This window comes from Gemmiger sp. An120, from assembly GCF_002160955.1.
Classification (GTDB): domain Bacteria; phylum Bacillota; class Clostridia; order Oscillospirales; family Ruminococcaceae; genus Gemmiger_A; species Gemmiger_A avium.
The window spans coordinates 1-57,616 of sequence record NZ_NFLN01000019.1 but is presented as its reverse complement, the minus strand read 5'-3'; the positions used below and the strand labels follow the sequence as shown (position 1 = coordinate 57,616).

General features: G+C 57.0%; 45 protein-coding genes and 1 pseudogene. 7 read left to right on the top strand and 39 right to left on the bottom strand.

Annotation, left to right across the window (positions count from 1 at the left end; genetic code table 11):
• Window positions 1–204: 204 nt before the first annotated feature.
• The 9 genes from B5E65_RS13180 to B5E65_RS13145 form a co-directional block, all read right to left on the bottom strand.
• Window positions 205–978, bottom strand: coding sequence for an RDD family protein (locus B5E65_RS13180; RefSeq protein ID WP_087172232.1), 774 nt, complete (start codon window positions 976–978; stop codon window positions 205–207).
• Window positions 979–995: 17 nt separating this feature from the next.
• Window positions 996–2,456, bottom strand: coding sequence for an FHA domain-containing protein (locus B5E65_RS13175; protein ID WP_087172231.1), 1,461 nt, complete (start codon window positions 2,454–2,456; stop codon window positions 996–998).
• A gap of 15 nt (window positions 2,457–2,471) precedes the next feature.
• Entirely contained in the window at window positions 2,472–3,206 is a 735-nt protein-coding gene (locus tag B5E65_RS13170) for a PP2C family protein-serine/threonine phosphatase (RefSeq protein WP_087172230.1), read from the bottom strand.
• Between the two features lie 4 nt (window positions 3,207–3,210).
• A complete protein-coding gene (locus B5E65_RS13165; protein ID WP_158098598.1) occupies window positions 3,211–4,476 on the bottom strand; it encodes a trypsin-like peptidase domain-containing protein in 1,266 nt (421 codons plus the stop codon).
• A gap of 19 nt (window positions 4,477–4,495) precedes the next feature.
• A complete protein-coding gene (locus tag B5E65_RS16080) occupies window positions 4,496–5,302 on the bottom strand; it encodes a PP2C family protein-serine/threonine phosphatase (RefSeq protein ID WP_143403028.1) in 807 nt (268 codons plus the stop codon).
• Entirely contained in the window at window positions 5,302–5,976 is a 675-nt protein-coding gene (locus B5E65_RS13160) for an FHA domain-containing protein (protein WP_143403027.1), read from the bottom strand. Before B5E65_RS13160 ends, B5E65_RS16080 begins: the two co-directional genes overlap by 1 nt.
• Window positions 5,977–6,161: 185 nt before the next feature.
• Window positions 6,162–8,948: a protein kinase domain-containing protein gene (locus B5E65_RS13155; RefSeq protein ID WP_087172227.1), complete on the bottom strand. Its 2,787-nt coding sequence runs from the start codon at window positions 8,946–8,948 to the stop codon at window positions 6,162–6,164.
• 72 nt (window positions 8,949–9,020) lie between these two features.
• Window positions 9,021–9,680, bottom strand: a complete 660-nt coding sequence (locus B5E65_RS13150) for a leucine-rich repeat domain-containing protein (protein WP_087172226.1) — start codon at window positions 9,678–9,680, stop codon at window positions 9,021–9,023.
• Window positions 9,677–12,286: a leucine-rich repeat protein gene (locus B5E65_RS13145; protein ID WP_158098597.1), complete on the bottom strand. Its 2,610-nt coding sequence runs from the start codon at window positions 12,284–12,286 to the stop codon at window positions 9,677–9,679. Before B5E65_RS13145 ends, B5E65_RS13150 begins: the two co-directional genes overlap by 4 nt.
• A gap of 168 nt (window positions 12,287–12,454) precedes the next feature.
• Here B5E65_RS13145 and B5E65_RS13140 point away from each other — a divergent pair, with 168 nt between their 5' ends.
• On the top strand, window positions 12,455–12,892 hold the full coding sequence (locus tag B5E65_RS13140; protein WP_087172224.1) for a helix-turn-helix domain-containing protein: 438 nt from the start codon (window positions 12,455–12,457) through the stop codon (window positions 12,890–12,892).
• Window positions 12,893–13,048: 156 nt separating this feature from the next.
• Here B5E65_RS13140 and B5E65_RS13135 read toward each other — a convergent pair whose 3' ends face one another.
• The 16 genes from B5E65_RS13135 to acpP all read right to left on the bottom strand — a co-directional run bounded on the left by B5E65_RS13135 (window position 13,049) and on the right by acpP (window position 28,512).
• Window positions 13,049–14,602 carry a hydantoinase/oxoprolinase N-terminal domain-containing protein gene (locus tag B5E65_RS13135; protein WP_087172223.1) on the bottom strand — a complete coding sequence of 518 codons (1,554 nt, stop codon included), beginning with the start codon at window positions 14,600–14,602 and terminating at the stop codon, window positions 13,049–13,051.
• A gap of 2 nt (window positions 14,603–14,604) precedes the next feature.
• Window positions 14,605–15,696 carry a DUF917 domain-containing protein gene (locus B5E65_RS13130; RefSeq protein WP_087172222.1) on the bottom strand — a complete coding sequence of 364 codons (1,092 nt, stop codon included), beginning with the start codon at window positions 15,694–15,696 and terminating at the stop codon, window positions 14,605–14,607.
• A gap of 52 nt (window positions 15,697–15,748) precedes the next feature.
• A complete protein-coding gene (locus B5E65_RS13125; RefSeq protein ID WP_087172221.1) occupies window positions 15,749–17,047 on the bottom strand; it encodes a cytosine permease in 1,299 nt (432 codons plus the stop codon).
• 163 nt (window positions 17,048–17,210) lie between these two features.
• Window positions 17,211–18,809 (bottom strand): PucR family transcriptional regulator, encoded by a 1,599-nt coding sequence (locus B5E65_RS13120; RefSeq protein WP_087172220.1) that lies wholly within the window; start codon window positions 18,807–18,809, stop codon window positions 17,211–17,213.
• Between the two features lie 133 nt (window positions 18,810–18,942).
• The gene (locus B5E65_RS13115; RefSeq protein ID WP_087172219.1) at window positions 18,943–19,398 is read right to left on the bottom strand and encodes a MarR family winged helix-turn-helix transcriptional regulator; all 456 of its coding nucleotides are present in this window, start codon (window positions 19,396–19,398) and stop codon (window positions 18,943–18,945) included.
• Between the two features lie 61 nt (window positions 19,399–19,459).
• A complete protein-coding gene (fabZ, locus tag B5E65_RS13110; protein WP_087172218.1) occupies window positions 19,460–19,885 on the bottom strand; it encodes a 3-hydroxyacyl-ACP dehydratase FabZ in 426 nt (141 codons plus the stop codon).
• 2 nt (window positions 19,886–19,887) lie between these two features.
• Complete coding sequence (fabF, locus tag B5E65_RS13105) at window positions 19,888–21,129, bottom strand: beta-ketoacyl-ACP synthase II (protein WP_087172217.1); 1,242 nt, start codon at window positions 21,127–21,129, stop codon at window positions 19,888–19,890.
• 14 nt (window positions 21,130–21,143) lie between these two features.
• Complete coding sequence (gene fabG, locus B5E65_RS13100) at window positions 21,144–21,890, bottom strand: 3-oxoacyl-[acyl-carrier-protein] reductase (RefSeq protein ID WP_087172216.1); 747 nt, start codon at window positions 21,888–21,890, stop codon at window positions 21,144–21,146.
• Window positions 21,891–22,835 (bottom strand): ACP S-malonyltransferase, encoded by a 945-nt coding sequence (gene fabD / locus B5E65_RS13095; protein ID WP_087172215.1) that lies wholly within the window; start codon window positions 22,833–22,835, stop codon window positions 21,891–21,893. It abuts the gene before it with no gap.
• A 12-nt stretch (window positions 22,836–22,847) separates the two neighbouring features.
• Window positions 22,848–23,795 carry a nitronate monooxygenase gene (locus tag B5E65_RS13090; protein WP_087172214.1) on the bottom strand — a complete coding sequence of 316 codons (948 nt, stop codon included), beginning with the start codon at window positions 23,793–23,795 and terminating at the stop codon, window positions 22,848–22,850.
• Window positions 23,796–23,808: 13 nt separating this feature from the next.
• Complete coding sequence (locus B5E65_RS13085) at window positions 23,809–24,750, bottom strand: 3-oxoacyl-ACP synthase III family protein (RefSeq protein ID WP_087172213.1); 942 nt, start codon at window positions 24,748–24,750, stop codon at window positions 23,809–23,811.
• Window positions 24,747–25,574 carry an acetyl-CoA carboxylase carboxyl transferase subunit alpha gene (gene accA / locus B5E65_RS13080; RefSeq protein ID WP_242957557.1) on the bottom strand — a complete coding sequence of 276 codons (828 nt, stop codon included), beginning with the start codon at window positions 25,572–25,574 and terminating at the stop codon, window positions 24,747–24,749. Before accA ends, B5E65_RS13085 begins: the two co-directional genes overlap by 4 nt.
• Window positions 25,561–26,451 (bottom strand): acetyl-CoA carboxylase, carboxyltransferase subunit beta, encoded by an 891-nt coding sequence (gene accD / locus B5E65_RS13075; protein WP_087172212.1) that lies wholly within the window; start codon window positions 26,449–26,451, stop codon window positions 25,561–25,563. Before accD ends, accA begins: the two co-directional genes overlap by 14 nt.
• On the bottom strand, window positions 26,448–27,827 hold the full coding sequence (accC, locus tag B5E65_RS13070) for an acetyl-CoA carboxylase biotin carboxylase subunit (protein WP_087172211.1): 1,380 nt from the start codon (window positions 27,825–27,827) through the stop codon (window positions 26,448–26,450). Before accC ends, accD begins: the two co-directional genes overlap by 4 nt.
• Window positions 27,828–27,830: 3 nt before the next feature.
• Window positions 27,831–28,259, bottom strand: coding sequence for an acetyl-CoA carboxylase biotin carboxyl carrier protein (locus B5E65_RS13065; RefSeq protein WP_087172210.1), 429 nt, complete (start codon window positions 28,257–28,259; stop codon window positions 27,831–27,833).
• A gap of 28 nt (window positions 28,260–28,287) precedes the next feature.
• On the bottom strand, window positions 28,288–28,512 hold the full coding sequence (acpP, locus tag B5E65_RS13060) for an acyl carrier protein (RefSeq protein WP_087172209.1): 225 nt from the start codon (window positions 28,510–28,512) through the stop codon (window positions 28,288–28,290).
• A gap of 375 nt (window positions 28,513–28,887) precedes the next feature.
• Here acpP and B5E65_RS13055 point away from each other — a divergent pair, with 375 nt between their 5' ends.
• Window positions 28,888–30,888, top strand: a complete 2,001-nt coding sequence (locus tag B5E65_RS13055; protein WP_158098596.1) for a hydantoinase/oxoprolinase family protein — start codon at window positions 28,888–28,890, stop codon at window positions 30,886–30,888.
• A gap of 184 nt (window positions 30,889–31,072) precedes the next feature.
• On the opposite strand, the gene B5E65_RS13050 is transcribed toward B5E65_RS13055, so the two are convergent.
• From B5E65_RS13050 to nifJ, 8 genes are all read right to left on the bottom strand, one after another.
• Window positions 31,073–32,164, bottom strand: a complete 1,092-nt coding sequence (locus B5E65_RS13050; protein ID WP_087172207.1) for an isocitrate/isopropylmalate family dehydrogenase — start codon at window positions 32,162–32,164, stop codon at window positions 31,073–31,075.
• A gap of 152 nt (window positions 32,165–32,316) precedes the next feature.
• Window positions 32,317–33,417, bottom strand: a complete 1,101-nt coding sequence (gene buk, locus B5E65_RS13045; protein WP_087172206.1) for a butyrate kinase — start codon at window positions 33,415–33,417, stop codon at window positions 32,317–32,319.
• A gap of 29 nt (window positions 33,418–33,446) precedes the next feature.
• Entirely contained in the window at window positions 33,447–34,346 is a 900-nt protein-coding gene (locus B5E65_RS13040; protein ID WP_087172205.1) for an MBL fold metallo-hydrolase, read from the bottom strand.
• A 91-nt stretch (window positions 34,347–34,437) separates the two neighbouring features.
• Window positions 34,438–35,772: a 2-hydroxycarboxylate transporter family protein gene (locus B5E65_RS13035; RefSeq protein ID WP_207754115.1), complete on the bottom strand. Its 1,335-nt coding sequence runs from the start codon at window positions 35,770–35,772 to the stop codon at window positions 34,438–34,440.
• 81 nt (window positions 35,773–35,853) lie between these two features.
• Window positions 35,854–36,747, bottom strand: coding sequence for a phosphate acyltransferase (locus B5E65_RS13030; RefSeq protein WP_087172235.1), 894 nt, complete (start codon window positions 36,745–36,747; stop codon window positions 35,854–35,856).
• A gap of 10 nt (window positions 36,748–36,757) precedes the next feature.
• Window positions 36,758–38,569, bottom strand: coding sequence for an aconitase/3-isopropylmalate dehydratase large subunit family protein (locus B5E65_RS13025; protein WP_087172203.1), 1,812 nt, complete (start codon window positions 38,567–38,569; stop codon window positions 36,758–36,760).
• A gap of 13 nt (window positions 38,570–38,582) precedes the next feature.
• Window positions 38,583–39,701, bottom strand: a complete 1,119-nt coding sequence (locus B5E65_RS13020; protein ID WP_087172202.1) for an aconitase family protein — start codon at window positions 39,699–39,701, stop codon at window positions 38,583–38,585.
• Window positions 39,702–39,713: 12 nt separating this feature from the next.
• A complete protein-coding gene (nifJ, locus tag B5E65_RS13015) occupies window positions 39,714–43,223 on the bottom strand; it encodes a pyruvate:ferredoxin (flavodoxin) oxidoreductase (protein WP_087172201.1) in 3,510 nt (1,169 codons plus the stop codon).
• Window positions 43,224–43,522: 299 nt separating this feature from the next.
• Between nifJ and B5E65_RS13010 the strand changes: the two genes are divergently transcribed.
• The 3 genes from B5E65_RS13010 to B5E65_RS13000 all read left to right on the top strand — a co-directional run bounded on the left by B5E65_RS13010 (window position 43,523) and on the right by B5E65_RS13000 (window position 46,557).
• On the top strand, window positions 43,523–44,560 hold the full coding sequence (locus tag B5E65_RS13010; RefSeq protein WP_087172200.1) for a LacI family DNA-binding transcriptional regulator: 1,038 nt from the start codon (window positions 43,523–43,525) through the stop codon (window positions 44,558–44,560).
• A gap of 256 nt (window positions 44,561–44,816) precedes the next feature.
• Entirely contained in the window at window positions 44,817–46,172 is a 1,356-nt protein-coding gene (locus tag B5E65_RS13005; RefSeq protein ID WP_087172234.1) for a pyruvate carboxylase subunit B, read from the top strand.
• A 4-nt stretch (window positions 46,173–46,176) separates the two neighbouring features.
• Window positions 46,177–46,557 carry a carboxymuconolactone decarboxylase family protein gene (locus tag B5E65_RS13000; protein WP_087172199.1) on the top strand — a complete coding sequence of 127 codons (381 nt, stop codon included), beginning with the start codon at window positions 46,177–46,179 and terminating at the stop codon, window positions 46,555–46,557.
• A 150-nt stretch (window positions 46,558–46,707) separates the two neighbouring features.
• On the opposite strand, the gene B5E65_RS12995 is transcribed toward B5E65_RS13000, so the two are convergent.
• Window positions 46,708–47,271 carry a TetR/AcrR family transcriptional regulator gene (locus tag B5E65_RS12995; RefSeq protein WP_087172198.1) on the bottom strand — a complete coding sequence of 188 codons (564 nt, stop codon included), beginning with the start codon at window positions 47,269–47,271 and terminating at the stop codon, window positions 46,708–46,710.
• Window positions 47,272–47,452: 181 nt separating this feature from the next.
• Between B5E65_RS12995 and B5E65_RS12990 the strand changes: the two genes are divergently transcribed.
• The gene (locus tag B5E65_RS12990; protein ID WP_087172197.1) at window positions 47,453–49,348 is read left to right on the top strand and encodes a heavy metal translocating P-type ATPase; all 1,896 of its coding nucleotides are present in this window, start codon (window positions 47,453–47,455) and stop codon (window positions 49,346–49,348) included.
• A gap of 95 nt (window positions 49,349–49,443) precedes the next feature.
• Here the strand turns inward: B5E65_RS12990 and B5E65_RS12985 are convergent, their stop codons facing one another.
• The 4 genes from B5E65_RS12985 to B5E65_RS12970 all read right to left on the bottom strand — a co-directional run bounded on the left by B5E65_RS12985 (window position 49,444) and on the right by B5E65_RS12970 (window position 54,514).
• Entirely contained in the window at window positions 49,444–50,550 is a 1,107-nt protein-coding gene (locus B5E65_RS12985) for an ABC transporter ATP-binding protein (RefSeq protein ID WP_164488815.1), read from the bottom strand.
• Between the two features lie 3 nt (window positions 50,551–50,553).
• Window positions 50,554–52,275, bottom strand: a complete 1,722-nt coding sequence (locus B5E65_RS12980; RefSeq protein ID WP_087172196.1) for an ABC transporter permease — start codon at window positions 52,273–52,275, stop codon at window positions 50,554–50,556.
• Window positions 52,272–53,363 carry an ABC transporter ATP-binding protein gene (locus tag B5E65_RS12975; RefSeq protein WP_087172195.1) on the bottom strand — a complete coding sequence of 364 codons (1,092 nt, stop codon included), beginning with the start codon at window positions 53,361–53,363 and terminating at the stop codon, window positions 52,272–52,274. The genes B5E65_RS12980 and B5E65_RS12975 overlap by 4 nt, the downstream gene beginning before the upstream one ends.
• 89 nt (window positions 53,364–53,452) lie before the next feature.
• Entirely contained in the window at window positions 53,453–54,514 is a 1,062-nt protein-coding gene (locus B5E65_RS12970; RefSeq protein ID WP_087172194.1) for an ABC transporter substrate-binding protein, read from the bottom strand.
• A 286-nt stretch (window positions 54,515–54,800) separates the two neighbouring features.
• On the opposite strand from B5E65_RS12970, the gene B5E65_RS12965 reads away from it, so the two are divergent.
• Window positions 54,801–56,867 (top strand): helix-turn-helix domain-containing protein, encoded by a 2,067-nt coding sequence (locus B5E65_RS12965; protein ID WP_087172193.1) that lies wholly within the window; start codon window positions 54,801–54,803, stop codon window positions 56,865–56,867.
• A 186-nt stretch (window positions 56,868–57,053) separates the two neighbouring features.
• Here the strand turns inward: B5E65_RS12965 and tnpA are convergent.
• Window positions 57,054–57,532, bottom strand: a pseudogene (gene tnpA / locus B5E65_RS12960) (IS200/IS605 family transposase).
• Window positions 57,533–57,616: the final 84 nt, after the last annotated feature.

The following is a 57,616-nucleotide window of genomic DNA, read 5'->3' as shown; positions in this document are numbered from 1 at the left end:
ATTTCAAAGACAACCTCCCTGTTTTTTGAATGTGGTTGGCAAACCCACATCCTATTTTACAGGGAGGTCCTCTTTTTTCTATGGCTAAAGCCGTTTTTATTCCACCAGCTGAGCTGGTGTTTTTTTGCGCTTAAGCACTCAAAAACACCCGACTGATTTTCTCTTGAAATTCAGTCGGGTATTTTACACTGGAGTGTTTTGGCTCTACTGACCGATCACTACGCGAAAAGCAACCGAGCGGGCAGCCAGATAGAATTCGTCGCCATTGCGCAGTGCTACCGGCTGACCCTGTCTCACCTGGATCCCACTTCCCTGGAATGTGCCATAGTGAGAACCCAGATCGTGCAGCACAACCGTACAGGTCTGAGGATTAAACTGAACCTTGCAGTGGCTGCGGCTTACACCGGCCTGGTTATCCGGGAAAACCACATCGCAGGAAGTTGGATCCCGGCCAATCAAAAGACCTTGTGTTGGGATACTGAATGCCCGGCCTGCATACAGACCGGAAACGCCAACCAATTGTGCTGTACTCACGGGGGAACTTCTCCTTTCTAATTGAGGCTGCTCAGCAGTGGGTGCCGAAACCGGAGCAAACTGCCGAAGCACAACGAATGTGCCAGCCCACTTGTCATGCCAGGTACGCCCCCGGGGATCCGCAAAGGCTACGAAGTATCCCACACCAAACACAAACCCGGACATGTACCGGAATAAAGCCCTCAAAAAGGAACGTGAACAGGTAATCGGTTCACCTGCTTCGTCCACCACTATTAAGCCGCAAATTGACTTGCCCAGTGTAGCATGCATCCCGCTTCCTTCCAGTATGCCATAGTACAGCAGCATGCCAAACAGCAGTACCAACGCATAGACATCCACACCAAATACTAGCAAGGCCAAGTATCCAATCAGATTAAGAAAAATCCCATCCAGAAGCAGCGCAGCAATGCGCCGCCCCCAGGGTGCTTTTTGCCCATACATCATTCCGCAAATCCTCCTTGTCAGAACAGGAAGCGCAGTGTCGTTTCCCCTACCGTTATCTCATCGCCGCTGCGCAGCCGGTTAGGAGCATAGAGCCGCATTCCGCCTAAGACCGTACCGTTTTTTGTACCCAGATCTTCAATATACAGGTAACCTTCCCTGAAAAAGATACGGCTGTGCCGGGGAGCCGTTTCCCGATCATCCACCACCAAATCGCAGTCCTCACTGCTACCAATTATCATCCAGTCTTTCAGGAAGAACTGTCTTTCCCGGGTTAGGATTTTCCCCTCCAGCAGTTCCAGCTGCATGGGAATTGTGCCAGGCGCCGGGACTGTAGCCGGAATATGGGACGGTGTATCACCGGTCGGCGTCGAGACCCGCGAACGACGGCGCAGCAGCAGAACTACAAGAAGTGCAATAATTGCCAGAAGCAGCACAAATACTGCCGCCATTACCCCTATAAACAAACCGGAAGCCGCCGGGGCATTTTCTTGTTCCTGTGATACCGCAACGGCATTCTTTCCACTATCAGGAAACTCTGCAGCCGGGGGATCCTTTTCTTCCGTCGGAGAGGGGGATGTTGGTTCAGCGGCAGATTCCGGCGTGTCATTGCCCGCTTCCGGCGGAACCTGTACATTCGGCTGGTTCGCGTCATTGGCCATATGCAGACCGGACAGGCTGGTGATCTCCGGCGCGCCTTCCCTGGTAAAGAACAGCTTATACGGCTCTCTCTCGTCTGTTTTCAAAGAAAAGGTATAGGCGGTAATGTCATTTACCCGTGCCGCTATGGTATGGCCTGCATCTTCTCCGCTGCCGCCAACCACAAAGACGCCATTGCTCAGAATTTGAAGTTTTGCCAATTCATCAGGGGAGCCTCCACCGCCCAATACATAGGTGTGCAGCACAAACGGCAATGTATCCCCAAAGACTGGCGGTTCACTCTCCGCACCGCTGGACCAGCCATCGGTGAGCAGAATCAGATTGTACAGTTCGCCGTTTTTCCACTGACTATCCAGCAGTGCCTGTGCCGTTTGAGACAGCCCGTAGAAAATATCGGTATTCCCCGCAAAATTCAGGCTTTCAAGCGCGGTTTTAAGGGCCCCCGCATCATATTCGGAAGCATCCGCCGAGAAGTTGTCGCTAAACCCACAAAGGCGAAACACACATCCCGGCGTATCCGCGTTCAAGGAGTCGACCAATTGGCAAATCGTATCCAGATAGTTGCGGGTTGAACCGGAACGGTCTACCGCCAGCAGATAGGTTATCCGTTCGCCCGCTTCCGCCAGCGAAACCGTGTAATCAGGCGTACGGCCATTCAGTTGAGGAGCATCAGAATCACCGGAATTTTCATAATACACATACAGATCATTCGCCTGCACATAAGCAGCCGCCAATGTCTGCGGCCCGACCGCAAAAACGCCCGGAAAGGCCACGATCATCAACGCCAGCAGCAGGCCGATAGCCTGAAGCGTCTTTTTCATGATCGGATATCCTCCTTAGACAAACAGGCCCGCCAGTAAAGTCAGATTATCGGTATCGGGACGGATGCGCTCCATAACCCGAAGCAGCATCCACTGCGCCCACTGGGCAGCTGTATCGGATTTCAAGCAGTCTGCCAAAATTTCCTCCTGATGCAAGTACTCCCAGAAGCCATCGGAGCAAAGCAGCAGCCCATCACCCGGTGCGAAATTCATAGGCAGAAACTCCACATCCGGTACACAGCGGTCGCTGTCCCCTACAGCTCTCAGCAGGCTGGTACGGTCTTCATCCTCGTTGATCTGGCGGCGGCTAATCTGCCCTGCCTGAAATTTTTTCCATGTCACCGAATGATCCCGTGTAACCTGCCGGATTGCTCCCCCCTGAATCAGATAGAGCCGGGAGTCTCCGCAATTAGCGTAAACCAACCCTTCTTCCGCAGGAGAAGCCGCCACCAGTGTGGTCTTGAGGGACAAATGTTCTGCCTGCTGAATCTCCACCAATTTTTCATTGGCTTGAGCAATGCCCACCGTAAGCCTGGCAGCAGCATCTGCGCCGGGCGGATCTCCTTCCCGCCAGACCTTGCTCAGGCAATCCACCGCTACTTGAGCCGCCCTGTCACCATTTCCGTGCCCGCCTAAACCATCCGCCAGCAGCAGAAGCAGCGGGCGATCCGGTTGCTGTACCACCATACAACGATCTTCGTTGTAGATACGACCACCCGGATGTGTATATTGATACAGATCCCATTTCATTTGGTTACCCCAACTCTACCCGCAGCACATTCGCCGGATCTCCCACATAGAAGCTGTCGCCGGCACACAGGCGGCAAGGCACATTGGGAGTCAGGCGCTGCCCGTTCATTTGATAGGTTCCATAACTGGAGTTCAGGTCGGTAACCAGGAAATCCCCTGTTGTTGAATCCCAGCTTACTGAACAATGGCGTTTGCTTACGCCGGGGGTGCCGTCCCGAAAGGCGATTCCGCACTGAACCGAATCCCGTCCAACCAGAAGCGACCCGCTCACCGGAATCCGAAGACCGTTGTGCTGAGGTGCCATCGAACGTACTGCCGGATTTCCCGACACCACAGCAATCGGTTCCGCCTGATGAGGTGCAGAGGACGCAGTGCCTTCCATCGCTGGCACCGCCCGTTTTTTACGGGATACGACTATTAGTGCCGCTACTGCCGCAATCGCTACCGCCAATGCCCCTGCCGCCACCAAAAGCAGCGGACCGGATCCGTTGCCGTAAAGGCTATAGGCCACATTATGACTGTCCAGCAGGGGGATAACTTCCTCTACGCTGACCGCATATCCAAAGCCAGCCGTTTTGCTGCCATCCAATTCGGTAGAAACGGCTGTGGTCACCCCCAGCACCGCACCATTCACATCGGTCAGCGGACCGCCGGAACTGCCGTGGTTGAACTCCGTATCCGTCTGTACATACCGGCAACCAGTTCCCTGTTCGCTGAGCAGACGGCTGATATTGCCCGTAGTAACGGTTGCGTCCTGAATACCATAGGAAGAAATAGAGTCTACCGAAGCATCCGCAATAGCCGGGTATCCAATTGCATAGGCAGTTTCGCCAATCAGACCGTCATCCGGTATCCGCATCTGCACCGGCACCCGCTTATCAGTAGGCTGGTTCAGCCGCAGCACTGCAATGTCCTTACTTTCATTGTAATCCACAATATAGAGCGGCTCATAATCATCGGAATCATAGTAGGCTGACAGCTGCATATTGTTATAAGCGTCTTTGGTGCCGCCTCCAAGCTGTATGTAATATTCGATCACATGATAGTTGGTAACAATATACTGAGGGTCCTCACCTTTGGCTCCTACAAAAAAGCCGGTGCCCTGGCTGGAAACGAAACCGGTATCATCCTCCGCATAGAAAAAGATCATCACAACGCTGTTTCGCACTTCCGCAGCTTTGTTGGTATCTGCAAATGCCGGCATTGTCAGGCATCCCACCGCCAGCAGCAAAGCCGCCAGCCAAGATGAAACTCGTTTGAAGTTTTTCATGAAACCATCCTCTCTTTCCTCAGTATCCGCATCGGATGACCATGGCTGTAAAATTGTCCTGATACGCACGGTTCCGGCACACGATCTCCCGCTCCATCTCCTGGCATGCCTGCATCGGCGTAGGTTTGGCCAGACAATCACACAGCTCCTGCTGATTAAGTACCCCGCCCACTCCATCTGAACAAAGCAGCAGCTGATCCCCTGCCCGCAGTATAAGCGGACGTCGGGAAGCGTCCATTTCCCCAATCTGCCCACTGCCCATAAATTCACTGAGCCGCTGCGCTCCGTCTGCCTCGTTGGCGGCACGCGGGTCCAGATTGCCCTGTACAATTTGTTCTGCATACTGGGTATGACACTGATTCTGTTCCGCATTCAGCCGGGTAAGTTCTCCTTCCCGCTGCAAGTACAGATAGCTGTCCCCCACACAGGCAAACCAGAGTTTCTCCCTATAAATCAGGCAGGCTACCAAGGTAGTGCCCCCCCGCCCGGAAAACCGGTAGAACAGGCTTTCATCGGTACGCCGCACAGCTGTCATTAGTTGCTCTGCCAGGTTTCCTCCACGGTCCATGGCCAGAAACTCTTCCCGCAGCAGCTGCAGCGCCGTTTCGCTTACCGCTTTGCCGTCCTCCAGACCGCCCATGCCGTCCGCCAGCAAAGCCAGCAGCCCCTGTGTTTTAATCTCCGTCACATCGGTTGCGTTGACAAAGCAGAAGGAATCCTCCTGATATTCCCGGCCCCCCTGGTTCTGCATATTTCCCACCTGGTAACTGAGCAGCCGTCTAGGTCGGATAAAATCATTTGCCGGCTGAACGGTTCTGTCCTGCATCAGCCCCACTCCTTTTTCAGGCCGGCACTCCAGTCGAATCTCTCCCCGCACAAAGGCACAAACAGTAGCATCGTATCGCTGTTGCCAATTTCGATTGCATCAAAGGGATGCAGCGCCATCCGGCTTTCCGCTACCTGTCCGTTCACATACAGAATGGAGCTCTCACCGCAGATAAAAACAAAACTGTTGCGCTTGGCATCGTAACTGACAGTAGCCACCGCTGCCTCCCGGGACAGATTCCGATCCTTGTCCAACGAGATATCAAACCGATGACTGCCAGAACGGCCAATGGTGTTCCCCTTGGCCTTCAGCGAAAAGGAGCGGCCCCGGTCGGGTCCTGCAATACAGACCAGCCAGCCCACATCAGGGTCAAACACATCCTGGTTCATAATCGGCATGGTCTTGCCCTCGTCCTGCGCCTCCGGCGGTTTCCAGCCGGAAGGCGGCATAGTTCTGCCGCCATAGCTGTCGGCACTGCCCCACCCTGCCGGGGCCTGGGTATGGCTGTCGTCCCTGGCACGGCTGCCTCCCCAGTCTGCCGGAGCCTGGGTAGCTCCGCCGAATCCGTCCGGGGTGCTGAAATCAATAATCGACTGCTGGCTGCTGCAATAGGGGCAGCTGGCATGGGTATCGGTGTCGTAATAGTGTCCGTTTTTGCATTGCGTCATTGCCATAATATACTACCTCCGGAAATCGATTCTTTAAGGGATGTTCCACATGGCCAAACACTCTTTTCCCGGTATGCGGGACTGTTCGCATGGCAACGCACCATGGACTTGCTTTCCGGGAGTTTCCGGTTTCAGGATATCACATTCCAGGGTCCGGTCGTCGCCCGGAAGGCGACAAAATCCGCGAGACCTTACAGGGTAGTGGGCCAAAACTCCACCGTGCAGCTATCCCCCACCCGGCCGCCGCTAAAGACCTCCTCGTAGGTCAGATAGAACCGCACCGCGTCCTGCGGGACCTGGAACACCAGCAAGCCACTTTTGCTCTCGCCCGGATCCAGTTCATAAACGGCAGGGAACTGCTCCCCGGTAACCGGGTCGGTATACTCGGTGATGGGATAGACGGTTGTATCCCCATCCACCCAGGTCAGAGCAAAGTCGCTGTCATACATTTCATAGGTATAGTCGGTGGTGTTGGTCACGGTTACCCGCATCACCAGAACCTGACTGCCGGCACCGGCATCGTAGCTGCCGTAGCTGCTGCTGAGATACGCGCCATCCATCGTAAAATCAAAAAACGCACTGCTGAAAGTATCACCTATGTAACCGTGTGCCTTTCCATCCTCCGGCAGAATGGGCTGTACCGCCTCCCCACCGTATTGCCGGGCCACAAAGAAGCTTTCCGGGTCCATCAGCAGATACCGGTCCCCTTCGTATCCCGCACTGCAGCGGAAGAGCACCAAATTACCGCTCTCACTGCCTGGCAACACATTGATCATATCAATAGGGCGATCCATTTCCGGCATGGCAAAAATCTGGCGAGTCGTGCCGGTCTGGATATCATGGGAATACAGAAAATACCGGTTGTTTGCCATTCTGCCCGTGAAATAGAGCTTTCCATCCCGACCATTCAGTGATTTCAGACTGATATAGTCGCCATCGCTTGCATCCAGCACCCGGACCGGCTCCATGTCTTCCCCATCCCGCAGATCCATTTCGTAAACAGCGGAGAATACTCCTGTGCCCGAGTCTATAAAATAGAGTTTATCGTCCATTTCAAAGCAGGCAGCCGGATAGAAATAATCCAGCACCATAGTTGTCTCACCAGTGATCAGATCGAAGCGCTGCAGCTGGTGACGTTCATCCTGATAATAAAGTGCATTCTCCCAGACAAACAGGCAGTCTTCGTCATAGGCCACGCCTATCCGCTCCTCCTGGCGAAGTGTCAGGCCATCCGTCTCCCAGGCGGCGAAAAAGATCTTGTGACCTCCGCTTTCTTCATCATGCTGCAGCAGGATCAGGCCACTGCTGGTGATGATCAGGTTATCACAGTTGCTTCCCACCTTATACAGAGCGGTTTGGCTCTCCCCCTCCTGTACATAGATCCCGCCGTCCCGTGTGTCATGATAGTACAATCGGCCGTTGTATAGATTCAGAAACTGACGTGCAAACCCGTCGGTCTCCCGCTGACCGCCATCCGGCAGCACAAGCCCTCCATTGTTCAGGTTGCCGCTGGTATTGCCCACAGCAAAGGGTTTCGTCTGCGGTATTGGAAGGCCGCTTTCCGCCCTAGATTCCGCTTGTCCGGATTCATCCTGCTGCGTGGGCGGTGCCATAGCGGAATCTGGAACACGACCTGGTTCCTCATCCCGGAGAGCCATCCCCGCACAGACAAGCACTACCACCGCCGCCGCTCCCAGCAGGGCAAGCAAAGCGCGGCGGACAGCCCGCGGCTTCCTCTCTGCCAGGCACGGTATACCGGGTGTTTCCGGGTTTGCCATATCCGGTGTTTCCGGACGCGGCGGAACCGGCTGCTGACGGACGGAGGATGGATTGGTTGGCTGCGGTGAAAACGATCGCGGCATCTCGGAATGCACCGTATTCGGCTGTGTCGAAACCGACTGTGACAGGATGGACTGTGCCGGTGTCGGCGACGGAACAAAGGTCTGCGGGGCCACCAGCTGCGGTTCGGGCGAAGGCGGTGTCGGCAACGGCAGCGGCAGTTCCGGCTCCCGCGCCTCCATAGCCTCCATCATCGCAGAGGCCGTTTGCCACCGGTCGGCCGGGCGTACCGCCAGCCCCTTGAGCAAAGCCTCCTCCCAGTGTCCCGGCATGCTCACCAGCGCGGTAGGCAATATCAGTTCGTCCTCTTCCATCCGGGATGGGGCATCAGGCGGCATAAGACCGGTAACCGCCCGGTAAAAGGTAGCCGAAAAGGCATACAGATCGGTCCAGGGCCCCACGCTGCCCCGGCGCAGATACTGCTCCATGGGTGCGTAGCCCTGCTTCAGAATCACGCTCATACTGTGGCTGCGCTCCCCCAGATTGCTGCGGGCCGCACCGAAATCCAACAGCTTGACCTCGCCGCTGCGGCACAGGTAAATGTTATCCGGCGACACATCCCGGTGGACGATCCCCGCCGCATGGACAGCCGACAACGCGCTCAGAACCGGCCGCATCAGTTTCCAGGCCTCGCCGCAACCGATGCGGCCGCCCCGCTGGATCAGATACTCTTTCAGGCTGCAGCCCTCCAGGTAGTCCATGGCAAAATAGGCAGTGCCGTTTTCTTCAAAATAGGTATGTACCCCCACGATACCGGGGTGGCCGTTAAACTGGGCCAGGGTACGGGCCTCCTCCAGAAAGCGGCTGCGGCCATACTGGTAATTCTCGTTCTGTGCCCGGGTAAGCGCGCACACCTGGGTCTGGCCCGGTGTGCGCAGGGCAATGCCCTCCGGCAGATATTCCTTAATTGCCACAAGACGGCCAGCAGTCAGGTCACGGGCCACATAGGTAATGCCGAATCCGCCCTGCCCCAACGCCCGGCCCACCAGATACCGACCCGCCAGGATGCTTCCGCAAGGCAGTGCCAGCGGATATTTTTCCCGGCCCGCTGTCGGGTCCCAGCCGCAGTGAGGGCAGGGCCCAGGGCCTTCCGGCCGCTGTCCGAAGCACTGATAGCATAATGTGGGCTGATAAGACATAACGCGCCTCCTTGTGTGATTTGGTTCTGCTGTTCCAATAAAGCGTCCTTGACGGGCATCATCACACTTTTCTCAGATTGGTTCAAAGGGAATGCCGTATTCCCGGGCGTACGCCTCGGCGGTGGAGCCGGGATATCCATGGATGGTCACATTCGGACAATCAGCAAACAGCGGAGCCGGGTTTTCCTGCTCCAGATACAGATCGGTAGCGGACTGGTCTTCCCCGTTCCATACGGTGTATTTGATGGATGCACGGGAAAAATCCAGATCCACATCCATGGAGTAGATCCACACATCCCGCAGCGAACTGCAGCCCCGGAAAGTGGAGCGACTGACCTGCTGCAGACTTTCGGGCAGAATCACAGTGGTAAGGGCATCACAGCCGGCAAAGGTGCCCCACAGAGCGCGCACCCCTTCCTCGGCGGTGACAGTGCGCAGCTCCCGGCAGCCGTAAAAGGATGTACGACATTTGGTGATATTACCCGAAATGGTCACCGTGCGCAGACCGGTTTGTGCAAAGACCCCTTCGCCCAGCATACTCAGGCCGGCAGGAAGCTCCACCTCCGTCAGGGCACTGCATTCCGCAAAGGCGTTCCAGCCCAGATCTTGCAGACTGTCCGGAAGAGACAGCGCCGACAGGGAACTGCATTCCGCAAAAGCCACGCTGCCGATGGATTCCAGCCCCTCCGGCAGCAAGGCTGACTGCAGGTTTTCGCATCGCCAGAAGGTCATGCACCGATGGTTTCCAGCGGAGGCGCGAAATCCACCTTTTCCAGGGCTGTGCACTCAGAGAAGGCCATGGTGGAAAGGATCACTGTATCAGCGGGCAGAACCACCTCTCGGCTTGTCAGGCGCCGGGCATCCATAATGCCTCGCAGAATGGTACCTTCGTAATAATCCGGCAGTTTGACCGTATCTTCCTGAATGTCTTCCACAATATACAGCAGATCACTGGTAGACACCTGGTAACCGGAAGGCCATGTGTCCATATCCATAAATCGCATGCCACAGCGCGCGGCATAGCGCTCAGCCTCCGATCCCGCATGTCCCGTAATCACCAGGGAGGCTGGGCAGCCGTCAAAAGCGGACAGAGAAATATCCGAGACGCTGGACGGGATGTAGACCAACTGCAGGGAGACGCACTCCGAAAAGGCATAGGGGCCTATCGTGATCAGATCATCCGGCAGACGGATACTTTCCAGCGCGCTGCATTTGCTGAACGCCAGTTCGCCAATAGATGCCAGGCCTTGCGGCATCAGTATCTGTTCCAGCGAAGAACATCCCTCAAACGCTGCGGCCGGCAGCTCGCTCAAACCTGCGGGGAGGCGGACGCTGCGCAATTGCACGCAGGAGGAAAAAGCTGCCGCTCCCATTTGGCTAATCCCATCCGGCAGCACGATCTCTTCCAGGAAGGATTCGGCAAACGCATACCGACCTATCGACGTCATTGCCGCGGGCAGAGCCAACTGCCGCAGCGGTGTCTGGTACAGCGCTTTTTCTCCAATCGCCGTCAGTTTTTCGGGCAAAAGAAGTTCGGTCACCCCGGTACCGCTGAGTGCGTTATCTCCCAGTTTTTCCAGATTGGAATTCAATTCCACTACCGTCAGGTTTTTTCGTCCGGTCAAGGCCCCGCCGGGCAATTCTTCCAAAAACAACGGAAGAGCTACAGATTCCAGCGTGCTGGAAAACAGTTTTGGATCCGCAGCCAGGGCCGTTACCGGCTGATCGTCAATATAGTCAGGAATATCTACATCCAGGCCGCATTTTCGGCAGGCCAAAACCGTCAGGCCGCTGTCATTGGGCTGCGCGCTGTACTGATCGGCAGTGGAAAAAGGGAGTGCCGCTTCAGCTGCATATTTCTGGGCCATGCTTTCTTCCGGCCCCCATAAAGTCAGCCTGTCCGTAGTATTCACAAAGGTGTTTCCCGCAATTTGACGGGTACTGGAGGGCAGCCAGACCGTGTGCAGGGCTGCACAGTCGGAAAACGCGTATTCACCGATCGTACGGTTGCCTTCTCCCACCTGCACCATTTCCAGGTTGGCGCATCCGCTGAACGCCAGATCCGAGATGGTATATACCGTGCCCGGTATCTCCACATGCTCCAGTCTGGGATCGTTGCGGAACACACCGCTTTCAATCGCGCTTACAGGAACAAACAGGCGATGCCCCGGCAGCCGTAATTCCTGCGCGTTTCCAGAGTATCCCACCACATGAAAACCGTCGCCTCGCAGGGAATACCACACGCCTTGTCCCATAGGAAACCCATAGGTCATATTCACCACCACAGTCATGGTGGCAAAAGCCGCCAGAGCCGCAGTTACGCAAATCCGCCGGATCAGGCGCTGGCGCCGCATCATATCTTCCGGAAGCGGCAGATTGTACAGCCGGCTGCGGAATTCCGCCATACTGCGGATCCGATGGGAAGGCTGTACAGCAAGGCCTGCCATCAATGCTTTTTCCTGGCTTTTCTTCAGGTGGACGCCCCATTCCCTGGGCGGTTTCAGTGTGTCATGTTCCCGGCGGGCCACCGCTTCCGGCGGACTGTGTCCGGTAAGCAGGGCATAGATGGTCGCACTTATACCGTATACGTCCGTCCAGGGGCCCTGTTCGCCGTCCGGGTCGTACTGTTCCAGCGCTGCATAGGCTTTGTTCACCAGAATGGTTCTGTCACTGCCCCGGGCACGGCGCTCCAACAATGCCGCCGAACCGAAATCGATCAGGGTAACACTGCCGTCTTCCTTTACCATCAGATTGCTGGGACTGATGTCCCGGTGCAGTACCCCGATCCGATGCACCGCGTCCAGCGCATCAATAGCATCGCGCAGCATCCGGAACAGTTGCTCCGGCGAAGGTTTTTCCGCCGCAGTATAGGTGTCAATGGTTACACCTCGCACAAACTCCATAACAAGATACGCCGTTTGGTTCCCATCAAACCAATCGAAAATATCCACCACGCTTTTGACATTCTGAAGAGATGCCAGAATACGTGACTCGCGCCGGAATCTTTCCAGCCCCAGTTCATAGGCAGTACGGTTTTCCGGGACAGGCACCAGGTCATCGCTGATCCGCGTGTCCCGTCCCGCCAAGGATGAGGGGAAATATTCTTTTATGGCAACCGGCACCTGCAGGGTATGATCCCAGGCAGCATAGGTAATCCCGAATCCCCCTGCACCGATTACGCTGCCCAGCTGATAGCGCCCGTGCTGAAACAGGGTTCCTTCCTCTAGGGCCCAGTCGCTGGCCGGGGACATAGGGTCATAACCGCAGAAAGGGCAAACGCACTCCTCCGGCAGTTCGCGCATACATTTTGAACAGAAATATCGCTCCTGAATATTCATGCGCATCACCTTCTTTGGCGAGACTTCTCGTTATTCCCAGTATAGAGGAACACAAGAAATTCCTGTCGAATTGAAAGCGACAACTTCACAGCATTATTCGCTATGGACAAGGGTACAGACGGTTGCTACAATGAGAATAGGATTGATTTGCAGAAGGTGGGAACGTGCATGGGTCGTGAACTTCCGGCGCTCAGCACTGAGCTGATCGCTCAAGGGTTGGAGGACAACCGCTTTGATCTGAACGCCTTGCTTCACCAGGTAAAGCTGCCTTCACTGGCCAGCTGTCTGAATGAATTTCTTGGCCGCCAACGAATCAATACCGACGTAATGGCAGAACTGGCCGGTATGAATCGTGCTTCCGCATACAAAATTCTTAATGGCGAGATGAAACCCTCCCGCAATGTATTGCTGCGTATTGCACTCGTATTGGAACTTAGTTTTGAAGAGTGCCAAATTCTATTGAAATGTGGCGAACGGGCCGCTCTGAGCGCTTCCCGTCCCCGGGATCTGGTGCTGATGGATGCTGTCATCAATCGCCATTCTATTGATGACGTAAACCAGCAACTGCAGCAAAACGAATTTCTTGATCTGTATAGCCGCGGATAAGTATAGTTTTCATCAATCGTTTCCCGCTTTATGTATGCATATTTATTTTAAAAACAACGCCCTTGGTGAAGTATTGTCATCCTTCATCAAGGGCATCTTATTCTTCAAGCTGAATTTTTCTGTCCTGTCTGCCGCTTTAGTAAGTGTGTGCCGGATTCAGGCTAGATCCCCGGCAGCTTTGATCTTCACGCGGGCGGTATTGCCCGGGTAATACTGAAGAGGCACATCCTCCGCGTCGATGATCTCAACTGTCTCCCGGATGGCGCCCGCGGCAACCGCCAGTTCCACGGCCTGCGCACGGGCCTGGGCCAGGGCTTGATCACGAGGCGTTTTGTCGTAGTCGATCAGCTGTTCAAAGGTACCGCTGACCTTGGAAATGGCAGAGCCGATGGCGTTGGCCACACCGCCGCATTCCGGCTGGGTAACAGTCTTCGCACCCGCCAGCTGCGGCGGAAGGACAATGGCACCTCCGCCGACAAGAATCACATCCACATCCTCGCTGGATACCTTCATGGCGTCCAGCGCGTCTTCACACAAGGTCCGGATCGCGTCCAGGGCTTTGCGCGCAAACGTCTCATCCAAACCGGCTACCAATGTCTTATCTCCCAGATCAGCCATACCAAGCCGCACCGCGATGTCGGTTGCCGTGCAGACATCACCGCCGAAGCAGAGCGCCTTTTCATTGATCTGATATCCCACAGAATCTGGGCCGACGGTTACGGTACCGTCCGCCTGCTGCCGCACAATGGAACCGCCGCCCAAGCCAATAGAAATCACATCCGGCATCCGGAAGTTAGTGCGGACTCCACCAATGGTGACCGCCACCCCGGACTCCCGGGGAAATCCGTTCTGAATCACGCCCAGGTCGGTGGTGGTACCGCCCACATCGACCACCACGGCATTTTTCAGCTGGCTCAGATAGCAGGCACCCCGGATGGAGTTGGTGGGGCCGCAGGCAATGGTCAGAATGGGATACCGGCGGGCGTAGTCCATCGTCATCAATGTGCCGTCGTTCTGAGACAGATAAATTTCGGCCTTTGTAACCCCTTCGTCTGCCAGAGAACGGGCAAAGCCCTCGGTAAAGGACTGCGCCACCTTATACAGCGCAGCATTCAGGATCGTGGCATTTTCCCGTTCAATCAGCCCCATGGACCCGATCTCGCTGGACACCGACACATGAACATCCTCTCCCATGATCTTGCGGCAGAGTTCGGCAGCGGCCAGTTCATGGTCGTTGCGGACAGTAGAAAATACGCAGGAAATGGCCACCGATTTGACGTTCTTCGCCTTTAGTTCTTCAAAGAAAGCTGCTGCCGCCTCGGCGTCAAAGGGGGCCAGCTCCTTGCCGTCGTATTCAAAGCCACCGCCCACAACCGCGGTTTTGACCGCTATCGCTTTCAGATCCTCCGCCCAGTCCACCATAGGCGGGATACCGCGGGATGCCGGAGCACCGATTCGCAGGATACCGATTGGTGCAAGGTTTTTGCGCTCTACAATCGCATTGGTGCACTGGGTAGTACCCAGCATGGCCTGCCGGATCTGGCTGCGGTCCACACCGGACTGCTGCAGCACCGCGCGCACCGCGTTCAGGATGCCGTCGTAGATGTCGGGGGTGGTGTGCTGCTTCACCGAGGCCACGACCTGCAGATTTTCGTCGATCAGGACGGCATCGGTATTGGTGCCACCCACGTCAATTCCCAGCTTGTACATCTTCAGCAGCCTCCTTTGCAGCGCTCTTCCAGCGGAATGTAATCGGTGTCAACCCCAAAATAGCGCGGTCCCACCAGAGCCAGCCCCTCCGGTGTGCGCCACAACGGGAAGCAGGGCAGACCCACCACAAGCACTCGCTTGCCGTATTTCAGCGCATCGGTAGGCACCGGCGTAAAGGTCTCGGTATCCACCAGGCAGATCAGATCCGGTGTTGTGGCCAGGATTTGGCCGTCCACCACAGCGGTCAGGTTTTCATTCTGGAATTCCACATAGGCATTGCGTCCTTTATACTCGCCGATACCGTCCAAAACCACCTTGCCGAAGTTGAACCCGGCGCGCACCTCCCGCAGAACATCGCTGATCTTTCCCTTGAACAGTTTGCATCCCTCGGTGATCTCCAGGAAGGTTTCCTCGGGGGTTTTGTCAATTGACTCCTTGACCTTTCGGATGGCTGAGCCAAGACGCTGGCTGCGGGTCACGATACCGTGGACGCCATACTGCTTCATGAAATGGCCGTCCATCGCATACAAAGACACCGATACCGAGCCACCGCAGGCCATGGTGACCGCCCGGGCAAGTTCCTCCGTCCATTTGTTGGTAACGGTACGGAAGATGCAGGAATTCCCCTTTTCATCTACAAGCGCCATAGGTGTTGCCGAACCGCCGCCAATTGTAAAGGTTACCATCTGCAGTTCCGGGAACGCCCGGCCCATGCCGTCACAGTCCACCAGTGGCAAACCCAGACGGGCGGCAGCCGCGATCGGGAGCATCGAGTTCACGCCGCCTGCCTCAATGGGCATAAAGGCGTAGATAGGTTTGCCATAAAAGGCAGAGACGGTTTCGTACAACGCACGGTACTCTTCCCCTCCGATGGCCTTTTCACAAAGCACGGTGGGAGCGCCCATCATGGCAATGGGAACGACGAGCGCGTCATCCGGCACTTCGTCCGGGTCCAGGAGGGTAATGGGCCCGCACTCCTGAACCGCGCCGATAGCGACCAGCTTGCCCACATACGGATCACCGCCGCCGCCTGCCCCCAGCAGAGCCGCGCCCAGCGCGATGTCTTCGATTTCGGGAATTCCAATCTTACGCAAGTAAAACACTCCTTTTCAGAAAGTAGTCTGCAGGCTGCACCCGCAGGGAAACTCAGGACAGTGATTCAGCCGGTTTGGGTCCCAGCTTTGCCAGAGGCACATACACGATCAATGCTACCAAGATGCCGTTGATGGGCCCAATAAAGAACGGCAGATTCAGGAACGACAGGCCCGGAATGGTGGCGAAGGTGCCGCCGGTCACACAGGCTACCAAGGCGCCCAGCGCAAAGGCAATCACGCCGGGCAGGTAAAATCCTTTTCGGATGGCGAAATTCTCCACTTTGCCTTTGCCCAGAATCCAGTAATCGGCAATCATGACCCCCATCAATGCCGGAACAATGGCGGACAGCAGGGACAAAAAGCCCTGAATGGAGTTGAGGATACCAACAGCTGCCAGGACGGTGCCGATCGCACCGGCCACCGCGGTGGTCAGTTGGCTTTGCTTTTCATCCTGTCCCAGCAGCACAGAAAGTGCCAGGCCACCGGAATAGGCATTGGAAACGTTGGTGGTCCAGGTTGCCAGGATCAAAGCGCACAGGCCAATCATGGGCAAGCCGGCAGTGGACAGGAACACGCTGATATCATAGGAGCCGGTGCAGATAGCCAGGATACCGCCCAGCATCAGCACAATCAGGCCGGCAGGAAGAACGCCAAGGATCGAGGATTTGACCACATCGCCACGGCTTTTGGCAAACCGGCAGTAATCGCCTGAAATAGCAGCTGCTACAACAAAAGAGCCCACTGTCAGGCTTATACCGCTAACCAGATCCATAGGTGCAGCGGGCTGATATCCGATAAGCGCCGTGCCGTTGCCGGAGGCGATGTTGTAGATCAGCGTATAGGCCAGTACAAGCCCCAGCAGCGGAACGGCAATCTTATTGAGCCATTTCAAACCGCTGAACCGAAAGCAAGCGGTAAGAAGCATCACCGCGCCCCAAACCACCGAGGATAGCCAGACCGGAATGGTCACCCCGCTCATATCCGCAACCATAGTAGAAAAGGATGATCCGCAAACAGCCGCCTGAATGCCAAACCAGCCAACGCAGGAGATTGCCAGGATGGTGCTGATGATGTATTTGGCACCCAGTTCTCCCAATGCACCGCCTGCCATAACGGCGGTAGGCATGCCGGTGTCACAGGCATGCATTCCCATAAAACTCATAAAAAGACAGATCAGCAGATATCCCACCGTAATCGCCAACGCTGCCGCACCCAGGCTCAGGCCTGCGCCAATCATGCCTCCGATCATCAGGGCCGGCACGCAGATCATAGCGCCGATCCACACCATGGTAATGGAGCCCCAGCTTTGCCGCTCCTCTGCTTTGATGGTAAAGCCTTTTGTCTGTTGCATACTTTCTCCCCCTCTGCCACGCTTTGTATGTGGCTGATTTTGTTTTTGATTATAGAGAAAGAATCCTCAGAAAGCATTAGGATAAAGGATAAAGAATCCCCCTGTTCATTGTCCGAACGGACAACGAACAGGGGGAATTGGACCTGCAATATAAGCATTTAGATTAATCAGGCTGCCGCTGCAGGATGCGGCGAAGGGCAAGCGCATACAACAGATTTTTGGATTGCGGAATATCCCCTACCCGGAATCCCAGCAGGTTATCCGCCTTCTGAAGCCGGTATTTGACAGTGTTCTTATGAACAAACAAATGCTCGGCCGTTTGGGTAACGCTGGAATTCTCATCCAGCAGATAGGCAGACAGGGTATCCACAATCTCCTGCCCGTCTTTTCCCTCAAGGATCGGGTCCAGCAGCGACAGATACCGGCGCATGTGTTCTTCTCCGCCGGCGGCAAGTTCCCGGCATTCTTTTACAAACTCAATCTCGGATATAGTAAAGCAGGCGCGCCGCGGAAAGACTTTAATGCTGTCCTCCAGATAAGCCCGGTTTGTATCATAAGCGTATTTCGCGTTGGCGGTATATTGCAGCAGCGTGCACCGGGTCACTTTGGCGCACAGCTGCTTCTCTGTGCAGAACTGCACCAGTGCGTCGGTCCACTCGTCCATTTCCCGCAAAGTGCGGCTGCCCACCGGGAAGATCAAAATGTCATTTTCATAATGCTCGCACAAACCGATCCGGGTATACAGGGAAGATAACTCCGCCACTTCATCCACCCAGGGAGAGAGATTTTCGCCTCGCAGGCTGCGCAGTATCCACATGTCGCTCAGCGAGGCTACATCAATATGGTACAACTCACCCAGACGGCGCATCTTGATCGGCTCGTCCAGGATGATCGCGCGAACCAGTTCCGACAGATCTTTCTGGTCATGCGCCCGGCCCCATACGCCGATGCTCAGCCGGACGCCTTCTACTGCCTGCTTCCAGAGAAGCGGATCCAGCTTGCCATGTTCTGAAAACACGAAAAGATACATACGCCCGCATCCGCTGGGATGTATTTCTGCCTTATAGGCCCACAGGCTGCGCTCTCCTTTTATCTCCCAGGTACAGTCGCCGCGCATCTGCGCCGCCGACTGCTGGATGATCGATGCCCAGGGCATATCCTGGTTCAGCGGCCAGGACGCCTCGCTCAGCAGATGGTATTCTGAATCGGTCACCACCGCAGATGCACGCAGCCGTCCGCTGGCAATGCGCAGGATTGTTTTTACGCTTTGCTGACCGGGCGGCACCTTGGTCATCTGTTCCAGCAGGTCGATGGTAAAGGCCGGGTTATTAAGTTCATCCCGGACAATGGCGTCCATAGCCTCATGGATCACCTCGCTGTATCGCAGGTTTGGTTCATTCTCCGGCATACAGATGAGCACAAATCCCAGTTCGTCGGCCAATTGGATCAGCCTTGGATCCACCCTTGGGAGAATCAGGCCCACATAATACAGCACCATCCCCACTTCACCGGCGGCGGCAAACATCCGGATATTGGCACACTGAGCCTCTACATCGTCGGCAACATTGCAAAATCCGGTAAGGATCAGCTCGCCGCCCCAGAAGTCAATGCTTTCAAACAGAGTTTTCTGCATGGGTGTCGGGTTTGCGTATTCCAATACCGTAATACTGTTTACAATCCGGTCCAGGCCGCTGTGTCCAGCCAACACTTTTGCACGCCGCAGACAGGGCAGTTCCACCAGTTGCGCAACGGTCAGGCTCAAGGATCACTCACCTCTTTCTTTGTTACTTTATCATACCACAGCAGCCGTATGGGTGCAAACGGCATACTGCTGCGTAAAACATATAAAAAACAGACGCGGGATTTTTCGCGTCTGTTTTTTATGCAGCAGTTTTTTATTTTTTCTCGTGAGAAGGCAGCCGGATCTCCGGCATCAGTTCTTCTGAGATCACGTCCAGCATCTGCTCGATTTTCTCGGCATCCTCCTCAGCAAAGCGGGCCTTGATCCGGTCCATTACGGTGGACAGATAACTGTAGCTGATGTTGTAGTAGTCCAGGTACTTCTGGGTGGGTTCCAGATGGTACTCACGCCGGTCGTCCGGGGACTGCACCTTGCGCAGGTACCCCTTCTGGATCAGGCTGTTCACCTTGTAAGCCGCGTTGGGGGGCGAGATCTGCACAAAGCTGGCAAATTCATTGACCGTAGGATTATCCAGTGCCTGGATAATCTCCATGCAGAAGCTCTCCACCGTGGTCAGGCTGGCCTCCCGGTCATGGATCCGCTCAAACACCTTGCGGTAGAAATGCAGCTTGAATTTTGTATATACCCGGGCAAACGCCTCGTCCAGCATGGAAACGACATCCTTTCCCAAACACCGTTTTCCATTATTATACCCGCTCCGGGCGCACAAATCAACGGACGGCAAAGGTCAGCTCCGCGGTGGCGGCCAGCTGCCCGTCCACCCGGGCCACCGCCTTGCCCACCCCTACCGGGCCACGGCGGGCGGTGAGGGTGCACTCCATCTCCAGCACATCGCCGGGGGTGACCGGCCGTTTGAACCGGGCGTTTTTCACCCCGCCGAACAGCACGATCTTGCCCTTGTTTTCTTCCTCGGTGAGCAGCGCCACTGCTCCCACCTGGGCCATGGCCTCCAGAATCAGCACCCCGGGCATTACATGCAGCTGGGGAAAATGGCCGCAGAAAAAGGGCTCGCCCACCGACACGCACTTACGGCCCTCGGCCCGTACGCCCGGTTCACAGGCGGTGATGCGGTCCACCAGCTGGAAAGGAAACCGGTGGGGCAGCACCTGCATAATCTCGTTGGAATCCAGTGTCATGCTCAGTCCTCCCATTTTTTCAGCAGAATACTGGCGTTATGCCCGCCAAAGCCCAGCGAGTTGGACATGGCATACTGTACCCGGGCCATGCGGCCGGTGTTGGGCACCACGTCCAGGTCGCAGGCCGGATCGGGCTGCTCGTAGTGAATAGTAGCGGGCAGGAAATCCTCCCGCAGCGCCATCGCAGTAAATGCCGCTTCCACCGCCCCGGCAGCACCCAGCAGGTGGCCGGTCATGGACTTGGTGGAGCTGACTGCCAGCTTTGCCGCATGCTCGCCGAATGCCAGCTTGACCGCCGCGGTCTCCCCCGCGTCGTTCAGCGGAGTGGACGTGCCGTGAGCGTTGATATAGCCCACCTGCTCCGGCGACACGCCGCCGTCGGCCAGCGCCAGGGTCATGGCCCGGGCCGCGCCGGAACCGTCCGGCAGAGGGGCGGTAATGTGGTGGGCGTCGCAGGAGACGCCGTAGCCCGCCACCTCCGCCAGAATGGTGGCGCCCCGGCGCACCGCATGCTCATACTCTTCCAGCAGCAGCGCACCCGCGCCCTCCCCCATCACAAAACCGGAACGGCGCGCATCAAAGGGAACCGACGCACAGGCCGGGTCATCACCGGTGTGCAGCGCATGCAGGGAGGTAAAACCGCCCATGGCCAGCGGGGTAATGGAGGCTTCGGTGCCGCCCGCCAGCGCCACTTCGGCGTAACCGTCCCGGATGTGGCGGAAAGCGTCCCCTACCGCATTGGTGCCGGAGGCACAGGCGGTTACCGGGCAGGTGCACATGCCCCCGAACCCGTGCCGGATGGCAATATTGCCCGCGGCCATGTTGGCGATCACCATGGGGATAAAGAAGGGAGAAACCCGGTCGTAGCCTTTTTCCGCCCCTTTCAGGCACTCGGCCTGGATGGTGGTGAAACCGCCGATACCGCTGGCGAAGAACACCGCGCAGCGCCCGGCGTCCTCCTGCTCCATCAAAAGCCCTGCCGACGCCACCGCCTGGTCGGCGGCGGAGAGGGCGAACTGAACGCACCGGTCCAGCTTGCGGGCTTCCTTTTTATCCAGAAACGCGGTGGGGTCAAAGTTCTTGACCTCCGCCGCCAGGCTTACCTTCTGGCCGGCCGGATCGTAGAGGGTGATGGGACCGATGCCGCATTCCCCCCGTTTGACCGCCGCCCAGCTGTCCGCCAGATTCAGCCCCAGCGGGGTCACCGCGCCCATGCCGGTGATTACTACCCGTCGTTTTTCCATCTTGCGCCTCCTGTTCACATGGCCATGCCGCCGTCCACGCAGAGCACCTGGCCGGTGATGTATGCCGCCTCGGGTGAAGCCAGGAACGCCACCGCCGCGGCTACCTCTTCCGCCGCACCCAGCCGCGCCAGGGGGATCTGCCCCAGCAGCGCGGTGCGCACCGATTCCGGCAGCACGGCGGTCATATCCGTTTCAATAAAGCCGGGAGCCACACAGTTCACTGTGATGCCGCGGCTTGCCAGCTCCTTGGCGGCGCTCTTGGACATGCCGATCAGCCCCGCCTTGCTGGCAGCGTAGTTGGCCTGGCCCAGGTTGCCCCGCAGCCCCACCACGCTGGACAGGTTCACGATCCGGCCCCAGCGCTGCTTCATCATGGGCCGCATAACCGCCTGCATGCAGGCAAAGGCCCCTTTCAGATTGGTAGCCAGCACCGCATCGAAGTCCTGCTCGCTCATCCGCATCATCAGCCCGTCCCGGGTGATGCCCGCGTTGTTCACCAGCACGTCCACGCCGCCCCACCGTTCACTCACGGCAGCTACCAGAGCCCGGACCTGCTCCGCATCGGACACATCCGCCTGCACGGCAAAGGCATCCGGCGCCCCCTGCTGCAGGCACGCCTGCACCACCTCTTCGGCGGCGGCCGCGTTGCCCGCGTAGTTCACCGCCACACGCATACCCCGGGACGCCAGCGCCAGGCAGACCGCCCGGCCGATTCCCCGGCTGCCGCCGGTGACCAGCGCCCGTTTTGCCATCTGTTCCATTCAATTTTCCTCCTGCAGCATCCGCACCGCCTCGGCCAGTTCCCGGGCGGTCTCCACTCCCAGTACCGGCACCTTGCGCTCGGTCACCGTTTTTTTCCACAGGCCGGACAGCACCCGGCCCGGGCCGATCTCGATCACCCGGTCGATCCCCTCATCCGCCAGACGGCGCAGGGTATCCTCCATGTACACGCTGGAGCGTACCTGTTTTTCCAGCAGAGCGGGAACGGTGTCCCCGTCCCCCATGGGCCCGCCCAGGCAGTTGAAGTAGACCGGGAAGTTCATCTTGCCGAAAGGCTCCCGGGTGAACCGCTCCGCCAGCGCGCTGGCCGCGGGGGCCATCAGAGAGGTATGGAACGGCCCGGATACCTTGAGCGGCACGCAGCGCCGCGCCCCCGCCTGTTTGGCCAGTTCGCAGGCCCGCTCCACGGCGGCGGCGTCCCCGGCAATGGCCATCTGGCCGGGGCAGTTGTAGTTGGCGATCTCCACCACACCCAGAGCCGAGGCCCCGGCGCAGGCATCCGCCAAAGTCTTGCGGTCCAGACCCAGCACAGCGGCCATGCCGCTGGCACGGCCCTGTACCGCCTGCTCCATCGCCGCGCCCCGGAACGCCGCCAGCTCTACCGCCTGCCGAGGGCTGAACACCCCCGCGGCGCAGAGGGCGGAATACTCGCCCAGGCTCAGGCCCGCTGCCGCGACCGGCTGCGTGCCGGCCTCCTGCAGCACCCGGGTGACCCCGGCGGCAAACGCCACCATGCAGGGCTGGGTATATCGGGTCTGGTTCAGGGTTTCGTCGGGGCCTGCAAAGCAGAGGGATTTCAGGTCGAACTCCACCCCGGCGGCACATTCGTCCAATACCTGCCGAAAAGCCGGGAACTGCTCGTACAGATCCGCGCCCATCCCGGCGTGCTGGGCCCCCTGGCCCGCAAACAACAGCGCCAGTTTCATGCCGTTTCCTCCTTATTCCCGCACTTGGCTGTCCAGCCGGGCAACCGTATCGCCGCAGCCGCGCCACAGGTCTTCAAAGATATCGGCCAGCGGACGCACCTCGCGCAGCATGCCCGCCACCTGACCGGCCATCAAGCTGCCGGTTTCGGTGTCGCCTTCGAACACGGCCCGCCGCAGGGAACCCAGGGTGAACTGTTCCAGTTCCATCTTGTCGGCCCCGGCCTTTTCCCGGCTGAGGTAAGCGCGGGTCATCTTGTTTTTCAGCACCCGCACCGGCGTACCGCCGTTGCGGCCGGTGACCACCGTGTCAGAATCCTTGGCTGCCAGCAGCGCCTGCTTATAGTTTTCGTGGATGGGGCACTCGGTGCTGGCCAGCAGGCAGGTGCCCAGCTGCACGCCCACCGCTCCCAGGGCAAAGGCAGCCGCCAGCTGACGGCCGTCCGCAATGCCGCCCGCGGCGATCACCGGAATGCCGAACTCCTTCATGGCGTCCACCACCTGAGGCACCAGAGCCATGGTGGTCATCTCGCCCACATGGCCGCCGCTTTCGGTGCCCTCGGCGATCACGCCGTCCACACCCAGCCCGGCCAGACGGCGGGCCAGCACGGTGGCGGCCACCACCGGGAACACCTTGATGCCCGCTTCTTTCCACATGGGCACATAGGCGCCCGGGTTGCCCGCGCCGGTGGTGACCACCGCCACCTGTTCCTCCACCACGATCTTGGCCATCTCAGGAGCAGCGGGGTTCATGAGCATGATATTCACGCCGAAGGGCTTATCGGTCAGCTGCCGGCAGCGGCGGATGTGGCTGCGCAGGGTCTCGGCGTCCATACCGCCCGCCCCGATCAGGCCCAGCGCCCCCGCATTGGAGACGGCGGCGGCAAATTCGCCGGTGGCGATGTTGGCCATACCGCCCTGAATAAAGGGATATTGGGTTCCCAGGATTGTATCCAAACGCATAGTTCCTCCTTGTTTATGCCCGCAGCAGCACGCCGCCCCAGGTAAGCCCCGCGCCGAATCCCGCGCAGAGCACCGTCTGGCCCGGGCACAGCTGCCCCGCCCGGCGCATTTCGTCCAGCGCGATGGGGATGCTGGCCGCCGAGGTGTTGCCGTACCGCTGCATATTCTCGTAAAACCGGGCCGGGGCCTGTTCCAGCTTTTTGGCGATGCTGTGGATGATGCGGCTGTTTGCCTGGTGCAGCACCAGATGATCCACCGCGTCCAGGGTCAGCCCGGCTTTGTCCAGCACGGCCCGGATGCACACCGGCACCGTTTCCACCGCGAACCGGAACACCGCCCGGCCATCCATGGCCAGATAGGGATCTTCCGGGCCGCCGCCGTGCAGCACCTGCCCGTCGCCCCGGGTGCCGAACACCGCCGCCCAGGGGGCCTGCGGATCCAGCCGCACCACGGCCGCACCCGCCCCGTCCCCGAACAGCACGCAGGTGCTGCGGTCGGAGAAATCCAGCAGGCTGCTGATCTTTTCCGCCCCCAGCACCAGGGCATAGGGCCCGGCCAGCTGGCCGCCCAGCAGCAGACAGCGGGCGGTTTCCAGCGCGGCCACAAAACCGGTGCAGGCGGCGTTTATGTCCAGGCACAGGGTGGTCTGGGGCAGCCCCAGCGCGGCCTGCACCTCGCAGGCCAGGGCCGGGGTACGCCGGTCAGCGGTAAAGGTGGCCGCAATACACAGGCCAACCTGCCCGGGCTGTACTCCCGCATCCTCCAGCGCCTGCCGGGCGGCACCAACCGCAAGCGAGACGGCGGTTTCCCCCTCGGCACAGAAATACCGCTGCCGGATACCGGTGCGCTCGGTAATCCAGGCGTCGCTGGTATCCAGGGTGCGGGCAAAATCCTCGTTGGTCACCCGGCGGCTTGGCAGGCAGCGCCCGGTTCCCAACAGTTGCAATCCGTTCATATCGTTTCCTTTCCGGCGCTGAGCCAGTCATTGCCCATGGCCCGGAACCGGCGCTGCCGGTGGCGGGCCGGGTCGGCCAGCTTTTCCGCCCGGCGCAGCTCATCCCGGAGCGCCGTATCCACGGTGCGCCAGAAAGCCGCCGGATCGGTGTGCGCGCCGCCGGGCGGTTCGGGCAGAATCCGGTCAATGACCTGCAGTTCCAACAGATCGGCGGCGGTGAGCTTCATCAGTTCGCAGGCTTCCTGAGCCCGGGCGCTGTCCTTCCAGAGAATAGAGGCAAACCCCTCCGGCGAGAGCACCGAATACACGGCGTTTTCCGCCATCAGCACCCGGTTGCCCATAGCCAGAGCCAGCGCCCCGCCACTGCCGCCTTCCCCCAGGATCACCGCGATCAGCGGCACCGTGAGGGTGCTCATCCGGGCCAGGCAGGCGGCAATGGCCGCGCCCTGGCCCCGGGCTTCGGCTTCCAGGCCAGGATATGCCCCCGGCGTATCCACAAAGGTCAGGATGGGGCGGCTGAATTTCTCCGCCTGTTCCATGGCCCGCAGTGCTTTGCGGTAGCCTTCCGGGGTGGGCATACCGAAATGGCAGGCCAGGTTCTGTTCCAGATCGGTTCCCTTGCGGGTGCCCAGCACCGTGACCGGGCGGCCGTGAAACAGCCCCACCCCGGCCAGCACCGCCGGGTCGTCGGCGCAAAGCCGGTCGCCCCGCTGTTCAAAGAAGTCGGTAATCAGGGCCTGCACCGCCCCGCTTACGCCGGGCCGGCCCGGCTCCCGGGCCAGGGCCACCCGCCGGGCGGCGGGAATGACGTCATTCTGCGTCACGGCGCACACCTCCTTTTTGATGCAGGCGCAGCAGCTTTGCCAGGGTGTCCCGCATTTCGTCCCGGGGCACCACCGCGTCCACAAAACCGTGCTCCTGCAGATATTCCGCCCGCTGGAATCCCGCGGGCAGCTTTTCTCCAATGGTCTGTTCAATCACCCGGGGCCCGGCAAACCCGATCAGGGCTTCCGGCTCGGCCAGGGTAATGTCCCCCAGCATGGCAAAGCTGGCGGTGACCCCGCCGGTGGTGGGATGGGTCAGGTACGCAATGTACAGCCCGCCCTTTTCCCGGAAGCGGGTTACGGCGGCGGCGGTCTTGCCCATCTGCATCAGGGAGAGAATGCCCTCCTGCATCCGGGCCCCGCCGGAGGCGCAGAAGATCACCAGCGGCAGCCGGGCTTTTTCAGCGGTCTCAGCGGCGCGGGCGATCTTCTCCCCCACGGCCACCCCCATACTGCCCATCAGAAACCGGCTGTCCAGCACCGCCACCACCACCGGCAGCCCGCCGATCCGCCCCTTGGCGGCCACGGCGGCTTCCCGCAGGCCGGTGCGGCGGCGCAGCCCTGCCAGCTTTTCCCCGTAACCGGGGAAACCCAGCGGATCGCCGGCGGCCAGATCCGGATCCAGTTCCTGAAAGGTGCCCGGATCCAGCACCATGGACAGCCGCCGGTAGGCCCCCACCGGGCGGTGGAATCCGCATTCCGGACAGACCAACCGGTTTTTCTCCCAGTGGGCCCGGGTCACCGCCGCCTTACAGCGGGGACACTGTTCAAACACCGGCGCGGCGGCCGAGAGACGGGGCGTAAAGGGGCGCTCGCCCTCCCGCCGCACCTTGAGCCGCAGCATCCGCTGCCGCCGGGCGGCAAACCAGTCATTCATTCGCTCGCCTCCTCCACGCGGCTCAGCCGCAGCAGGCTCTCCAGATTCTGTTCCAGAAAGCCGGTATCGTACTCGCCCTTAAGATAATCCGGGTGATACAGGATCATGTGGGCCAGGTCAGCCCCGGTGGGGTAACCCTCCACCACCAGCTCCTCCAGCGCCCGGCGCATCCGGCGGATGGCCTGCAGACGGGTGGGGGCATGGACAATGACCTTGGCCGCCAGGGAATCGTACCAGGGGCTCAGTTCGCAGCCGTTGTACAAAGCGGTATCCACCCGCACCCCGCAGCCGCCGGGCAGATGCAAAAACCGCGTAACCCCCGGCGCGGGCCGGAAATCATGAGCCGGATCCTCAGCGTTGATCCGCACTTCGATGGCGTGGCCGGTGAGGTTCACCTGCTCCTGCTGCACCGGCAGTTCCAGGCCGGCAGCAATCCGCAGCTGTTCCCGCACCAGATCCAGCCCTGTGACCATCTCGGTAATGGGATGCTCCACCTGAATGCGGGTGTTCATCTCGATGAAATAGTAGTTGCCCGCGCTGTCCAGCACGAACTCCACCGTACCCGCGCCCTCGTAGCCGCAGGCCCGGGCCGCCTGCACCGCGTCCCGGCCCATCCGGGTGCGCAGTTCGTCGGTAAGAGCCCGACTAGGTGATTCCTCCATCAGTTTCTGGTTGCGCCGCTGGATGGAGCAGTCCCGCTCGCCCAGGTGCACCACGTTGCCCTGGCTGTCGGCCAGGATCTGAAACTCGATATGGCGCGGATTCAGGATCAGCTTTTCCAGATACATCTCCCCGTCGCCGAAGCAGGCAACCGCCTCGGCCCGGGCTTCTTCAAAGGCGGGAATCAGGTTCTCAGGGTCATACACCCGGCGCATTCCTCGTCCGCCGCCCCCGGCGCTGGCTTTGAGCAACACCGGATACCCGATTTTCTCGGCTACCTGGGCCGCTGTTTCCGCATCGGGCACAGGGCCATCCGAGCCAGGAACCACCGGTACCCCGGCGCTTTGCATCAGCGCCCGGGCCGCGGCCTTGTTGCCCATGCGGCGGATAACATCCCCGGAAGGGCCGATGAATTTCAGCCCGCAGCGGGCACACAGGTCGGCAAAATCGGCGTTTTCCGACAGAAAGCCGTACCCGGGGTGTACCCCGTCACAGCCGCTTTCCACCGCGGCGGTAAGCACCGCCGTCTGATTCAGATAGCTGTCGGCGGCGCGGGGCGGCCCGATGCAAACCGCCCGGGTGGCCAGCTGCACCGGCAGCGACTGCGCGTCGGCGGTGGAGTACACCGCCACCGTTTCAATATCCAGTTCCCGGCAGGCGCGGATGATCCGCACCGCGATTTCGCCCCGATTGGCGATCAACACTCGTTTCAGCATGGTTTACAGCTCCCGGATGCGGAACAGCGGTGTATCAAAGCCCACCAGTTCCCCGTCTTTTGCCAGAACCGCCAGCACCTCGCAGTCGCAGGGGGCAGGCACCTGGTTGATCATCTTCATGGCCTCCAGCACGCAGACCGGTTCGCCTTTTTTCAGCCGGGCGCCCGGGGCGGCAAAGGGTGCCGCGCCCGGCTGGGGCGCCACATAAAAGGTGCCCACCAACGGGGCCTTGATGCAGGCGCCTTCCTCACCGGCCGGGGATTCCGGCGCGGCTGCAACAGTGGGAACCGACGCCGGAACCGCGGCCGGCACTGCCTGCCCGGATGCCGATTTTTCCAGCACCAGACGGGCCCCGCCTGCCTCGTATTCCAGACGGGTCAGGCCACCCGCCGTAAATTTGTCCATCAGCGCGAACAGCTCCGGCTGTGTCATGCAAAGCCCTCCTTTCGCCGCTGCCCTATCAGGCGTGGGCCTCCAGATAGTTCACGATGTCGCCCACGGTCTTCATGTTGGCCAGTTCCTCGTCCGGCACGCCGGCGCCCAGCTCATCTTCCAGCGCCATGTTCAGTTCCACTGCGTCCAGGCTGTCAGCCTCCAGATCTTCCGCCAGGCGGGCCTCCATGGTCACGTCCTCCATCTCGCAGTTCAGGGTATCCACAACAATCTTCTTGACCTTCTCAAACATAGGTAAATCCTTCTTTCCCGTATTTTTGATTCAAGCAATTTAATTAAAATTATTTAACTAAATTGTTTTAAGTATCTTACATCAGGCCGCCCGCATTTGTCAAGATAAATTTTTCGATCTTTTAGGACAAAACGAAAAAGCGCATACACGCAGGTATACGCTTTCCTGTTTTTAGCCAGCGGATAGCAAGCGATTGGATGTCTCCAAACTTCCGCTTTATTCTTGCTGAGATTCTGTAGCGTTTTCCACTTGTTGAACGCAGCATTTTCTTATACAATGGAAGCGTTCAAATGCGTTTTCCCCTTATACAATTCCATTTGTTTTCAGGGGGCACTATACAACTGTAGATTCCATATAAGGAGATGCATTTCATCCATGAAGCTCGGCATTGGCATTGATACCGGCGGCACCTATACCGATGCGGTGATCTATGATTTCGAATCCCAAGCCATTTTGGGTACTGCCAAGTCCCGCACCACCCACAACGATCTGACCATCGGCATTCTGGGGGCAATCGACAACCTTCCCCTGCCGCTTGTGCAGCAGGCCGAGGTTATCTCCCTTTCCACAACGCTGGCCACCAACGCCTGTGTGGAAAATAAAGGCGGACGGGCCAAACTCATCTTTTTCGGGGGTGACCGCAAGGTTCTGGAGCAATACGGCGCGCAATATGGGCTGCCGCCTGTTGACGAGATCTGCCTGCAGGATTCGTTCACTCATTTTTCCGGTGAGTCGGACCGGGAACCGGACTGGGAACAGTTTGCGCGGGACACCGAAACCGGTTTTGATGACCTGGACGGTGTGGGCATTGTGGAGATGAATGCTACCCGAAACGGCGCCGCCAACGAGAAAAAGGCCAAGGAACTGTTTCAAAAGAAGCATGATCTGCCGGTGGTATGCGGGCATGAGCTGTTTTCGGAGCTGAACTGCCTGCAGCGCGGCGCCAGCACCCTGCTGAACGCCGGGCTGTTCCCGGTGATCCGTGAGTTTCTGGCCAGTGTAAAACAGGCGCTTTGTGCCCGGGATATTCATCCCTCCGCCATCGTTATTGTGCGCAGTGATGGAAGCCTGATGTCCGAGGAGTTTGCCTCCCTGCGGCCGGTGGAAACGCTGCTCTGCGGCCCGGCTGCCAGCGCCATCGGCTGTATGCACCTGACCAGTGAACAAAACCTGATTGTAGTGGACATGGGCGGCACCACCACCGACCTGGCTATTATTCGGAACGGCGCCCCTATCACAGCAACCGGCGGCGTTTCTATCGGGAAATGGCGGACCTTTGTCAACGGGCTATATGTAAAAACCTTCGGGCTGGGCGGCGACAGCGCCATTCACTACCAGGGAGAAATGCTGCGGCTGGAAGAATACCGCATCATCCCGCTGTGTGTAGCGGCACAGGCCGAACCCTCCATACTGGAGAATCTGCGCCGGCTGGGTGCGCGAACGCATACCCGTTTCCTGTACGAGCATTACCGGCTCGTGCGGGATATTCACGGCAATCCCCGGTATACGCCCGAGGAACAGGCATTTTGTCAGGCTCTGGCGGAAAAGCCGCTGTTGATTGCCGACGCAGCCGCCGCGGTTGGCAAAGATGTATACACCCTGCAGATTGACCGGCTGCTCAAGGATGGGGTTGTGGAAGTCTGCGGGCTTACCCCCACCGACATCATGCATATTCGGGGAGATTTTACCGAGTATAACCGGGAAGCCGCTGTACTGGCCACTGAATTTGTTGCCTTGAATCTGGGTATTTCGGTAGATGAACTGTGTGAACGGGTATACGATGAGGTCAAGCGGAAGCTGTACCGGAATATTGTGGAAGCGCTGCTGGAAAACAAGGATTCCCGCTATTACAAAAACGGCGTATCCGCTGAAGAAAAGCGTCTGATTGATGTGGCATACGAGGATGCCAAGGCCGACGGAAACGGGCTGCTGACCAGTGCATTCCACACCAATTTTGCCCTGATCGGTGTGGGCGCCCCGATTGGGATCTTCCTTGAAGATGTGGCCCGTATGCTGGGAACGCACGCGGTGATCCCGCAAAATTACGAAATTGCCAACGCGCTGGGCGCTATCATGGGCAATACGGTTGTTTCCTGCTCGGTTGAAATCAATCCGGGCAGCAACGCGGATGGAATCTCCGGGTTCAGGGTATTCGGCACGGAAAGCAGCAGCTTTTTCAAGGAGTTGGAAGGCGCGATTGCCTATGCGCGCACCCAGGCCGAGGAGCATGCCCGGTCCGAAGCTAAAAAGCGCGGAGCCCAGGGAGAAATCACCGTTACAACGCAAGTGCATGCAAACGAAGCACAGTCCCGAACCGGTACAGTTTATCTGGGAACCGTTGTTACCGCCTGCGCTACCGCTGCCATGGGGTTCTGACAGGCTATATTTCAATATTGCGAGTTTTAGGGAGCAAGCAGGGATACACACAAAAAGGCCGTTGCCGCAGATACCGCGGCAACGGCCTTTTTATACTTACAGTTCAAATGACAAAAGCCAATAAATATCCTCGCTTTCGTCTGAAACTTCAGACTTTTTTCTCTTACTTTTTCCCATAAATACTTTATTCTGACCGGATACACTGGCAAACAGCACCGCCCAGCTCCTCTGTGGACAGGATGGTATCCCCTTTTCGGCAGATATCCGGAGTTGCCAAATGAGCGGATATAACCGTATCGATTGCCTGTTCCACTGCCTGCGCCGCGTCCGGACGATGACAGGTATACCGCAGCAGCATAGCCGTAGCTGCCAGAATCCCCAGCGGGCAAACTTTTCCCTGACCGGCCAGGTTTTCTCCGGGATAGTGCAGCTGATTCAAGGTATACAGCCCCCGCCCGTCCGGGGCAAGCTCCGCACTGCCAAGCTGGGGGGCTATGCCAGAAAGCTGTGCCAGTTCATCCGCCAGAATGTCACCGAACACATTTCCCGTCAGGATCACATCGAAGTCCTGCGGAGCCCGGATCACATCCATGGCAGCCGTATCAATAAAGCGGTGTTCCAGTGCAACCTTCGGATACTCCGCTGCAAGCCGGGTGACCGTTTGCCGCCACAGCACACTGGATGCCAAAACATTGGCCTTATCCAGACTGATCAGCCTGCCTGTGCGCTGTGAAGCAGCCTCAAACGCCCGGCGGGCCGTGTGCATCACAATTCGCTCATCGTAGTATTCCAGATCACTGGCGGACTGGCCGCACTTTCCTACTGCGTGCCGCTGCTCCCGGGCGGCCAACATTCCGCCGCGCACATCCCGAACCAGAAGAATGTCAAAACCGCCTGGAATTATCTCCGGTTTTAAGGGAGAAAGGTCAATCTGTTCGGGACGAAGCCTTACCGGCCGCAGATTTGTGGTGACCCCGAACACAGAGCGCAATTCCAGTAAGGCACGCGCAGGGTTCTTCTCTGGAGGCAGCGCGTTGTATTTGGCAGCCCCTATACTGCCGAACAATATGGCATCGCAGGATGCCGCCCGCGCCCTGACTGCGGCAGGCAGAGGATCATTCCACCGATCGATAGCCGCACCGCCGGCACAAAGATGGATTCTTTCCATCGGGATATGGTAAACACGGCCAACTGTATCCAGAAGCCGATCGGCTTCCCGGATCAGTTCCGGTCCCACCGTTTCGCCTGGAATCAGGGCTATTTTCCATTTGTTCATAGGTTGCCTCGCAATTTCATACGCAGAAAATTCAGTACCGTTTCGTCACACAGACTTCCCATTGTGGGGCTATGTTCAGCCTGGTTCCGGCCAAAAAGCCCCGCATTAGCCCCCCGGGCGCACATACTGCTGCGGGGTGGCCTTGCTGGCCATCACTTTTCCGCATCGAATCCGTTCCACACCGGTTTGCCGGTATACTCCAGAGCCGGCTCCTCACCCAGCAGCACACGGCGAGCACCCGCTGCCAGCGCCTCCATCTCGAACTCGCCTGCCATAACCGTGATAGGCGCAATAAACTGCAGGCGGCGGGTGAGCTGCTCCACCAGATACTTGTCGTGGGCAATGCCGCCGGTCAGAATGATACCATCCACCTCGCCGCAGAGAACCGCGGCCATGCTGCCCGCCGTTTTGGCGATCTGATAGATCATGGCATCGTAAATTAGCTTGGCGTAAGCACTTCCCTGCTCAATCATCCGGCAGACTTCCCGCGCATCGCTGGTTCCCAGATGGTCCACAAGACCGCCTGTTTTGGTGATTTTGTCGTACATCTCCCGCTCGGTAAATTTACCGGAGAAGCACATCTTCACAACATCCTTGACTGGAAGTGCACCGCAGCGGGTGGGTGCCATCGGTCCGTCGCCCTGCGCAATATCATTGGAGTCCACCATCTTGCCTTTTTGATGGGCCGTAACCGAAATGCCGCCGCCGATATGGCAGATGATCAGGTTCATGTCGGCATATTTTTTCCCCTTCGATGCGGCATAGCGGATGCCGATCTCTTTCTGGTTCAGCGCGTGGATCTTGCTCTCCCGATAAACGCCTTTCAAACCGGTGACGCGCGCCTCATCACAGAATTCATCCACATCAGGCGGATTGACTACAAAGGCCTGTCCGCCATATGTCCGGGCAAAATCATATGCCAGCTGTGCTCCCAAAGTAGCCGGATGCTTGACCGTGAAGCAGGTGCGTGCGTGCTCCAGCAGCTTGTCGTTTACCGTGTAAGTACCGCCGACGATATTGACCAGACCGCCGCCCCGCCCCACAAAGGCATCTGTGTTTTCCAGTGTTTGGCCTGCGTCTGCCAGTTCTTTAAGAATGGTTTCTTTCCGGTACGGGAACTGGTCCCGGATTTCCTTGAATTTTTTCAGTTCCTCCGCATCGTGGGAAACGTTGCGGCTGAATACCATCTGATCGTCCTCAAACAGGGCAATTTTTGTAGAAGTAGAGCCGGGATTAATTGCAAATATCTTCATAGGAAACTCCTTTTCTTTTGGGGTTGGGCTTATTCCAGCGGACCGGCAGCGCAGAACCCGAAACGATACCACTTATGGTGTTCCGGCATGAGCAGTGCCATACCGGGTGCTCTGCGGCGGCAGGCGTTCTCCAGAGCCTGCATGTAGGCAGGAAAGTCAAATTCTCCGTTGTGTACGAACTGCCTGCGGTTCTCTTCGCTCATGTCATTCATGGCAGCGGGAACGATTTTGAAAAAGCACTCGGTAAAATCGTAGTGATGCGGAATGACCACCTTGGGGCCAATCGCTTCCGTCAGCGCGGCAAATTCCTCAAAATCCTGTTTGGGGCTTATATGCATCAGCGCAATATCCGGCCTTAGGTCTGCCAGCCGGTATTTCTGGTCAGGCGAGGTCATCCCTGCCCAGACCAGGATGCGGGTACCGTCACCGGTCGTAATGAGGTAGTTTACAAGCTCCAGGTTGCCAAACCACATCATCTTATCCAGGGAACCATCCGGGCGGACAAAGTCCTTGCCGCTGGGGCGATAGCCCCGGGGAGACTCGGTATGCCTGCCGGTAAAGCACTCAATGGTCAAATCATCAAACCGATAGCTCTCACCGCCGCGGGTACGGTACAGTCTGGCACAGTCCAGATCCTGCACCTGGCAGAGCGGATCAGCAGAAAGATCCGGAACGAACAGATTCAAAGCCGGAAAGCGGTGCTGGAGATCGCCCACATTCTGCGCATGGTCAAAATGGATATGGCTTAACAGCAAATGGTCACATTTCTCAATTTTGTCGATTGAGAAGGGATAACAGGTGATTCCCTTGTACACACCGTCCAGGAACGGATCCAGCAGAATGTGTGTCCCACTGGAGGTTTCAATCTCAAATCCAGCTGTATTCAGCCAGCGAAGACGGACTCCATTGTTCAAAAATTCTGCGTTCATACTGTTTTTCTCCTAAAAAGGGGAAAAAGAGGGCGCGGTCAGGCGTTGACCGCGCCCCGCTGAAATGGGAGGAAGGTTGATAGTGTAATAATCAGTGCTGGAAGAGCGGGTACAGGAACCCGATCCACACCACCATCAGCGCACCGCCGATACGGGTGGAGATGGAAGCGAAGGCCAGCAGTTCCATACGGTTGCAGGCAGACAGCACCGCGATATCGCCGGAACCGCCGATATTGCAGCAGCACAGACCTGCGGTGACACCGGTCTCAAAGGCATACAGCCCAAACAGATGGCCGAACAGCATCGCGCCCAAGAACGCGCCCAGCACACCCAGGAAGATGGTGATCAGCGCCGGAACGCTGAAGTAAGAGGTTAGGTCAGTAAGGTTCATGGACTTAATGCCGATACCGGCAATCAGGGTGGGCAGCAGGGCACGGATCATGAAGTTCATGGCATTGGCACAGTAGTTGCCGATGGTGTCGTCCAGAATACCGGTGGCTTTGATGACAATGGCAATGATGATGGACCAGGCCAGACCCGCAATCACGCTGAGACCAGGCAGCTTGCCCAGCATATCACCGGCCATATAGATGGCAAAGCACATGAAAATGCCGCCGCCCAGATGCTTGTAGTTGTCGGTAGTGGCAGGGAGCTTTTTCTCCGCCTGGGTAACCATGGTCACGCCGCTGCGGCGCAGAATGGTGGGATCAGAATCCGGGGAAACCAGGCCGGCTTTCTTTTCACAAACCGCTTTGCCGATAGCCGCCATCATAACCGCAATCACATTGGCAATAGATGCATAGCACAGGAACTGACCCGCCATGCCGGTCATGTCGGTACCGGACAGGCTGGTATACAGCGCCGGGATGGTGGTCATAGCGCCGGCAGAGCCGCCGGACATGGTGGGAGCGCCCACGTTGAACAGCGCTTCGACCGGACCGTAACCAGTGACCAGACCACCCAGCACGCAGAAGCCCAGCGCAAAGACCTGCGACCCGATAATGGCCGGCAGGTAACGGGCCGTAGCGCTCAGCAGGATTTTACGATCCATGATCAGCACAGCGCCTACCAGCAGACAGGCAATGTAAGCATCCTGGAAACCGCCGTTCATCAGAACCTTTACGCCGTTCTGCAACGTATCCGGCACCAAGCCGAACAGCTTCATTGCCGACGCGCCGAACAGCGGAAGCACACAGGCGCCGCCCAGGTACTTGTTGACAATGGGGATGGTGTCGCCCAGCCAGAAGAAGATACCGCCCACCGCCATCAGAAAAGCGAAGGTGGCGATAAAGGTGGTGGCGGTCAGGCCCTCGGCCAGGGTAACAGTGGGCATAAAGCCCAGATAGGTGGCCAGCATTACGAGGATAAAGAAGGGAACAAAATGCTTGAACTGCAGGCCGCAAACTTCAAACTTGATCTTGCTCATGGTGATACCTCCAAATTATTGCCGGTGTAAATAAAATCCGTCTTTAGCCAGTGCATTGCTGTTTCTGCCCAGGGCAAAGGCTCAACGTCCGCACGCCAGTGCGGCGGCCACAATGGACATGTATTTGTCGTCTGCTGTGGCGGCGCGGGATACCAGCAGCACCGGGACCTGTGCCCCCATTACAACGCCGCCGGTTCGTCCGCCGCCCAACACCGTAATGGTCTTGGCGGCGATATTGCCGCTTACAAGGTCGGGCACAACCAACAAATCCGCATCGCCCGCCACCGGGCTTTGATACCCCTTAATTTCCGCAGCCTGCGGGTCCATAGCCAGATCGTAACTGATAGGGCCTTCCACAACGCAGCCGGGGATCCCCGCCTTTTTGATCTCATCCGCTTCAACGGTTTCTTTCATCTTGGGATTGACCTTCTCTACAGCAGCCAGGACAGCTACCTTGGGTTGCTCAACCCCCAGCGCGTGCAGCGCTTCCACGGCATTGGTGATAGCCGCTTTTTTCTGTTCCAGTGTGGGATAGGTCAGCAGCGCAGGATCGGTAATGGCAAACACCTTGTGGTAGTAGGGGCTTTCAAAGAACGCCACCAGGCTCATCACATCGTTCTTGCGGATTCCCCGCTCCCGGTTGACAAGGACTTTCATGAGGGCACCGGTTTCCAGTTTGCCCTTCATGATGCAGTCCGCCTTTCCCTCCCGGGCCAGATCCGCGGCGATCTGGGCGCAGGCAACAGGATCATCCTCCGGGATGATCTCGGCCTGCTCCGAGTCAAACATCAGCTTCGCCAGCAGTTCGCGGATTTCCGCTTCCCGGCCAATCAGCACCGGTGTTACCAAACCGTCCCGGGCGGCGGCAACCACCGCCTGCAGGGTATGTTCATCCTGCGCGGCAGCCACCGCTACACGGCGCTTGACCGGTTTGGCCCGGAGCATTTCTTTCATTTGCTCAAAATTTTTCAGCATACCGGTCACCTCATACTTCCGTAGTGGTGAAGTCCCGGGGATCCGCCACCCGTCCGGTCAGGGCGGTTACAGCGGCCACTGCAGGACTGCACAAATAGCTCAGGGTCTTTTTGGTTCCCTGCCGGCCAATAAAATTCCGGTTGGCAGTGGAAAGGATCCGCTCGTCATCGTACATAAGGCCGTAGGGCATTCCACAGCACAGGCCACAGCAGGGATGGCAGATCACTGCACCTGCCTCCACAAAGATTTGAATGTATCCCAGGCGGATAGCGTCCTTGTACACCTGATTGGTGGCAGGCACCACAATAAACCGCATATCGTCGGGTACATGCTTACCCTTCATATAACGGGCCGCCACTGCCAGATCCTCCAGGTTGCCGTTGGTGCAGCTGCCCAGGTAGACCTCGTCGATGGGAGTGCCGGCTACCTCGCTGATGGGATGTACGTTATCCACGCCCTGCGGGCAGGAAAGCTGCGGTTCCAGCTCGTCAACGGAATAGGTCAGCACTTTTTCATAGTGGGCATTCTCATCCACACAGACCCAGTCGATCTCGTTCAGCGGCATATCGTAGTAGGCCGCAGTCTTTTCATCCGCCTCAAACAAGGCGCACTTCGCACCGGCTTCCAACGCCATATTGGCAACGGTGAAACGGGCGGGCATGCTCATTTCGTGTGCAGCAGGGCCGGTAAATTCCAGGCTCTTGTACTGACCGCCGTCTGCCTTGATATCGCCCAGTATTTTCAGTATAACATCTTTGCTGAGCACGCCGTTCGGCAAATGTCCGTTCAGCACGATCTTGATGGCTTCCGGAACCTTGAACCAAAGTTCCCCGGTTGCCAGAGCCGCCGCCATCTCAGCAGTACCAATGCCGGTACAGAAGTTGCCTGCCCCGCCGTAGGTAGTGGTATGGCTGTCGGTAGCGGTTGCCACTTCGCCAGGTTTCGCGTACCGCATCTCGTGCATGATGCTATGGCAGATGCCTTCTCCCACATGCAGTTTTTTGATGCCGTAGCGGTCGCTCAGCGCCAGGCCGGCGTCATAGTGGGCGGAATCGTTGCCAGCTACAGCGGTGGGCATACAATGGTCAAAAATGATTGTGACCTTATCCGGATCGGCAATCTTTTCCACCCCCATTTTCTGCAGAGTATCCAGCAGATAAGGCGTGTAGATGTCATGAATCATGAACATATCCGGATGGGTAATCACGATATCGCCGGGCTGGATTGCGTCCACACCTGCATTGCAGCGCAGCAGCTTTTCCGCCATGGTGAAACCTTTTTTGCGGCGGGCCGCATCGTCCAGTTTATGGCATACGCTGGGCTTGAGCCCGGCCGCCACCCGCTGCTTGGTATCCGCAATCAATCCGCCGTTCTCCACAATCTGCAGCAGATTCTGCGGGATCGCGCCAAACGTAAAGCTGTGGCCGTTTGCGGTGACCTGCTTTTTTTCTACGTCCACCGTAACCATATCGCCGCCTTCACATACATCCTGGATCCCGTCGCAGGTGATCAGCAGAATGCCGGAGTTAAAGGCATTGCGGAAAAAGATCCGGGCAAAACTCTTGGCGATGATGCAGCGCACCCCATTACTGGAAAGCACGGTTGCCGCCTGTTCCCGGGAAGAACCACACCCAAAATTGGTACCTGCCACCAGGATGTCTCCCGGCTGAACGGTAGAAGCGAACTCCGGCTTGAGCAGCTCAAAGGCGTATTTTTTCATCTCTTCAATCGTGGGAATGGTTCCCCGCTTGCCAGGGATGATGGTGTCGGTGTCAATGTCGTTGCCGAATTTCCATACCTTACCGGTAAATACCGTATCCATTCTTTCGCCCTCCTTACAGCCGTCCGGTCACGGCCGCAGCCATCACGCTGGGTACCGATCCGGTATAGACTTCGCTGTCCTGCACGCCCATGCAGCCCGCATAGGTATACAGACCGGTTGTGAGCAGCTTTTCGCCTTTTCCGATGACGCCTGCGCCCTGGGTTACTACACTGTGATCCCCTACTGCGCTGATCTGGGCACCGAAATCGATAAAACGTTCGATAATTCCCTCATCCAGTGCTTTCAGGAAATCAGCGGAGGTGGCGGGGGCTACCGTCAAGCGGAAGCCCCGGGCCAGCGTCTTGCCCTCAATCAGCGAAACCGCCAGCCGCAGCTCCTCAATGGTGCCGCCCGTGTAGCCTCCGATCTGGCCAGCCTGCAGCCGCATCCCCGCCAGCACAGCCAGGGGTTGACGAACCGCGTCCTTCTGCAGTTCACGGGCGGAACACGGCATGGTGACCATCGGTACGACCCGGCTCAAATCCAGGACCAGGTCCTGGTCCTCCGTGTCGGTCACCGCAGCGGTAAAGGCGCCTGTCTCGCAGGCCATGGAGCAGAGCACCGCTTTCTGATGCGCCGTCAGCTGCGGGCCGCAGAATTCCACAGCCTTGCCGGCCAGGCACGGATTCTCACTCAGGAATGCCATAGCAGCATCCATCATGGTCACATGTTCCGGAAGTGTTCCCTCTACCCGGACAGCTACCGTCTCCGGCACAACCGTGTTGTAGTAATCATGCTCCAGTACACGAGCCAGTTCGGTAGCGCTTACATTGATGCCCAGCGCCCCCACGCTGCCGTAGATGCCAGCATGGCTGCCGCCCTGCACCACAATCTGGCCGGGACGGACTTCCTGCTCCAGCAGGTACTGATACCCTACCCCTTCTGCCTGGATGAACCGCACGTTGTTTTCGCGGGCAAAGCGGCGGATGCTGCCGAATACCCGGGCCGCTTCCGGCCGGCCAGTGGGCACATCGTGGTCAAAGATTACCCGCACCTTGTCCGGCGAGCGGACCAGGTTGGCCATCTCCACTGCGGTATGGCAGATACCGTCGTTCACCACAATCAGATCCGGTGTGATACGGGCGGGACTGCCGGCTGGGGCGCCCAGCATTTTCTCCACAAAGGTTGACATGACAGACCTCCTTTATTCTTCCGCCAGCCGCTTGTACTGGGCGTAGCGGGCTTTTGCCTCGGCTTCACTCTGACGGAACAGACGTTCGGCTTCTTCCGGGAAGGTACGCTCCAGCGAAGAGTACCGAACCTCGCCGCGCAGGAAATCCTGATAGTTGCCGGTAGGCTCCTTGCTGTCCAGCTGGAAGGGATTCTTGCCCGCATCCGCAAGCCGCGGATCATAGCGGTACAGCTGCCAGTATCCGGCTTCCACGGCACGCTTCATCTCTCCCATCACATCGGCCATACCGCAGCGCAGGCCATGGTTGATGCAGGGGGCATAGCAGATGATCAGGGACGGGCCGTTATAGCTTTCCGCTTCCCGCACTGCTTTGAGCAGCTGGTTCTGGTTTGCGCCCATCGCTACCTGCGCCACATACACGTTGCGGTAGCTCATCGCCATCATGCCCAGGTCCTTTTTCTTGGTGCGCTTACCCGCAGCAGCAAACTGCGCGACAGCACCGGTAGGCGTAGCTTTGCTGGCCTGACCACCGGTATTGGAGTAGACCTCGGTGTCGAACACCATAATGTTTACATTTTCGCCGGTGGAAATCACATGGTCAAGGCCGCCATACCCGATGTCATAGGCCCAGCCGTCACCGCCGAACATCCAGACGGATTTTTTCACCAGGTGCTCCGTGCGGTCTTTGATCCAGGCACACAGGGCACTGCTGTCGTTGGTTTGTGCCAGCGCATCCTTGACCTTTTTTGCAGCTGCCTTGCTTGCTTCGCCATCTGCATAGGCAGCCCGCCACTCTTCCAGTGCCGATTTCAGCTGATTGTCCCCAGTGGTTGCAATCAGTTCACCAGCCTTGGCATACAGAGCGCCGCGCTGCTGCTCTGCGCCCAGATAGATGCCCATACCGAATTCCGCATTGTTTTCAAAAAGCGAACCGGATACCGCCGGGCCATGGCCCTCCTTGTTTTTGCTGTAGGGGAAGCTGGGGAAGCTGGTGGCCCATACCTGGCTGCAGCCGGTGGCCGTTGCCACATACATCCGGTCACCAAACAGCTGCGTAACCAGCTTGGCGTACGGGGTCTCGCCGCAGCCGGCACAAGCGCCGCTGAACTGCAGCAGGGGTTCCTGGAACTGGCTTCCTTTCACGGTAGACACGCCGTAAGGATTGCGAACCTGGGGCAGGCTGTCCAGCCAGGTCCAATGCTCCGCTTTGTCCATCTGCGTATGCAGCGGCTGCATCTCAATGGCTTTGGTCGGGCAGACATTCACACAGCTGCCGCATCCCTGACAATCCAATATCGATACGCCCATAGTAAACTTGTACTCGCTTGCCTTGGGACGGGTCTCTGCTACAGGCAGCCCGGACGGGGCGGAAGCTGCTTCTTCTGCACTCAGCAGGAACGGACGGATAGCCGCATGCGGGCAGACGTAGGAGCACTGGTTGCACTGAATGCACTTTTCGGCATCCCAAACGGGGACTTTTACAGCGGTACCCCGCTTTTCCCACTTGGCAGTCTCCTGCGGGAAGGTACCGTCCACATAGGGCAGGAAGTCGGAAACCGGGATGGAATCACCCTTCATGGCATTTACCGGTTCCAGGATCTTTTCGATAAAGTGGGGCTTGTCCACCGCAGGGGCTGCCGGTTCATCCGGGGCATCGGCCCAGTCAGCCGGTACATCCACTGCCACTACCGACTGTACACCCGCTTCCACAGCGGCGTAGTTCATGTTCACGACCTTTTCGCCCTTCTTGCCGTAGCTCTTGACGATGGCCGCTTTCATGTACTCGACAGCTTTTTCAATAGGAATGATGCCGGTGATCTTAAAGAAAGCCGCCTGCAGGATCGTGTTGGTGCGGGTACCCAGACCCAGCTGCTCACCAATATGTACGCTGTCGATCACATACAGATGGATGTTCCGGCGGGCAATATCCCGGCGCATGGCGGCAGGCAGGTGCTCGGTAAGGGCCTCCGGAGTGGTCCACTCGCTGGCCAGCAGCAGGCTGCCGCCATCTTTCAGGTCCCCGGTCAGATCGTACTTGCCAATGTAGGCTTCGTTGTGGCAGGCAACGAAATCCGCACTGCTCACCAGGTAGGTGGCACGAATCGGAGAGTCGCCAAACCGCAGGTGGCTTTTGGTAACGCCGCCGGACTTTTTGCCGTCATATTCGAAATAGGCCTGCACATACTTGTCGGTATGGTCGCCGATGATCTTGATGGAGTTTTTGTTGGCGCCCACAGTGCCGTCGGAGCCCAGGCCCCAGAATTTGCAGCTGACGGTGTCGGCCGGAATGATATCCAGTGCCGGGCCGTAGGGAATGGACAGGTGGGTCACATCATCGTTGATGCCAACTGTGTAGTGATTGGCCGGATGCTGCGCCTTCATATTGTCGTACATGGCCTTGACCATGTTGGGGGTGGTATCCTTGCAGGCCAGACCAAAACGGCAGGCGTAGACCGGCAGGTCAGAACGGAACTCTTTAAGGACAGCCGCTACCTCTTCGTACAAGGGTTCGCCCATAGCACCGGGTTCCTTGTCCCGATCCAGAACGGTAATGGCTTTGACTGTGGCAGGCAGGGCCGCCAGGAACGCTTTTGCACTGAAAGGACGGAACAGATGCACTTCCACATATCCGACCTTGGCACCGGCTGCGTTCAGATGATCCACCGTCATCTGGGCAGTGCCGGCAATGGAGCCCAGCCCAACTAGAACCGTCTCTGCATCGGGTGCACCGTAATAGTTGAACAGATGATAATCACAGCCGGTGATGGCGTTGATCTTGGCCATATTCTGCTCGACAATCTCGGGCACTGCATCGTAGTAGCCGTTCATCGCTTCGCGGGCCTGGAAATAGGTATCGCCGTTCAGGCCGCTGGTACGGGTTTGCGGATACTCCGGATTCTGGCTGTGCTTGCGGAAACTGCGCAGCTGATCGTAGTCTACGCACTTTGCCAGTTCATCGTAGTCCAGGCAGCGTACTTTTTGGATCTCATGGCTGGTGCGGAACCCGTCAAAGAAATGCAGGAACGGAACATGAGACTGGATTGCCGACAGATGTGCCACCGCCGCCATATCCATGGCTTGCTGCACGTTGCTGGAACAGAGCATGGCAAAGCCGGTCTGGCGGCAGGCCATCACATCCGAGTGCTCAGCAAAGATGGAGATGTTGTTGGTAGCCACATTGCGGCTGGCCACATGAATCACGCCCGGCTTGAGCTGACCGGCGATCCGGTACATGGTGGGGATCATCAGCATCAGACCCTGACTGGCTGTATAGCTGGTAGCCAGTACGCCTGCATCCAGAGCGCCATGCACAGCGCTCACGGCACCGGCTTCGCTCTGCATCTCCACAAGCTTGACTGGCTGACCGAAGATGTTCTTCTTTCCGGAAGCAGCCCACTTGTCGGTCAGTTCCGCCATCGGGCTGGAGGGTGTGATGGGGTAGATGGCTGCCACCTCGGTAAAGGCATACGCAGCATAGGCGGCAGCCTCATTGCCGTCCATGGTCTTCCATACGTTCGGCATTGTTCATTCATCCTTTCCACTTTTGCGGGATATGGTAGTTTGCTTTTTGGCCAGGATTTCATGCAACGTTTTAGTAAATCGTTTATCCGAGAGTAGAATACTAAATCGATACAGCAAAGTCAATACCCCGAACTTTCTTTCGTCAGATTGTGCATTTCGCATGAATTCTCCTGTGCAAACCACCAGATTTATCGGATTTTACCGTTGGTTTTCTCCAAAAAATCAGTAAACCTTGTAAAATCACTAAACAAGTAGTATGATTTAATAAAACGATAATCTTGTTTATCGGAGGGAACTGTATGGCAACCATTCGGGACGTAGCGGCAAGGGCGGGCGTATCCCCTACTACCGTCTCCATCGTGATGAACGGCCGCGCAAAGGAGAAGCGGATTCCGGACGCAACCGTCGAAAGGGTAACATCCGCTATGCGGGAATTGGGGTACAGTCCCAATCTGACCGCCCGTCGCCTCCGCACAAATGAGGCCCGCAAACCCATCATTGCTTTTTACTGGCCTCTGGACTACCGGACCAACATGCTGGGAAGTTTTTTATCCGGCATCAAAGAGAGCCTGGCCGAGCGGGGATATGAATGCGAATTGGTTGTACAGACCTACGAAAATGATAAGTTTGAAAAGGCCGCAGCACCAATTGTGCAGAACAACTATAACGGGGTACTGGTTGGTGCTGCTTCGCCATCCGACCTGCAGTATCTGGAAACACTGGACCCGCCGATGCCGGTAGTGCTGATCAACCGGGAATCCAACCGATTCTCTACGGTAGGCGCCAACAGCGGAAATATGGGCCTGCAAGCCGCCAGCCTGATCCGCCAGCGCGGATATACAGAGGTCTCCATCATCCAGGCGGAACGCAGCTACTTTGCTACAGCCAAACGAACAACCGCCTTTATTTATGCCTGTCATCAGCTGAACATCCAGGTACGCCCGGAGTGGATCTTTAAAGGCCCCAATACCATCGCTGGCGGCAGTGTGGCAGCTGAGGCATATTGCGCTCTGCACGATCGTCCCCGCATGCTGTTTTGCGAGAGTGATTGTATGGCGCAAGGGGCTTTGTACACGCTTCGCAAGTACGGGCTGTACTGCCCGCAGGATCTGGAATTGCTGAGCATTGCCACACAGGCACCGGAAACCATGCAGTATCTGATCCCCTCGGTAAGTACCATTTCCATGCCCACGCCCAAAATCGCCGATACGGCTATTGCCGTGCTGACAACCGCCATGCAGAGCGGTGATACGACCCCCACTCATATTGAACTGGAACCGGTAATTTGTCTGCGGGAGAGTTTCCGACTTAGCGGCGCAGCCGCCGGAACCCGTTGACTGTACTTCTTTACAATATATTCCTATATAAAAAGTCTGCCGTATTTACGCGGCAGACTTTTTGTTTGCTTTCCTATTGACAAAGCCCTGAAAAGCTGTTAGGATAAGTACAACGATTTAGTGCAACGTTTTAGCAAGTATCAGTGATTGGCGGCCCTATCCACCCGCCGAATCTTCCCAGAACAGAAAGGGTGGTACTGTGCTTTTCTCCGGCAAGACTCCGCAGCCCGCGCCCAGCACGGTGTCGGCAGGCGGTATGACCTTTGCCAGCAGCACGCCTGTGAAGTTCAACAGTGTTGAATTTCGTGACGGGCAGCAATCGCTTCTGGCTACCCGTGTAACCACGGAAGACATGATCCCGCTTTTAAAGCGGATGGATGAAGTGGGTTACGACAGCATGGAAATGTGGGGCGGAGCGACATTTGATGTCTGTATCCGCTACCTGCAGGATGATCCCTGGAACCGCGTTCGTGTGTTCAAGCGTTTTATGAGGCATACACCGCTGAAAATGGTGCTGCGGGGCCAGAACCTGGTGGGATACCGGGCATATCCTGACGACATTGTAGAAAAATTTGTTGAGTGTGCCGCTAAGGTCGGCATTGATATTTTCCTGATTTTTGATGCCCTGCAGGATCTGCGGAACTGTGAAACCGCATTCCGTGCAGTAAAAAAAGCAGGCAAAAAGATTGAAGGCAGTATTCAGTACAATATCAGCCCCTTCCATACGGCAGAGAAGTTCGTAGAAAACGCCAAAGAACAGCAGCGTATGGGCGCGGAGCTGATCCATGTAGAAGATATGGCCGGTCTCATGACGCCCCCTGCTGCCTACGAACTGATCAGTGCACTGAAATCCGCGCTTGATATTCCGGTTCATCTCCATTGTCACTGCACCGGTGGTATGGCAGAGATGTGTTATTGGGAAGCCATTCGCGCCGGCGTTGATGGTCTGGATGTCTGTGTGTCCAGCCTTGGTCTTGGACCCGGCCATCCGCCCATTGAAAGTTTTGTTGCCGGTTTGAAAGGTACCCCACGGGATACTGGTATTGATGTGGGACAGTTCACTTCGCTGAATACAGCTTTCCAGTATATGCGCAAACGGTATGCGGAGTACGAAAGCCGCCTGATTGGCGTGGACGTGGGATGTCTGCAGCATCAGATTCCCGGCGGGATGCTGACGAATCTGGAAAATCAGCTGCGTACCATGAATGCTTTGGATCGCTTGCCTGAAGTACTGAGCGAAGTCACACGGGTACGGGCTGACATGGGATATCCTCCGCTGGCTACCCCCAGCAGTCAGATGTGCGGTGCACAAGCAACCACCAACGTTTTAACCGGGCAGCGCTACAAAATGGTCAGCAAGGAAATGCGGGATTACTGCCGTGGTATGTACGGCATGCCGCCGGGCCAGATTTCTCCGGAACTGATGAAAAAGGCTTTGGAAGGAGAAGCCCCCATTACCTGCCGCCCGGCCGATTTGTTGGAGCCCGGCTGGGAAAAGGCCAAGTCCGAGATTGGCGACCTGGCCCACAGTGACGAGGACGTGTTGACTTACGCCCTCTTCCCTGCCATTGCGGTGGACTATCTGAAAAAGAAATACGGACAGGAGGCCTGAATTCATGAAGCAAGAGAATCCGGAAAAGCTGGCTCACAGCCGGGAAATTCTGCAGGCGCTTAAAGAAGCGCGCGGCGGGACGCTGCTGGACAGCCATCGTCAGATGGGCAATGATCCTCATCTGGCCCAGATGTTTTTAAATCAATATCGGGAAAATGCAGCCGATACGACCATTCCTCGCAAGTATCGGGAACTGATTGTTATGGCAATCGGGATGGCCACCGGTACCACCACCACATTTACCGTCCATGCCAAGCTGGCGCAAAAATATGGTGCTTCGGTAGACGAGATCTGTGAAGTAATCCGCATGATCTTCTTTACCTGCGGCGTCACCAAGCTGCTTCCTGTTTTGGAGAACCTTGATCTGGAGGCCATTGACCTGTAATCTGGTTCTCCGTTTCTCCAATCACTTGCTATCCAGTTAAACTGTCAAATCCTCTTATGCTGAAAGCACAAAGCGCCCCTGTGCGGTCACCACCGCGCAGAGGCGTTTTGTGCTTTTACGTCTTTAATGGCCACAGCCATAAAGCCCTCTTTACAAAATCGGCTCAATAACAGCACGGAAATATTGGTCCAGTTCTGCGGGTGTCTGTTTTCGGTGACCGCGGATCCACCAGAGCACCATCTCCACAAAGCTGCTGGAGATGTGGTTCACAAGAAAATCCTCCGGGATTTCTTTGTTATGCCTGCGGTTCTGGTTTACGAACTGGGACTGCACCAGCCCGTTCAGGCTGTCTTTGAAATACCGCAGAAACACCTCACTGCTTTCGCAGGAAAGCAACGCCACGATATTTTTATCGTTCTCCTGCAGGTGCTGCAGCAGATGGCAGAAAACCGATTCCGGCGCGGCCTGATCGGAATACAGGCCATGGGTATGGGCACTGTCAATCGCGCTGTTGATGATATGGCCAAACAGTTCTTCACACAACGCTTTGAGCAGATCATCTTTGGTTTCAAAGTGGGCATAAAAGGTAGTACGGCCTACATCAGCGGCATCGATGATTTCCTGTACCGTTATCTTGCTGTAGCTTTTTTGCGACAGCAGCACACTGAACGCATCAAAAATTGCTGCCCGCGTTTTTTGCTGACGTCTGTCCATCGCGGCCCCTCCCGTACATTTCGGCAGATTTGTTCGGTATGAAACAGGCTGGCGGGATTATCCGTTGTATTCCTCCAACCGCTTGTTACAATGAAAGAGAACAAAGTGTTCGTTAGCAAATATATTGTACGGCTTATGCCTATACGCGTCAAGGCTGACATGTGGAGCGGGAGGAATCAGCATGATAAAACGGGTCTGCGATTTTCTGGCAGGGCTTCCAATGACAATTGTGGCGGGTGTATTTTTGCTGTTTGATCTGGTGCCGCATCTGGTGGAGGAGTTTGGCGGACAGGCTATACGCTTTTCGCTGCTTCCTTTTGACCCTTCCTGGTTAACAGTAATAATCAGCGGTATTCCTCTGCTGTATCTGGCACTCTGGCGGCTGATTCACAATCCCGGCATCAGCAAAATCTCTTCGGCACTGCTGATCTGCATTGCCATGTTTGCCGCTATTGCCATCGGGGACCTGTTTGCGGCAGGTGAAGTTGCCTTTATTATGGCCATCGGTGCGCTGCTGGAGGACGCAACCACCAACCGGGCAAAGAAAGGGCTACATAAACTGCTTAACCTGGCCCCCACCATGGGACGCAGAATTAAGGATGGCCGGGAAGATCGGATCCCGGCCGCGCAGATTCAACATGGCGATATTCTGCGGGTACTGCCCGGCGAAACAATCCCGGTAGATGGTACCATTCTGCGCGGTGAGACCTCGGTGGATCAATCTGTCATGACCGGTGAATCCCTCCCGGTGGACAAAGCCGCCGGTGAGGAAGTCTTCTGCGGCACCCTCAACTGCTTTGGTTTCATTGATATTACAGCGACCCATGTGGGCGAGGACAGTTCCCTGCAAAAACTTATCCGCATGGTGCAGGAAGCAGAAAATAAGCAGGCACCCATGCAGCGCATTGCGGACAAAGCGGCCAGTTGGCTGGTGCCGGTCGCGCTGTTGATTGCTGTGTTGTCCTACCTGTTCAGCGGTAATATCGTTACCGCTGTGACCGTGCTGGTCGTGTTCTGCCCCTGTGCTCTGGTTCTGGCAACCCCGACTGCGATCATGGCGGCCATCGGCCAGGCCACCAAACATGGTGTCATGATCAAATCCGGCGAAGCACTGGAAAAGATGGGCAAGGTGGACACGATTGCCTTTGATAAAACCGGCACGCTGACCTGCGGCAAACTGGAGGTCAGCGATGTGCGGAGTTTTGAGCCTTCCCGCAGTGAGAACGAACTGCTTGCCCTGACCGCCAGCGCAGAAGCCAGAAGCGAGCACCCTCTGGGCAAGGCCATTGTAAGCTGTGCCAAAGAAAAAGACCTGGCAGTTGCTGAAACTTCTGTCTTCCACATGGATACCGGTAAAGGAATCCGGGCAGAGGTGGAGGGGCATCGTCTGCTCTGCGGCAGCGAGGCATTTCTGCGGGAAAATGGGGTAAGCCTCTCCCCTGCTGCAGTATCTGTTCTGGAGGAACTGCGCACCCAAGGCAAAGCCCTGGTTCTGGTGGCAGACCGGCAGCAGTATATTGGCGCGATTGCCCTGTCCGACCGTCTGCGCCCGCAGGCTAAGGAGATGGTCCAGCGGCTTTCGGCTATGCGCACCCGTACCGTACTGCTGACCGGCGACCACAAGCAGACCGCGGATTATTTTGCCCGGCAGGTGGGAATTCAGGAGATTCGGGCGGAACTGCTCCCGCAGGAAAAGGTTGCTGGAATTGAGGCTCTGCAAAAAGAGGGCCGGGTGGTCTGCATGATTGGTGACGGTGTGAATGACGCCCCGGCATTGAAAACCGCCGACGTGAGCGTGGCGATGGGCAGCATGGGCAGCGACATCGCCATCGAAGCGGCGGATATTGCCCTGATGAGCGATGATATTTCCCGCATTCCTTATCTCAAGCGGCTGTCCAATGCAACCGTCCGCACCATCAAGTTCAGCATCACCCTGTCCATGTGCATCAATTTTGCTGCAATTGTTCTGTCCCTGCTGGAGATGCTGAACCCCACCACTGGCGCCCTGGTGCACAACGCCGGGTCCTGCTTTGTGGTGCTGATCGCCGCATTGCTCTATGATCGGAAATTTGATTAACGCTTTATGCAATACAGAAAAAGGGCGGCAGCCGTATTGGCTGCCGCCCTTTTTCTGTATTTGTTTTGAGAGAAGGTATCAGAAGCAATCATTCTTCAGATCAGCTGACGACGCAGACGTTCTTTTTCGGCCTGCTCGTCCTCGGCGGGGTACCACATGGGGGATTCCAGTTTGACGCAGCAGCTCTCGCCCTCCGCAAAGGAAACGCGGTGCGGGGTCTGCACCTTGAGCATCTGGCCGCCCACCGGCACCAGATACTCGGTGCGGTCGGTGAGGAAAATGCGCTTTTCCACATGGGTGCGATAGCCGTCGGAACCGCCGGTCAGCTCAATGGAGTTGGGCCGGGTGGCCACCACCATCTTTTCGGCGGCGCCGTCCGGAATATCCAGCCCCAGGGGATGTTCCATATCCCCCTCGGCATAGACCTGGCCATCCTTGATGACCACGTTCAGGAAGGTACTCTCACCCAGGAAGCTGTGCACAAACCGGTTCACCGGCTTGTTGTACAGATTTTCTGGGGTGTCAATCTGCATGATACGGCCCATATCGCAGACCATCATCCGGTCGGAAATGGCCATGGCTTCGGACTGGTCATGAGTCACAAAGATAATGGTAAAGTTGAACTTACGCTGCAGTTCCTTGATCTCGAACCGCATGCTCTCCCGCAGTTTGGGGTCCAGGTTGGAGAGGGGTTCGTCCAGCAGCATTACCTTAGGCTGGGTAACGATGGCGCGGGCCAGAGCGATTCGCTGCTGCTGGCCGCCGGACAAATCCGAGGGGTACACCTTTTCCAGACCGGTCAGGTTGGTGTGACGCAGCGCGTCGGCTACCTTCTTGTCAATGTCGGCCCGGTTCATCTTCTGAATCCGCAGCGGGAAGGCCACGTTCTCGAACACATTCATATGCGGCCAGACGGCAAACGCCTGGAACACCATGCCCAGACCCCGGTCCTCCGGCGGCACATACAGGTTTTTGCTTTTGACCGAAACAGGACGGCCGCAAAGTTCGATCTCGCCTTCGCTCAGGTCCTCAAACCCGGCGATCATCCGCAGAGTAGTAGACTTGCCGCAGCCGGAAGGACCCAGGAAAGAGAAGCACTCCCCTTCCTGCACGTTCAGGTTGAAGTCATCCACCGCTACGATGTCGCCCAGGGTTTTGGTGGTGAAGCGTTTGGTTACATGGCGCAGTACGATCTGATCCAACGCTTATACCCCCTTTCTGTCCTTGGTGATCTGGGTAACAATGGTGTTGCAGACAATAATCAGCAGGATGGCCACCGAACCAAGGGCAGCCGCCTGGGGCATCATGCCTGCATCACGCAGCGAGTAAATCTGCACGCCCAGCGTGCGGGTATAAGGCCCGTACAGAAGCACCGAGGTGGTAACCTCGCGCATGGCGGGCAGGAAAATCAGGAAGAAGCCCGACACCATCGCCGGCCGGATCAGCGGCAGGGTGATGTCCTTGAGGCTTTCGGTATGGGAAGCGCCGCAGGTGCGGGCCGCTTCCTCCAGACTGGGATGTACCTGCAGCAGGGCCGCGGAACTGCTCTTCATGGAGAAGGACAGATAACGGGCCAGGTAGGCCACCAGGATGATCCAGATGGTGTTGTACAGGCTGATGCCGAACAGTCCGCCGCTCCAGGCCAGGATAACACCGATAGCCAGAACCGTGCCGGGGATGGAGTACGGCAGCACCGACAGCACTTCCAGAACGCCTTTGCCGCGGGGCTTGATCTTCTGTACCACGTAGGCGATCAGGGTACCCAGGAACATACAGACGACGCCTGCACTGATAGAAACAAACAGGGAGTTCTTGATGGAATCGAAGGTACCGGAACTCTCGAATACCTTGATATAGTTGTTCAGGGTGAAGTTTTCCGGGATCAGCGGCAGACCGTAAGCCTTGACCAAGCCTACCAGGAAGATCATGACCAGCGGCACGATAACGATGAGCACCAGGGTGGTAACCGCCAGGATAAACAGGGGGATGCGGGCGCCCCGCAGCTTGATCAGGGTGGGGCGCATGCTCTTGCCCTTGATGATGTCGTAGCTGCCGGCGCTGAGCACCTTCTTTTGGATAATCAAGGCCACAGCCACGACCACAACCAGCATAATGGAAAGGGCCGCGCCCTGGCGTATTCCTTCAAAGCTGCCGCCCGAGCGGGAAATGGTGGCATAAATCTTGGTGGGCAGGGTGTAGATGCCCTGGGAGAAGCCCAGGATGGAGGGAACGCCGAAGTGAGCCAGCGAACTGATCAGGATCAGCAGAGCGCCGGCGCTGATGGCAGGCAGTACCAGCGGCAGGGTGATTTTACGGATAACCGTAAACTGCTTGGCGCCGGCGATGCGGGCACATTCCTCCAGGGTAGGGTCCATGCGCTCCAGGGCGCTGACCACCTGCATGAACACGAACGGGAAATAGTAGGACAGCTCCACAAAGACGATGCCGCCCAACGAGTTGATGTTGAAAGGCGCGCCGGACAGATGGAAGGTTTCCACCAGCCAGCGGTTCAGATAACCGGACCGGCCGTTGAGCAGCAGGTCCCAGGCCATAGCGCCCAGGAAGGGCGGGAACATGTAGGGAATATTGAACAAGGCCCGCATGAGGCCCTTGGCCGGGATGTCGCTTCGGCCCAGCAGCCAGGCGTAGAACACGCCCATAATGGTGCCGAACAGAGTCACCCAGAAAGCGATCTGAATGGTGTTCCACATGGAAGCCAGGTTGCCCGGATCCAGAAGCTGGCTGGTGAACAGTTCCGGACTGAAATGGCCTTCATAGAAGAATGCGTGGTAGATGATCATAAAGACCGGGATCACCACGATCAGGATCAGCAGCACAAAGCTCAAAACGGTCATAGCGCCGTCCAGGCTGATGCGGCGGCCGTCGATGGCGGCCAGGTCTTTGTTTTTACGAACGCCAAATCTCATGCCTTGGCCTCCTTTGCTTCATAATAGCGGGGATTGAGCAGGCGCAGGCCCACCTCACTGCCTTCCCGCATCACGCCGGCGCGGACAGCAGCCAGGGTACTTTGCTGTACCCGCAGTTCCCGCTGGCCCAAATCTACGAAGTAATCGTACTCGCTGCCCAGGAACACACACCGGCGAACCTTGGCGCGGATGGGGGACGCGGGGTCAAACTCGATATCGTTGGGACGCACACCCAGTTCCACGCCCTTGCCTTTGTCTGGGTCCAGTCCGTCGGGCAGTTCGGCCTGCCAGGGAATCACGGCGTTGCCTACATCCAGACCCAGGGCGCCATTCCTGCGCACTACACGCAGGAAGTTGGACACACCGATAAACTCAAAGGTAAAGCGGTTGGCCGGACGCAGGATAATATCTTCGTCGGTACCGATCTGGCACAGACTGCCGTCCTGCTGCATAATGGCCATCTTGTCGCACAGCTGCAGGGCAGACTCCTGGTCGTGTGTGATGTACAGAACTGTGGTGCCGCTGCTGCGCTGAATCTGACGGATTTCGGTCAGCATCTGTTCCCGCAGTTTAGCGTCCAGATTGGTGATGGGCTCGTCCATCACGATCAGGTCACCGTTGCCTACCAGCGCCCGGGCGATTGCCACCCGCTGCTGCTGCCCGCCGCTGAGCTGGCTGGGCAGATGGTTGGCGTATTCGGTCATGTTGACCTGCTGCAATGCGTACATTGCCCGCTTTTCTGCCTCCTGCTTGGGAACCCGATGCTTTTTCATGGGATACAGCACGTTTTCCTTAACGGTCATATGCGGCCACACCGCGTAGTCCTGGAACACAATACCGATATTCCGGCGTTCGGCGGGCACGTTGATCCGACGGGAAGCACTGAACAGGCAGGTATCCCCTACCCATATTTCACCGGTGTCGGGTTTGCTCAGTCCTAACAGGCATCGCACCAGAGTGGTCTTTCCGCATCCGGAGGGGCCTACCAGGCAGAGAATCTGACCGCTGTCCACTTCCATGCTGAAATTTTTCAGCACCTGGTTATCGCCGTACCGGAAGGAGATATCCTTAAACACTACATTTGCCATAGGCTCCTCCTGCTTACTATCGGAATGGGGGCGGTATAACCCGCCCCCATCCGCTTGAATTTAATCCGCTGTTGGCGGAATGGGATTTGTTACAGTCCAAAAATCTTGTCGAAAGCGGTGCCGTTGGCCTCGTCCTTCTCCACCATGGCGTTCAGATCGCAGGGCAGTGCCTTGGAGGCAATGGCGGCCACGTCGATATCACCCTGGTCGATGTCGCTGCGCACCGAGATCAGGTTGTTGTCGATCAGCACCTGCTGGCCTTCCTTGGACAGGATAAAGTCATACAGCAGTTTGCCGTTTTCTTCGTTGGCGCAGTCGGCCACCAGACCAATCGGGCTGAAGATGGAAACGGTGTCTTCCGGATAGACAAACGCAATGGGAGAGCCTTCGCTGGCCAGGTTAGCCGTGACGTAGTCCAGGCAGACGCCTACTTTATAGGCGCTGGCAGCCAGCTGGTTGTGCGCAGCGGTAGTACCGCTTTCCAGATAGCAACCGTTATCCTTCAGTTTCTGGATGTATTCTTCGCCGTACTTGTCGCTGCACATCAGGGCATTGCGCCAGTACTTGGAGGTACCGGAGGTGCCCGGGTCGGTCATAACGATCTGATCATTCCACTTCGGATCCAGCAGATCATTCCAGGTTTTCGGCGCTTCCTCGGGGCTGACCAGTGCAGTATTATAGGCAATACCCATGTTCATGATACGGGCACCGGTATAGTACCCTTCCGGATCGATATAGGCTGCGTCAATAGCTTCCGATTCCGGAGAGGTATACGGCTGCAGAATATTCTGTGCTTTAAAGGAAGCATAGTCGGCAGGATCGCCTACCCAGATCACATCGGCATCTACATGGCCGGCCTGGGCCTCGGTTGCGATCTTGGTGATAACCTTGCTGGTACCGGCAAAATAATATTCCATGGTGATACCGGGATACTTGGCCTCAAAGGCCTGCTTGACAGCGATCAGCTGGTCTTCCTGCATGGAAGAATAGACCATAACCGTACCGGAGTTTTTCCCATCACCGGCATTCGGGTTGGAACCACCAGCGGAAGTACCGGCAGGTTCAGAAGCAGGGCCTGCGCCAGGTCCCGGAGTACCACAGGCGGTAAGCACGAGAGCCAGTGCAAGAATCAGACAGGCAAGTTTTTTCATGGTAGCATTTTCCTCCTTACATATGGGATCAGAATTTCGTTCCCTAGCGGCAAAAGCGGCGGCGGGCGCCTCGCTGTTCCGTTTCGCCGTTTTGAACAGATTGCACAATAATTATATCCATCAAATTTCGAAAATGTGAAGTTTGAATATAGTAAAACTCGAAAAAAGCCGAATTTTGAACGAATTTTGGTTGCCAGGCGCGTTGACGGGTCCGATCCGGTTACCTATAATAAAGTCGTGGCACTCGTTGACAGACAGTCAGCAGGAAGAAAAGGAGGTGGCCACCATGGAGCAGGCCTTTAAAAAATTTACAGGTGACCGCCGCGTGCAGCAGTGGGCTGCAATCTTGTTGTTAGTATTGGTTTTTCTGTGTTTTTTCCTGTTTTTGTATGCCCAATTCCGCCAGGCCACTATCCAGGCACTAAGCGAGGTAAGCCGGGATTTTGTGGATTGGGTTAACACCGTGTCGGACGCTGCCGGGGAAAACATCCGCACCTCAGCTATGCAGATGTTCTATACTTCATCCGTCCGCACTCTACGTACCGATCGGAATTTATCGGTGTCCAGCCGCACAGTAGGGCTGCGGGATCTGGGTACTTTTGTGAGCAGCAGCGATTTTCTGGACAGTGTAATGGTATATAATGGGGCAATGAACATGATCTTCACCTCGGAAGGCAACTACCCTTCCGCCCCACCCGAGCAGTTTCACGACAGCGACGCTGTCCAGCTGCTGACACATCCGGAGCAATACCCTTATCTGTCCCCCATTCAGCGCACGGTAGGCGGACGCCGGTGTTATTCCTTTTTATTCTTTGAGGCGAATGGAGATACTCCCAGTGCCCTTTTGCTGAATGTGAATGGCAACTGGTATGAAACTCATCTGCTCGGCATTTCAGCAGGGCAAGGGCATATTATCGCCAATAGTTCTGGTGAGCCCATCGTAAGTACCGATGAAAATCTTTTGGCACAATTGCAAGCCAGCTGGCCTGCGCTGAAAGAGCAGCTGATAGCCCAACCAGACAGCGGGCAGCTTCTGCCGCCGCTGCTGTCCAGCCAGCCTTGCTGGATGTACTATCGGCTGACGCCCAGCGGCTGGTACTATTTCAAATGCCTGGATTTCAACGATATCTCTCCTGCTCTGGCTCGTGTTCGGGATGTGCTGCTGCTTTCCTTTGGTCTGGCAGGCAGCCTGATTGTAGCGGTACTGATTTATCTGGCAGTGCGGGTGTATTTGCCGTTTTTGCACATTCGGCGTGCTCTGCAGCAAGCGGGTGAAATTCCGGAAGATCTTCCTGGTCAGGTAAGTGAATTGATGGCCAGTCAGCGTCGTCAGGAAGATGCCCGCGTTTTACAGCGCTTACGGGACGAGGGCAAGCTACCGCCGGACACTGTCCTGCCCGCTGTGATACTGCTGTGCGAGGAACGTGATCCCAGTCGCCTGCAGAGCTTGCTGGAGCCGGTTTGCTCTGAGCCGCGCATTGCTTCCGACGAAGGTGGAACGGTCTGTCTTATAAGCAGCTGTACCAAAGAAAACCGCTTCCGGCTTCTGGCCTTACTGCGTCAGGAAAACATACCGGCTTGTGCAGGATTTTCCTGCTTTACTGTGGAGGAACTTTGCCACAGCCAAGCTGAACTGGAAGAATTGCGCCGGATGCGGTTTCTGTATCCAAATCAGCCCGTGCTGGAGCAGGAACAGCTGGCTCTGTGCAATTCAGTAAGCGGATTTCAGGCAAAGATGGCGGTATCCCTGGTGGGGGCTCTTCGTTCTGCTCAACTGGAAACGGCCCGAAATGAGTGGGAAAGCATTCTAAAGGCAATACAAAAAGATCGGTATGCAGATTTCTGCTTTGCAATCCGCTATTTATGTCGTCAGCTGGCCGGATTGCAGAAAGAACTGGGGGCATCTCCCACTGTATCGGCAGACAGTATTCTGGATGGATTGCGCAGTCTTGAAACGCTAACCAGTTATATTGACGATCAACTGTGTTCAATCGCACAATTGGCCACTGCACGGCAAAAAGAGCGGCTTGCCCGACTATGCAACCGCGTATGGGAGCAGATTCGGGCTCATTACGCAGAGGAGGCCTTCTCCGCTCAGCAGATTGCCGCAACCTTTGACGTAAACGCAGCCTATCTGAACCGACAGTTCCGGCAGTCAGCCGGCATCTCCATTAGCGACGCGCTGCATCAAATACGGATTGAGCAGGCTTGCCGCCTGCTGCGCCAGACAGGTGAGCCCGCAGAGCTGATCGCACAGAAGGTAGGCTACAGCAACATCAAATACTTTTTTGTGATTTTCAAAAAGCTTACCGGCAGTACCCCTCGCCAGTATCGGGAAGCTGCAGAAAGCTGAGTTTCATCAGTCTGTCCGCCTGAAAAATGATTTCGTTTATAGTTTCTGCAATCAAAACCACCGGCTTAGCCGGTGGTTGAGTAAGCCCTATAAGGGCATTATACTAGCAAAGCCCCTTAAGGGGCCACGAATGGGTCTGCCAACTGCATTCCTTTCTCGTGGCAGGCCCCTCAAGGGGCCTCTTTTTTATGCCTTGGTATTCTTGCTACCCGTGAACGGGTCCACAAACTCTTTGAGGCTCAGCTGGTCTGCAATCTGATCCTGTTGCAGCTGATTTTTGATGTACTCCTCAATGCGCTTTTTGTTTTTACCTACCGTATCCACGAAATAGCCTCGTGCCCAGAAATGCCGATTTCCGTACTTGTACTTTAAATTCGCATGTCTGTCGAAAATCATCAGGCTGCTTTTCCCTTTCAAGTACCCATCACATACGCAATGCTATACTTGGGCGAAAAGCTTATCAGCATGTGGATGTGGTCAGGACACGCTTCCGCTTCGATGATCTCGATTCCTTTCTGTTCGCACAACTGCCTCAATATCTGCCCTATATCCTTTTTGATTTGTCCGTACACTACCATTCTCCGGTACTTTGGTGCAAACACCACATGATATTGACATCTCCACGTTGTATGACTTAAACTATCTACGTCTTTGTTATTCCTCATTTCAAAGACAACCTCCCTGTTTTTTGAATGTGGTTGGCAAACCCACATCCTATTTTACAGGGAGGTCCTCTTTTTTCTATGGCT

Excerpts from the sequence above, each read along its gene's own strand:
- B5E65_RS13180 (WP_087172232.1), bottom strand. The coding sequence starts at position 978 with ATGATGTATGGGCAAAAAGCACCCTGGGGGCGGCGCATTGCTGCGCTG.
- B5E65_RS13175 (WP_087172231.1), bottom strand. The coding sequence starts at position 2,456 with ATGAAAAAGACGCTTCAGGCTATCGGCCTGCTGCTGGCGTTGATGATC.
- B5E65_RS13170 (WP_087172230.1), bottom strand. The coding sequence starts at position 3,206 with ATGAAATGGGATCTGTATCAATATACACATCCGGGTGGTCGTATCTAC.
- B5E65_RS13165 (WP_158098598.1), bottom strand. The coding sequence starts at position 4,476 with ATGAAAAACTTCAAACGAGTTTCATCTTGGCTGGCGGCTTTGCTGCTG.
- B5E65_RS16080 (WP_143403028.1), bottom strand. The coding sequence starts at position 5,302 with ATGCAGGACAGAACCGTTCAGCCGGCAAATGATTTTATCCGACCTAGA.
- B5E65_RS13160 (WP_143403027.1), bottom strand. The coding sequence starts at position 5,976 with ATGGCAATGACGCAATGCAAAAACGGACACTATTACGACACCGATACC.
- B5E65_RS13155 (WP_087172227.1), bottom strand. The coding sequence starts at position 8,948 with ATGTCTTATCAGCCCACATTATGCTATCAGTGCTTCGGACAGCGGCCG.
- B5E65_RS13150 (WP_087172226.1), bottom strand. The coding sequence starts at position 9,680 with ATGACCTTCTGGCGATGCGAAAACCTGCAGTCAGCCTTGCTGCCGGAG.
- B5E65_RS13145 (WP_158098597.1), bottom strand. The coding sequence starts at position 12,286 with ATGAATATTCAGGAGCGATATTTCTGTTCAAAATGTATGCGCGAACTG.
- B5E65_RS13140 (WP_087172224.1), top strand. The coding sequence starts at position 12,455 with ATGGGTCGTGAACTTCCGGCGCTCAGCACTGAGCTGATCGCTCAAGGG.
- B5E65_RS13135 (WP_087172223.1), bottom strand. The coding sequence starts at position 14,602 with ATGTACAAGCTGGGAATTGACGTGGGTGGCACCAATACCGATGCCGTC.
- B5E65_RS13125 (WP_087172221.1), bottom strand. The coding sequence starts at position 17,047 with ATGCAACAGACAAAAGGCTTTACCATCAAAGCAGAGGAGCGGCAAAGC.
- B5E65_RS13115 (WP_087172219.1), bottom strand. The coding sequence starts at position 19,398 with ATGCTGGACGAGGCGTTTGCCCGGGTATATACAAAATTCAAGCTGCAT.
- fabZ (WP_087172218.1), bottom strand. The coding sequence starts at position 19,885 with ATGACACTGGATTCCAACGAGATTATGCAGGTGCTGCCCCACCGGTTT.
- fabF (WP_087172217.1), bottom strand. The coding sequence starts at position 21,129 with ATGGAAAAACGACGGGTAGTAATCACCGGCATGGGCGCGGTGACCCCG.
- fabG (WP_087172216.1), bottom strand. The coding sequence starts at position 21,890 with ATGGAACAGATGGCAAAACGGGCGCTGGTCACCGGCGGCAGCCGGGGA.
- fabD (WP_087172215.1), bottom strand. The coding sequence starts at position 22,835 with ATGAAACTGGCGCTGTTGTTTGCGGGCCAGGGGGCCCAGCACGCCGGG.
- B5E65_RS13090 (WP_087172214.1), bottom strand. The coding sequence starts at position 23,795 with ATGCGTTTGGATACAATCCTGGGAACCCAATATCCCTTTATTCAGGGC.
- B5E65_RS13085 (WP_087172213.1), bottom strand. The coding sequence starts at position 24,750 with ATGAACGGATTGCAACTGTTGGGAACCGGGCGCTGCCTGCCAAGCCGC.
- accD (WP_087172212.1), bottom strand. The coding sequence starts at position 26,451 with ATGAATGACTGGTTTGCCGCCCGGCGGCAGCGGATGCTGCGGCTCAAG.
- accC (WP_087172211.1), bottom strand. The coding sequence starts at position 27,827 with ATGCTGAAACGAGTGTTGATCGCCAATCGGGGCGAAATCGCGGTGCGG.
- B5E65_RS13065 (WP_087172210.1), bottom strand. The coding sequence starts at position 28,259 with ATGACACAGCCGGAGCTGTTCGCGCTGATGGACAAATTTACGGCGGGT.
- acpP (WP_087172209.1), bottom strand. The coding sequence starts at position 28,512 with ATGTTTGAGAAGGTCAAGAAGATTGTTGTGGATACCCTGAACTGCGAG.
- B5E65_RS13055 (WP_158098596.1), top strand. The coding sequence starts at position 28,888 with ATGAAGCTCGGCATTGGCATTGATACCGGCGGCACCTATACCGATGCG.
- B5E65_RS13050 (WP_087172207.1), bottom strand. The coding sequence starts at position 32,164 with ATGAACAAATGGAAAATAGCCCTGATTCCAGGCGAAACGGTGGGACCG.
- buk (WP_087172206.1), bottom strand. The coding sequence starts at position 33,417 with ATGAAGATATTTGCAATTAATCCCGGCTCTACTTCTACAAAAATTGCC.
- B5E65_RS13040 (WP_087172205.1), bottom strand. The coding sequence starts at position 34,346 with ATGAACGCAGAATTTTTGAACAATGGAGTCCGTCTTCGCTGGCTGAAT.
- B5E65_RS13035 (WP_207754115.1), bottom strand. The coding sequence starts at position 35,772 with ATGAGCAAGATCAAGTTTGAAGTTTGCGGCCTGCAGTTCAAGCATTTT.
- B5E65_RS13030 (WP_087172235.1), bottom strand. The coding sequence starts at position 36,747 with ATGCTGAAAAATTTTGAGCAAATGAAAGAAATGCTCCGGGCCAAACCG.
- B5E65_RS13025 (WP_087172203.1), bottom strand. The coding sequence starts at position 38,569 with ATGGATACGGTATTTACCGGTAAGGTATGGAAATTCGGCAACGACATT.
- B5E65_RS13020 (WP_087172202.1), bottom strand. The coding sequence starts at position 39,701 with ATGTCAACCTTTGTGGAGAAAATGCTGGGCGCCCCAGCCGGCAGTCCC.
- nifJ (WP_087172201.1), bottom strand. The coding sequence starts at position 43,223 with ATGCCGAACGTATGGAAGACCATGGACGGCAATGAGGCTGCCGCCTAT.
- B5E65_RS13010 (WP_087172200.1), top strand. The coding sequence starts at position 43,523 with ATGGCAACCATTCGGGACGTAGCGGCAAGGGCGGGCGTATCCCCTACT.
- B5E65_RS13005 (WP_087172234.1), top strand. The coding sequence starts at position 44,817 with ATGACCTTTGCCAGCAGCACGCCTGTGAAGTTCAACAGTGTTGAATTT.
- B5E65_RS13000 (WP_087172199.1), top strand. The coding sequence starts at position 46,177 with ATGAAGCAAGAGAATCCGGAAAAGCTGGCTCACAGCCGGGAAATTCTG.
- B5E65_RS12995 (WP_087172198.1), bottom strand. The coding sequence starts at position 47,271 with ATGGACAGACGTCAGCAAAAAACGCGGGCAGCAATTTTTGATGCGTTC.
- B5E65_RS12990 (WP_087172197.1), top strand. The coding sequence starts at position 47,453 with ATGATAAAACGGGTCTGCGATTTTCTGGCAGGGCTTCCAATGACAATT.
- B5E65_RS12980 (WP_087172196.1), bottom strand. The coding sequence starts at position 52,275 with ATGAGATTTGGCGTTCGTAAAAACAAAGACCTGGCCGCCATCGACGGC.
- B5E65_RS12975 (WP_087172195.1), bottom strand. The coding sequence starts at position 53,363 with ATGGCAAATGTAGTGTTTAAGGATATCTCCTTCCGGTACGGCGATAAC.
- B5E65_RS12970 (WP_087172194.1), bottom strand. The coding sequence starts at position 54,514 with ATGAAAAAACTTGCCTGTCTGATTCTTGCACTGGCTCTCGTGCTTACC.
- B5E65_RS12965 (WP_087172193.1), top strand. The coding sequence starts at position 54,801 with ATGGAGCAGGCCTTTAAAAAATTTACAGGTGACCGCCGCGTGCAGCAG.